General features: G+C 62.8%; 45 protein-coding genes and 4 pseudogenes (1 of these 49 cut by a window edge). 36 read left to right on the top strand and 13 right to left on the bottom strand.

From position 1 onward, the window contains the following. A pseudogene (locus tag AWB78_RS16350) lies at positions 1–126 on the top strand (tyrosine-type recombinase/integrase); the annotation flags it as partial. Positions 127–348: 222 nt separating this feature from the next. Continuing rightward, positions 349–1164: an H-NS family nucleoid-associated regulatory protein gene (locus AWB78_RS16345; protein WP_062605996.1), complete on the top strand. Its 816-nt coding sequence runs from the start codon at positions 349–351 to the stop codon at positions 1162–1164. A 370-nt stretch (positions 1165–1534) separates the two neighbouring features. Here AWB78_RS16345 and AWB78_RS16340 read toward each other — a convergent pair whose 3' ends face one another. Together AWB78_RS16340 and AWB78_RS16335 are read right to left on the bottom strand one after the other, a co-directional pair. Further along, the gene (locus AWB78_RS16340; protein WP_232477726.1) at positions 1535–2461 is read right to left on the bottom strand and encodes a lipase family protein; all 927 of its coding nucleotides are present in this window, start codon (positions 2459–2461) and stop codon (positions 1535–1537) included. A 119-nt stretch (positions 2462–2580) separates the two neighbouring features. Next, entirely contained in the window at positions 2581–3225 is a 645-nt protein-coding gene (locus AWB78_RS16335) for a hypothetical protein (RefSeq protein ID WP_062605971.1), read from the bottom strand. A gap of 673 nt (positions 3226–3898) precedes the next feature. Here AWB78_RS16335 and AWB78_RS16330 point away from each other — a divergent pair. From AWB78_RS16330 to AWB78_RS16270, 15 genes and pseudogenes are all read left to right on the top strand, one after another. Continuing rightward, entirely contained in the window at positions 3899–5173 is a 1275-nt protein-coding gene (locus AWB78_RS16330; protein WP_157697530.1) for a transglutaminase-like domain-containing protein, read from the top strand. A gap of 326 nt (positions 5174–5499) precedes the next feature. Beyond that, positions 5500–7197 carry a 5-guanidino-2-oxopentanoate decarboxylase gene (locus AWB78_RS16325; protein ID WP_074173459.1) on the top strand — a complete coding sequence of 566 codons (1698 nt, stop codon included), beginning with the start codon at positions 5500–5502 and terminating at the stop codon, positions 7195–7197. Beyond that, positions 7194–8690, top strand: coding sequence for an aldehyde dehydrogenase family protein (locus tag AWB78_RS16320; RefSeq protein WP_062605967.1), 1497 nt, complete (start codon positions 7194–7196; stop codon positions 8688–8690). Before AWB78_RS16325 ends, AWB78_RS16320 begins: the two co-directional genes overlap by 4 nt. 142 nt (positions 8691–8832) lie before the next feature. Further along, the gene (locus tag AWB78_RS16315) at positions 8833–9930 is read left to right on the top strand and encodes an ABC transporter substrate-binding protein (RefSeq protein ID WP_062605966.1); all 1098 of its coding nucleotides are present in this window, start codon (positions 8833–8835) and stop codon (positions 9928–9930) included. 41 nt (positions 9931–9971) lie between these two features. Continuing rightward, positions 9972–10856, top strand: a complete 885-nt coding sequence (locus AWB78_RS16310) for an ABC transporter permease (RefSeq protein WP_374729474.1) — start codon at positions 9972–9974, stop codon at positions 10854–10856. Next, positions 10853–11695: an ABC transporter permease gene (locus tag AWB78_RS16305; protein ID WP_062605962.1), complete on the top strand. Its 843-nt coding sequence runs from the start codon at positions 10853–10855 to the stop codon at positions 11693–11695. Before AWB78_RS16310 ends, AWB78_RS16305 begins: the two co-directional genes overlap by 4 nt. Positions 11696–11708: 13 nt before the next feature. Further along, on the top strand, positions 11709–12782 hold the full coding sequence (locus AWB78_RS16300; RefSeq protein WP_062605960.1) for an ABC transporter ATP-binding protein: 1074 nt from the start codon (positions 11709–11711) through the stop codon (positions 12780–12782). 40 nt (positions 12783–12822) lie between these two features. After that, positions 12823–13623, top strand: a complete 801-nt coding sequence (locus AWB78_RS16295) for a transporter substrate-binding domain-containing protein (RefSeq protein ID WP_062605958.1) — start codon at positions 12823–12825, stop codon at positions 13621–13623. Between the two features lie 43 nt (positions 13624–13666). After that, positions 13667–14431, top strand: coding sequence for an amino acid ABC transporter permease (locus tag AWB78_RS16290; RefSeq protein WP_062605957.1), 765 nt, complete (start codon positions 13667–13669; stop codon positions 14429–14431). After that, entirely contained in the window at positions 14428–15084 is a 657-nt protein-coding gene (locus tag AWB78_RS16285; protein ID WP_062605955.1) for an amino acid ABC transporter permease, read from the top strand. The genes AWB78_RS16290 and AWB78_RS16285 overlap by 4 nt, the downstream gene beginning before the upstream one ends. A 54-nt stretch (positions 15085–15138) precedes the next feature. Beyond that, positions 15139–15864 carry an amino acid ABC transporter ATP-binding protein gene (locus tag AWB78_RS16280; RefSeq protein WP_062605953.1) on the top strand — a complete coding sequence of 242 codons (726 nt, stop codon included), beginning with the start codon at positions 15139–15141 and terminating at the stop codon, positions 15862–15864. Between the two features lie 88 nt (positions 15865–15952). Next, positions 15953–16843, top strand: coding sequence for a LysR substrate-binding domain-containing protein (locus AWB78_RS16275; protein ID WP_062605951.1), 891 nt, complete (start codon positions 15953–15955; stop codon positions 16841–16843). Between the two features lie 19 nt (positions 16844–16862). Continuing rightward, a pseudogene (locus AWB78_RS48320) lies at positions 16863–17045 on the top strand (hypothetical protein); the annotation flags it as partial. Further along, the gene (locus AWB78_RS43525; RefSeq protein WP_074173457.1) at positions 17042–17335 is read left to right on the top strand and encodes a DUF1488 family protein; all 294 of its coding nucleotides are present in this window, start codon (positions 17042–17044) and stop codon (positions 17333–17335) included. The pseudogene AWB78_RS48320 and the gene AWB78_RS43525, both read left to right, overlap by 4 nt. A gap of 124 nt (positions 17336–17459) precedes the next feature. Then, the gene (locus AWB78_RS16270; protein WP_062605949.1) at positions 17460–18359 is read left to right on the top strand and encodes an IclR family transcriptional regulator; all 900 of its coding nucleotides are present in this window, start codon (positions 17460–17462) and stop codon (positions 18357–18359) included. Here the strand turns inward: AWB78_RS16270 and AWB78_RS16265 are convergent. After that, positions 18356–19429, bottom strand: a complete 1074-nt coding sequence (locus tag AWB78_RS16265; RefSeq protein ID WP_062605947.1) for a porin — start codon at positions 19427–19429, stop codon at positions 18356–18358. The genes AWB78_RS16270 and AWB78_RS16265 overlap by 4 nt on opposite strands. A gap of 457 nt (positions 19430–19886) precedes the next feature. On the opposite strand from AWB78_RS16265, the gene AWB78_RS16260 reads away from it, so the two are divergent. The 15 genes from AWB78_RS16260 (at position 19887) to AWB78_RS16190 (ending at position 33612) form a co-directional block, all read left to right on the top strand. Beyond that, positions 19887–20204 carry a non-heme iron oxygenase ferredoxin subunit gene (locus AWB78_RS16260; protein ID WP_035500201.1) on the top strand — a complete coding sequence of 106 codons (318 nt, stop codon included), beginning with the start codon at positions 19887–19889 and terminating at the stop codon, positions 20202–20204. Between the two features lies 1 nt (position 20205). Next, positions 20206–20514 carry a recombinase-like helix-turn-helix domain-containing protein gene (locus tag AWB78_RS16255; RefSeq protein ID WP_062605945.1) on the top strand — a complete coding sequence of 103 codons (309 nt, stop codon included), beginning with the start codon at positions 20206–20208 and terminating at the stop codon, positions 20512–20514. A 17-nt stretch (positions 20515–20531) separates the two neighbouring features. Beyond that, positions 20532–21593 (top strand): aromatic ring-hydroxylating dioxygenase subunit alpha, encoded by a 1062-nt coding sequence (locus tag AWB78_RS16250; protein ID WP_062605943.1) that lies wholly within the window; start codon positions 20532–20534, stop codon positions 21591–21593. Further along, positions 21586–22332, top strand: coding sequence for an SDR family oxidoreductase (locus tag AWB78_RS16245; RefSeq protein WP_062605941.1), 747 nt, complete (start codon positions 21586–21588; stop codon positions 22330–22332). The genes AWB78_RS16250 and AWB78_RS16245 overlap by 8 nt, the downstream gene beginning before the upstream one ends. 33 nt (positions 22333–22365) lie before the next feature. Then, positions 22366–22893, top strand: coding sequence for a cupin domain-containing protein (locus tag AWB78_RS16240; protein ID WP_062605939.1), 528 nt, complete (start codon positions 22366–22368; stop codon positions 22891–22893). Positions 22894–22900: 7 nt separating this feature from the next. Then, positions 22901–23770, top strand: a complete 870-nt coding sequence (locus tag AWB78_RS16235) for an alpha/beta fold hydrolase (RefSeq protein ID WP_062605937.1) — start codon at positions 22901–22903, stop codon at positions 23768–23770. After that, positions 23767–24627 (top strand): IclR family transcriptional regulator, encoded by an 861-nt coding sequence (locus AWB78_RS16230; RefSeq protein ID WP_062605935.1) that lies wholly within the window; start codon positions 23767–23769, stop codon positions 24625–24627. Before AWB78_RS16235 ends, AWB78_RS16230 begins: the two co-directional genes overlap by 4 nt. Next, complete coding sequence (locus tag AWB78_RS16225; RefSeq protein ID WP_062605933.1) at positions 24624–25439, top strand: SDR family oxidoreductase; 816 nt, start codon at positions 24624–24626, stop codon at positions 25437–25439. Before AWB78_RS16230 ends, AWB78_RS16225 begins: the two co-directional genes overlap by 4 nt. Next, positions 25432–27099 carry a thiamine pyrophosphate-binding protein gene (locus AWB78_RS16220; protein WP_062605931.1) on the top strand — a complete coding sequence of 556 codons (1668 nt, stop codon included), beginning with the start codon at positions 25432–25434 and terminating at the stop codon, positions 27097–27099. The genes AWB78_RS16225 and AWB78_RS16220 overlap by 8 nt, the downstream gene beginning before the upstream one ends. Next, positions 27092–27916 carry an aspartate dehydrogenase gene (locus AWB78_RS16215; RefSeq protein ID WP_062605930.1) on the top strand — a complete coding sequence of 275 codons (825 nt, stop codon included), beginning with the start codon at positions 27092–27094 and terminating at the stop codon, positions 27914–27916. The genes AWB78_RS16220 and AWB78_RS16215 overlap by 8 nt, the downstream gene beginning before the upstream one ends. Positions 27917–27931: 15 nt before the next feature. Then, a complete protein-coding gene (locus AWB78_RS16210) occupies positions 27932–29422 on the top strand; it encodes an aldehyde dehydrogenase (RefSeq protein WP_062605928.1) in 1491 nt (496 codons plus the stop codon). A gap of 18 nt (positions 29423–29440) precedes the next feature. Further along, the gene (locus AWB78_RS16205) at positions 29441–30406 is read left to right on the top strand and encodes a VOC family protein (RefSeq protein ID WP_061171787.1); all 966 of its coding nucleotides are present in this window, start codon (positions 29441–29443) and stop codon (positions 30404–30406) included. After that, positions 30399–31616 carry an NAD(P)/FAD-dependent oxidoreductase gene (locus AWB78_RS16200; RefSeq protein WP_062605926.1) on the top strand — a complete coding sequence of 406 codons (1218 nt, stop codon included), beginning with the start codon at positions 30399–30401 and terminating at the stop codon, positions 31614–31616. The genes AWB78_RS16205 and AWB78_RS16200 overlap by 8 nt, the downstream gene beginning before the upstream one ends. Before the next feature lie 19 nt (positions 31617–31635). Further along, positions 31636–33063, top strand: coding sequence for an MFS transporter (locus tag AWB78_RS16195; protein WP_062605924.1), 1428 nt, complete (start codon positions 31636–31638; stop codon positions 33061–33063). 336 nt (positions 33064–33399) lie between these two features. Next, positions 33400–33612 (top strand): hypothetical protein, encoded by a 213-nt coding sequence (locus tag AWB78_RS16190; protein WP_061171784.1) that lies wholly within the window; start codon positions 33400–33402, stop codon positions 33610–33612. Positions 33613–33819: 207 nt separating this feature from the next. Here the strand turns inward: AWB78_RS16190 and AWB78_RS16185 are convergent, their stop codons facing one another. Further along, the gene (locus AWB78_RS16185; protein WP_062605922.1) at positions 33820–35118 is read right to left on the bottom strand and encodes a TAXI family TRAP transporter solute-binding subunit; all 1299 of its coding nucleotides are present in this window, start codon (positions 35116–35118) and stop codon (positions 33820–33822) included. Between the two features lie 537 nt (positions 35119–35655). Here AWB78_RS16185 and AWB78_RS43520 point away from each other — a divergent pair. Beyond that, the gene (locus AWB78_RS43520) at positions 35656–35808 is read left to right on the top strand and encodes a hypothetical protein (protein WP_232477724.1); all 153 of its coding nucleotides are present in this window, start codon (positions 35656–35658) and stop codon (positions 35806–35808) included. A 13-nt stretch (positions 35809–35821) separates the two neighbouring features. Here the strand turns inward: AWB78_RS43520 and AWB78_RS16175 are convergent, their stop codons facing one another. The 4 genes and pseudogenes from AWB78_RS16175 to AWB78_RS16160 all read right to left on the bottom strand — a co-directional run bounded on the left by AWB78_RS16175 (position 35822) and on the right by AWB78_RS16160 (position 38651). Beyond that, positions 35822–36481, bottom strand: a complete 660-nt coding sequence (locus tag AWB78_RS16175; RefSeq protein ID WP_062605919.1) for a 3-oxoacid CoA-transferase subunit B — start codon at positions 36479–36481, stop codon at positions 35822–35824. Next, a complete protein-coding gene (locus AWB78_RS16170) occupies positions 36474–37136 on the bottom strand; it encodes a CoA transferase subunit A (protein ID WP_062605916.1) in 663 nt (220 codons plus the stop codon). The genes AWB78_RS16175 and AWB78_RS16170 overlap by 8 nt, the downstream gene beginning before the upstream one ends. Before the next feature lie 293 nt (positions 37137–37429). After that, a pseudogene (locus AWB78_RS48315) lies at positions 37430–37694 on the bottom strand (VOC family protein); the annotation flags it as partial. Positions 37695–37718: 24 nt separating this feature from the next. Continuing rightward, on the bottom strand, positions 37719–38651 hold the full coding sequence (locus AWB78_RS16160) for an amino acid permease (protein WP_232477723.1): 933 nt from the start codon (positions 38649–38651) through the stop codon (positions 37719–37721). Between the two features lie 226 nt (positions 38652–38877). On the opposite strand from AWB78_RS16160, the gene benC reads away from it, so the two are divergent. Continuing rightward, a complete protein-coding gene (benC, locus tag AWB78_RS16155) occupies positions 38878–41667 on the top strand; it encodes a benzoate 1,2-dioxygenase electron transfer component BenC (protein WP_062605913.1) in 2790 nt (929 codons plus the stop codon). On the opposite strand, the gene AWB78_RS16150 is transcribed toward benC, so the two are convergent. Further along, entirely contained in the window at positions 41656–42624 is a 969-nt protein-coding gene (locus tag AWB78_RS16150; protein WP_062605993.1) for a helix-turn-helix domain-containing protein, read from the bottom strand. The two genes, benC and AWB78_RS16150, sit on opposite strands and share 12 nt — an antisense overlap. A gap of 194 nt (positions 42625–42818) precedes the next feature. Between AWB78_RS16150 and AWB78_RS49720 the strand changes: the two genes are divergently transcribed. Continuing rightward, a complete protein-coding gene (locus tag AWB78_RS49720; RefSeq protein ID WP_082883323.1) occupies positions 42819–43019 on the top strand; it encodes a hypothetical protein in 201 nt (66 codons plus the stop codon). Between the two features lie 372 nt (positions 43020–43391). On the opposite strand, the gene AWB78_RS16145 is transcribed toward AWB78_RS49720, so the two are convergent. Beyond that, positions 43392–44519: a sensor histidine kinase gene (locus AWB78_RS16145; RefSeq protein ID WP_062605991.1), complete on the bottom strand. Its 1128-nt coding sequence runs from the start codon at positions 44517–44519 to the stop codon at positions 43392–43394. A 131-nt stretch (positions 44520–44650) separates the two neighbouring features. Between AWB78_RS16145 and AWB78_RS16140 the strand changes: the two genes are divergently transcribed. Beyond that, complete coding sequence (locus AWB78_RS16140; RefSeq protein WP_062605911.1) at positions 44651–45046, top strand: response regulator; 396 nt, start codon at positions 44651–44653, stop codon at positions 45044–45046. A gap of 425 nt (positions 45047–45471) precedes the next feature. On the opposite strand, the gene AWB78_RS16135 is transcribed toward AWB78_RS16140, so the two are convergent. The 3 genes and pseudogenes from AWB78_RS16135 to AWB78_RS16130 all read right to left on the bottom strand — a co-directional run. Next, positions 45472–45660, bottom strand: a complete 189-nt coding sequence (locus AWB78_RS16135; protein ID WP_062605989.1) for a hypothetical protein — start codon at positions 45658–45660, stop codon at positions 45472–45474. Positions 45661–45739: 79 nt separating this feature from the next. After that, positions 45740–46183 carry a Rieske (2Fe-2S) protein gene (locus tag AWB78_RS43505; protein WP_074173456.1) on the bottom strand — a complete coding sequence of 148 codons (444 nt, stop codon included), beginning with the start codon at positions 46181–46183 and terminating at the stop codon, positions 45740–45742. Further along, a pseudogene (locus tag AWB78_RS16130) lies at positions 46180–46542 on the bottom strand (AMP-binding enzyme); its annotated part runs 30 nt beyond the window's last position; the annotation flags it as partial. The gene AWB78_RS43505 and the pseudogene AWB78_RS16130, both read right to left, overlap by 4 nt.

The following is a 46542-nucleotide window of genomic DNA, read 5'->3' as shown; positions in this document are numbered from 1 at the left end:
ACTTCGGTGCGAGACAATCTGCGGCATGCGTCGGTGGCGACGACGTCGATCTATTTGCACTCGGACGATGTGAAACGCGCGCGCCAGTTGATGGATGTTTTCGGCGCAAAGAAGTCGAGCGAGTAGTCGTCGATCGCTCGAAGGCCATAGAAAGTTGGAACGTCCAAAGCTTATAGCCGAGTGGCTTTGCTTTCCAGGATTAAGCATTCGATGTGCATTGTTTTGCAATGCACAATCCGCCGTTCTACTGAAAAACTCATTCGGCACCCACGCCGACCCATGTGCCGCAACATGTCTTTGATAGGCCTGATGTGGCATAGTGCGACGATAAGCAATAAGGGGAAGTCGATGGCAACGCTAAAAGGACTACGAGACAAGATCGCAAAGCTTCAGGCTCAAGCCGAAGCGATCGCGAAGAAAGAGTCGTCGGCAGTCGTCGTAAAGATCCGCGACTTGATGCAGAAGCACGGCCTGACGCCGGACGATATCGCTGCCCATTTCCGTAAGTCGACCGCGGGTCGCAAATCCTCGGCCGCAAGCAAATCACCAACGTCGGGCGTGGCCAAGTACGTTGATCCGAAGACCGGAGCGACATGGACTGGACATGGACGCGCGCCGGCGTGGATTGCGAATGCGAAGAATCGCGACAAGTTTCTCGCCAGTGCGGCCAGTGCGCCGGCGGCAGTTGCTGAGAAGAAGCCGAAAGCGGGCAACTACGTGCGCGGTCCGCAAGCGCCGAAGTATCGAGATCCAATGAGCGGCGAGACGTGGAGCGGTCGCGGTCGTGCGCCGGCCTGGTTAGCAACGGCCAAGGATCGAACGCAATTTCTGATCGAAAAGCCAGCGGTTGCGTCAGCAAGAGCTGAATCGGCACCTGCCAAAAAAGCGACGAAGAAGGTTGCCGTGAAGAAAGCGGCGAAGAAGACTGCAACCAAGCCGGCGGCAGCGAAGAAAGCGTCCAACGCCAAGTCAGGAAAGAAGGCAGTGAGCAACGCCTCCTCGGCTGCAAAGAAGGCCACGCCTGCCACAAAGAAGACAGCTGCGAAAAAGGCCTCCGTGAGAAGAGCGCCGACAAAACGCGTTGCGGCAAAGAAGTCGGCGGTGGCCGAAGCCCCGACTCCTGCGGTTGAACCGAATGTAACGAGCGTGGTGACCTCGGCGTAAGAGGCGACTGCAAATCATCATTCTCGACGAAAAGCGGGGTTCAACTGAGCCCCGCTTTTACTCAGATGTGACGGATCGCGCAGAGTCTACTTGGGGTAAGACGACTATTCGCGCGAAATCTAGCGGTTACAGGGCGCCGAGCCACCTGCAGCAAGGCTCTGCCGCCGATGGAATCTCGCGCAATCTATGCGAACGGCAGTCCATGATATTTCAGCCGTTTTCTGATCTAACCGCCATTTTTTGCACGGATCGAACCAAGACCCCGATCGTGACGCGGTGGCGTCGATCAACAACGAAAGTTCGCCGTCCGGCAAGGCTCTGATTCGCGCGAGCTTGCGGCATAAGTTCTGATCGATCGAGCCAGCACGCGTCACGGCATGAAGCAGCGCACGTAATTGATGGGCGCGTGATCGGCGAGATCGCGCACCACCACATTGCCGGTTTTCCACGCGTAATGCAGCAGGTATTCCTCGCGCGCGGCGGTGCGATCGTCGCGCAAGAAGGCTTCATCTCTGGAGGAAGCCAGCACGCCTTCGCGCGTCAGGTAAGCGGCGTCGCCGGCATGAACATAACCGCCGACTTCCGGCGGCAACTTGGTGACGACATCGCAACAATCGACCAGTCGCATCATGTCGATACCGGCAAGCGTCGCGACGAACGCCGCATCGCCCACGCGCGGCGAGCCGATCGTGATGAGCCTGTCCGGTGCGATCAGACTTGCGTACAGCGTCGCGATGGCCGCGCCGAGACTATGGCCGGTCACGATCAGGCGCTTGCGGGCGGCTTGCGTCTGCTCCAGCCACTGCTTGACCTCGGGCAAGACACTGCGCGCCGCGCCCGCGAATCCCTTGTGCACGCGGCCCGCCTTTTCGGTCCAGTCGGTCAGTGTGAAGGCCAGATCAGCGCCGAGATCGGTGAGCCGAGTCGGTTCCGTGCCGCGAAACGCGAGCACGCACAAGCCGTCCGACGATCGCGATGCGCCGAAGCCTTGCGTGCCCGTGGCGGCGTCCTCGAAGAGGGTGACGTCATCGAAGCGTACGCGGCCGAGCGCTTCTTTCAGGCGCGCAAGTCCGGCGTCGTGATCCTCGTAGTGCACATAGGCGAGTCGCGCGAGTTCGACGGACAACGCCACTTCGTCGTACTCCGCGCCCGGCACGAATACAGTCTCCCGCAGTTGGGGCGAGTCGAGCGCGACGCGGCTCGGGTCATAAGGCATGCTCGGCATGATGGTCTCCACGATCGACATGTACATCGGGACGTCGGACGCTTCGCTCGCAAGGAAAGTTCTCGCGTTCACCCTGGATCCGTAGCGCATAACCGAGTGACGCTTGGCGGCCGAACCCGGAGGTCAAATCAAGAGACGGGCTCGATGCTGAGTGCGTCAGTTACTGCGAAAACAGCACCGCCAAGATCCGCTCAAGCTCGACGATTTTCCTCACAGTCGTCCCAGTACCGCAGTGGGTCGCGATGGTCTGGATAACGTAAGTCAAGCCACGCTGCGAGCTTCGTCCAATCTGGATGGTGGGTTCCGGTTCGCGCCGACCAGTTCGACGATCGCTCGAGAATTCGACCCGTCCCGCGATCGCGAACAAGCACGCTGCCGAGACCGTTCGAAGTGTTTGCCTGTGATTCGATAAGGTAACGTGGCAGGAGCCTGAGTTCAGCATCCCTGGCCCATCCGTATAACCCGCGAACCACGCCTGAAGCGTCTCGCAATTCGATGGGGCCGCTTTCCGGGCGAACCGCTGTCCACCCTTCAGGAAACTCCGCGACAACCTCGTCTTTGCCTTCTCTCACCCACTTCACGCGTAAAGCCCGCGTCATCGCTTCGCGCATGCGAGGCACCGATTGGTAGCCTGGCGGCAGTTCGATCGACACCGGCAGCGTGATCAGGTTGTCTTTCCAGAGGGCGGAGTCGTCCTCAACGCGCTTGACGACATCGGACACGTCTGGCCCGAAGGGATTCTCCGGGCGGCTCGACACGCTCGCCTTCGCCGGCGGCAACCCCTCGAAAAGGCGCTCAGCGTCCTGACGGGTCAGTTTCGACTTTCCTTTATTCATACTCTCAGTGCCAAGTTTGGATCGGCCCGAACGCGCACGTGCCCTTCACTGCAAAGCGATCTAGCCGAGCGACGACGATAGCCCATATGATCTCATGCTCTCGGCGTCGCGTTCATCGTCGCCGCTAACCTGTTGACCTTGGGGCAGCGCCGATCGGGACATGCCACGCGACAGCTAGGCGGAGGCGTGCGCCGCGTCACATACGTTCGGGCTCGGTGTACTCATCACGCCGGTTGTCTTGGTAAGATTCTGGACACTCGCCCGCTATCGTTCTGATGACCTCAGAGACTACGGATTGTGACGCAAGCCGGGTGACTAACACATGAAACCGGCGAGTCCACTCTCCCGCGCAAGTCCCTCCGTCTCCCCGTTCGCTTCTCGCCGCACCCCGCCGAACACATGTCGCGTTCCGAACGACACGACGCTGCAACCTGTTGGCCTTCAGCCACCATCCGACAAGCTTTGACGGTCCCGTCTCACAACGCTGCACGCCCGTCGTGGGCGCTGCGCACCGCCAGTCCGCCAGTCCGTCAGTGCTCCCACACGTTCACGCTTCCGATTGGCACGTCATGTGCAGTGTTCTCGGCGACACCCGGCGGCGGCCGCATGGAGCAGCCCGGGCAAACCTGAAGCGAGTCGGCATTCCGTACTCGCCGCGAATGGTGGGGATCGTATGTCCGGGCGATTGCGTCGTCGATTACTGTGCTGCATCGTTGCGATCGCGGTGATCGGCACCGTCTGCGCTTCGCGCGGCGAGCAGTCTTCGCTGACGATTCAGCGCGGCGCGATCGTTCGTCCCGTGGCAACGGCCGTCGAGCACACACCGCCCGCGGCAACGGTCATTCCGGTTGCCGCGCAACCCGAACCCCACCAGGAAAGCCCCTCCGAAGCAGCGCAGGACGCACTCGATCCCGGCATCGACCGGCTTCGCAGCGCGACGTGGTGGGAAGCCAACCGCAAGCTGCGGCCTCAGCTTGCGCAGGTCGGCGACCTGATGTTCGTTGCGACGTTGCTCGACGGCGAAATGAGACAGTCGGCCGAAGGCGCATCGCGCGTGCAGCGTCTGCGCAACGCGATGCGCGCGCATCGGCAACTGAAACCCGCAGGCTGGAATCGGCTCGTCACGCAGGTACGCGACGCGCGCACCAAGGCGGGCGATTACTCCGCGCTGACGTTGGCCAACGCCTTGATCAATGAGATCCCCTATCGCGACGGCACCGACGGCAGCTACTATCCGCCCGCGCGCTTCTTCGCCGAGCGCGGCGTCTGCAAGGACTTTGCGGTCGCCAAGTACTTGCTCCTTCGCGAAGCAGGCTTCGACGCGTCGCAATTGCGCCTCGTCTCGCTGGCGCCGCGCTACAACAATACGCCCGACGACTGGCACGTGATGCTCGTTGTGCAGACCGATCGTATGGCCGCGCCGGTGGCACTCGACTCGCCTGCGCCTCTCGTGCGCAAGCGCATCGGCGATGCGTCCGACGACACACTGCGCGCCGCCACGGTCGACGCCGTCGATACCGCCAGCAAGGCCGATCCGCAAGCCGGTCGGACCGGCCCGTCTGCGCTGCTCGTCGCGATACTCGCCGGCCGCAAGCCCGCCGACGCGGTGCTGCGCGCCCCCTCCGGGCCCGCGGTCGCGACGCTCGTCGCATCGGGCCAGGCCGAGCGCCCGCTTGCCGTCGTCTTCAACGAGCAAGGCAGCCTGTCATTCGAGCGCGACGCGCCTGCCGGTACACGCCGGCCGCCCGCCTCCAAACGGCGCGGCGCCCGCACGATCGTCGCGGACGATGCAGGCCAGTCGTGGAGCGTAGATTCATCGGGCGTCTTCCCGAAGTGGCGGCTGACTCATGCGCGCGGCGGCGCGCCGTCGTCGGACGCGCTTAAGCCGGACCTGCGCCAGATCGACGTGCGCAGCAGCACGGCCGACGCGGATAGTGTCGGGACATGACGCTCACCCTTGACCTCTGAATCGACGATCACGAAGGCCAACACGCCGCTTCAAGTGCGTACCACGATCTGAGCGGTGGTCAGCCGTAGCAGCCCGCTCTCGACTCCCCGTTGGTTCGGTCTGGAAACCTCCCTTTGCATTCCTGCAAGTCTGCTCGACGAGCATGGATCGTCGCCGTCCATCTATGCGGGTTTCCGTGACTCATGCAGGAAAGTAATGCGCCTCATGAGATCTTTTCGATTGTTGTCGTCACGGGACCGCATCGAGAATGATTGCAACCCAGCCGACCGCGTCCGCGGGCAAACCAACAAGGAATGCGACGACCGATGAACCTTCGCGAATCCATCAAGCACTTCGATGAACGCAATGTAAGCGCGTCAAGCCAGCAGGCAACCTCAAGCCATCGAACCTGTGGGGAAGCACTCGTTACATTGCTCGAACAATACGGCGTTCAATTCGTCTTTGGCATTCCGGGTGTACATACCGTGGAGCTCTATCGCGGTCTTGCCCACTCCTCGATCCGGCACGTTACGCCCCGGCACGAACAGGGCGCGGGCTTCATGGCCGACGGTTACGCCCGCGTCACGGGCAAGCCCGGCGTGTGCTTCATCATCACCGGGCCGGGCATGACCAACATCGCGACCGCCATGGCGCAAGCCTATGCCGATTCCATTCCGATGCTCGTGATATCGAGCGTCAATGCACGGAGCCAACTCGGCGGCGGAGACGGACGTCTGCATGAGTTGCCTTCGCAACGCGACGTATTCAACGGACTCACCGCCTTCTCCCACACCTTGCTGGATGCCGCCGACTTGCCTCAGGTGCTGGCGCGCGCGTTCGCCGTGTTCGAGAGTGCGCGTCCGCGGCCCGTGCATATCGAGATCCCGCTCGACGTCATCGTGTCCCCGGCAAGCGCGATGAAGGCGGCCCCCTCCATGCGCCCGGCGAGGCCCGCCGCACATCCCGCCGCGCTCGCCTCTGCCGTGGAACTGCTCGCCGACGCGCGTCGCCCGCTGATTCTCGCAGGCGGTGGCGCGGCACACGCTGCTGTCGAATTACGCGAACTCGCCGAACGGCTGCAAGCCCCCGTCGCACTCACGACCAACGCGAAAGGTCTTCTGCCGAGCGGAGCGCCGCTTCTCATCGGCTCGACGCAATCGCTGCCGCAAACCCGCGCGATGATTCGTGAAGCCGACGTCGTTCTCGCGGTCGGAACCGAACTGGGCGAGACCGACTATGACGTCCTCTTCGATGGTGGATTCACGATAGCCGGACAGCTCATCCGCATCGATATCGACGCGCAGCAGTTGATGCGAAACGTCCATCCGGATGTGGCTATCCCTGGCGACTCGCGCGACGCGTTGAGCGCCCTGTCGGCGAGACTGCATGAGCGACCTGTCCGTCCCGCTTCACCCGATTGGGGCGCCGCGCGCGTGGCGGCGGTGCGCGACGCCATCATGGCCAGCTGCGACGCCGCGATGCGATCGCAGAAGCGCCTGATCGACACGATCGTCGGCGCCTTGCCCGGCGTCGTCATCGCGGGCGATTCGACGAGCCCGGTCTACGCGGGCAACTTCCTCCACGATGCGCCGGCGCCGCGCTCCTGGTTCAACTCGTCGACCGGCTACGGCACGCTCGGATATGGGCTGCCCGCCGCAATCGGAGCGAAGCTCGCCGCGAGCGAGCGCCCGGTCGTGTGCCTGATCGGCGACGGCGGTATCCAGTTCACGCTGCCGGAGCTGGCGAGCGCGGTAGAAGCGCGCGTATCCGTGATCGTGCTGCTGTGGAACAACTTCGGCTATGGCGAGATTCGCAAATATATGGCTCAACGCAATATCTCGCCCGTCGGCGTCGATATCTACACGCCTGACTTCGCCGTGCTGGCAAAAGGCTTCGGATGCGAGACCGCAAGAGTCGACAACCCGCAGGCGCTCGACGCCGAATTGCGGCGAGCGGCAAAGCGCGAGATCCCGACCGTGATCGAGGTTCGCGAAGCCGACTGGTTTGCACGGGTGCAATCATGAGCGCGCAGGCACGTCCCCTTTTCGAATTCCCGCTGCGTACGCGGCTCTTCATCGATGGCGCCTGGTGCGTGCCCGAAACGAAGCAGCGGCTGCCCGTCGTCAATCCATCGACTGAAGAGACGATCGTCGAAGTGGAAGCCGGCGGACCCGCCGATGTCGATCGCGCGGTGCGCGCGGCATCGCACGCATTTCTCGCATGGAAGCAACGATCGGGCGCACAGCGCGCGGCCTTTCTGCGTGCGATTGCTCGCGGCGTGGAGGCGCATTGCGAGCACCTTGCCGCGCTGCAGTCGCTCAACAACGGCAAGCCGATCGCCGAATCACGGATCGACGTCGGCGACGTGGCCGCCACCTTCGACTATTACGCGGACCTCGCTGAAACGCTGGATGCAGCCGAAGAAGAGATCGCCATTCCGAGCAGCGAACATCGCGCCGTCATCCGTCGTGAACCGGCGGGCGTGGTGGGGTTGATCGTGCCGTGGAACTTCCCGATGGTGACGACGGCGTGGAAGCTCGCCCCTGCGCTCGCCGCGGGATGCACTGTCGTGCTGAAGCCCTCCGAATTCACACCGTTGCCGGAACTGGAGCTTGCCGCGATCATCGAGCGAGCGGGATTGCCGCCGGGCGTGTTCAACGTCGTGACGGGCACCGGCACCGAGGTCGGTGCAGCGCTCACCACACATCCGCTCGTATCGAAGGTTTCGTTCACCGGCAGCACGGCGGTCGGCGAGCAGGTCATGAAAGCGGCCGCGTCATCCATCAAGGGCGTGAGCCTCGAACTGGGCGGCAAGTCGCCGATCATCGTTTTCGCTGACGCCGACCTCGATCTCGCTGTCGATCTCGTCGTAGGCGGCGCGTTCTTCAATGCCGGACAGATGTGCTCGGCCACGTCCCGCGTGCTCGTCGAGCGGCCGCTTGCGCAGGCGCTGATCGCGCGCCTCGCCGACCGCGTGGCGCGAACCGTCGTCGGCGATCCGTTTGCGTCCGGTGTGCAGATGGGGCCGCTTACGAACCGCGCGCAGTATGAACGCGTGCAACGCTTCATCTCACGCGGCAAGGCGGACGGCGCGAGTCTCGTCGTTCAGGGCGGAGCGCCGGAGGGCCCCGGATATTTCGTACAACCTACGCTATTCGTCGACGTGCCCACCAGCAGCGCCGTGTGGCGCGAGGAGATCTTCGGGCCGGTGTTGTGCGTGCGCAGCTTCGATACCGAAGACGACGCGGTCGCCTCGGCCAACGACACCGAATTCGGGCTGGTCGCAACCGTCGTCACGCGCGACGCGGCGCGCGGGCAGCGCGTGGCCGGGGCGCTTCAGGCGGGCGTCGTCTGGATCAACGCACCGCAGCTGATCTTTCCGCAGACCTCCTGGGGCGGCTACAAGAAGAGCAGCATCGGCCGCGAGCTGGGGCCGTTCGGCCTCGCGGCTTTCCAGGAAGTTAAACAGATATTGAGTCCACGGCCGGTCACGTCTGAAAGGCTTTTCGAAGCCTGAGCCATGCGTTCGGCTCATGGCAACCATGCCGAGAATTCGATTGTTGCCAAAATTTTACATCCCTAGAGTGTTCTTACGGACGCCGTTGTTGATCGACCCACTGCATAGACCGACTGCTTCACCATTCAGCGAGGAGTGAGCCATGCAAGACATCAAGCGAGGCAGAAGGCAGGCCATCAAGACCATCGGCATGGCGCTGGCTGCATCGAGCCTGCCGATGCCGTTCATCAGCACGGCGAGGGCACAGGAGAAGAGCTTCGCCGGCAAGACGCTGCGCCTGCTCACGTGGTCCGACGACACCGGCGCGGCGGCATTGCGCAATATTGCCGCGACCTTCAGCCAGAAGACCGGCGCACAGGTCATCGCCGACCGCGCCGACGGCACCTCCGGCATGGTGGCCAAAGTTAAAGCGGCGGGAGACCGGCCGACCTACGACGTAATCACGCTCGCGGGAGTGGGCGCCTCGGGCCTCGCGGATGCAGGCCTTCTGATGAAGCCCGACCTCAACCGGCTGCCCAACCTGAAGGATGTCGCCCCGCAGTACCGGACCGGCGCCAATGGCTTTGGCATCGGCTATCTGCTGTGGTCGGACGGTCTCGTCTACAGCACGTCGTCGGTCAAGGCGCCGCCTTCGACTTACGAGGCGCTTTGGGATCCCAAATACGCGGGCCGGATTTTCCTGCCGCCGCCGGAATGGGCTGAAGCGGTCGATCTCGCGATCATCGCCGCCAAGATGGCGGGCGGCTCGCAGCAGAACATCGAGCCGGGCTTCGCGAAGCTCGCGCAACTGAAGGACCGCGTGCTCACGCTCGGAGAGAACCCGAACCAGGTCGCCGACCTGTTTCGCACCGGATCGCTGGACATCGGCGGCATCTACTCGCCGGCCTTCTTCCCGAATCAGTTGCGCAAGCCCGAGTACAAGATGGCCGTGACTTACGGCATGAAGGAAGGCTTCGCGACCCAGCTGATGTTCACGGTCATCCCAAAGGCGCATCCGGGAGACATCGATCTGATCCACGCGTTCATCAATCATTCGCTCGACGCCGGCGTGCAGGGCCGCATGGCCGCCGACGTGCTGAACGGTCCGGTGAACTCGAAGGCGGTGATCCCTGCCGAAAGCCGCGCGTTCGTGCCGTCTCCCAAGCAGATCGCGGAGAACGCCGTACTGCACGACGACAAGGCGCTGGCCGCGGTGCAGCCGGCCTGGATCAAGCGCTATACGGAAATCTTCTCGGCCTGACATCCATGTCCGCACTTTCCTTCCGCCGCAGGACGGCAGCAATGGCGGGCGTCGCCTTCGAACAGTCGCCGGCGCCCGCGCTGCCCAGAGTGCCGCCATGGGTGCTGCTCGCGCCGATCCTGGCGTTTCTCGCCGTGCTCGTCGCGGCCTCGCTCACGGTGCTGCGCATGAGCTTCGGCGTGTCGGGGAACGAATGGCACGCGTTCACCTTTCGCAATTACGCCGACCTCCTCGATTCGTACTTTCTGCGTTCGCTCTGGCTCACGCTGAAGCTCGCGTTTCAGAGCATGGTCTGCGCGGTGCTGCTCGCGGTTCCCGTGGCGCTCGCGATGGCGCGCACCGAGTCGCGGCTCGCTCGCCGGCTTCTCCTTGCGGGCGTGCTGCTGCCGCTGCTCGTCAACCTGCTTCTGCAGGGTTACGGCTGGCTCGTGATGCTCGGGCCCGCCGGCATGCTGAATCACGTGCTGCTTGCAGCCGGCGTCATCCGGCGCCCGGTGCAGTGGCTTTATCGCGAAAACGGCGTGCTGCTCGGCCTGATCCAGACCGCGTTCCCGCTCGCCGTGCTGCCGCTCGCGAGCGCGATGCGCGCCATCTCACGCTCTTACGAGGAAGCGGCCGCAACGCTCGGCGCGACCCGCTGGCAGACGCTGCGCCACATCGTCCTGCCGCTCGCGATGCCGGGCCTCGTTTCCGGCGCCCTGCTCGTCTTCGCCTACAACGCGAGCGCGTTTGCCGTACCGCTGCTGCTGGGCGGGCGTCGCGTGGCCATGCTCGCCGTGCTCGTGCATGACCAGGTGGCACCGCTTCTGAACTGGCCGGCGGCGTCCGCATCGGGCGTGGTGCTGATGGCGGCGACGCTCGTCGTCATGTCGGTGTCGCAGCGGCTCGTGCGCGGCATGCAACGCATGGAGGAATCCCGCTCATGAGTACCTTGCGACTTTCCGCGATCATGCCGGGCCGTCTGAGCCGCGCAACCAGCCTGCTCGCGACCCTCGTGCTCTTTGTCGCGGCCTTGCCGATCCTGACGATGATCACGATGTCGTTCGGCAATTCGGATACGCTCGAATTCCCGCCGCAGAGCTTCGGACTGCGCTGGTATCACGCCGCGTGGCACACGTTCCTGTCGCCCGACGCAAGCGACGTGCTCTCGATGGGCACCGCGCTGACGACGAGCCTCATCGTCGCGGTCTCGACGATGATCATCGCCACTGCGGTCTCGGTGCCGGCGGCCTATGCGCTCTCGCGCTATCGCTTCCGCGGCAAGGCGGTGATCGAACAGCTCGTCGCGCTGCCGCTCGTCTATCCGCTCGTGATGCTCGGGCTCGCGCTGCTGCTCGTGTTCAATGTGCTGCCCGTCGAACTCGGCATGTTGCGGCTCATCATCGCGCACGTGATTCTCGCCTTGCCGTTCACCGTGAAGAACTGCGCAGCATCGGTCGCATCGATCGGCCCCGAGTTCGAGGAAGCCGCGTGCCTGATGGGCGCAAGCCCGCGCCGCGCGATCGTCGATGTGATCTTGCCGCTCATGCGGCCGGGCATTCTCGCCGGCATGCTGTTCGCCTTCATCATCTCGTTCAACGAATTCACGGTGACGTTCTTTCTGTACGGCATCGATACGATGACGCTGCCCATCTGGCTGTACAGCCGCACCGTGTCCTCGCTCGATCCGACCGTGTTCTCCTTCGCGGTCGTCATCGTGCTCATCGATTTCGCCTTGATCTGGCTGCTCGAGAAGCTGGTCGGCGATGAAGGCGTTGCGCTGTAAAGAGAGACCTCTCATGACTCATTTGACACTTCAGGCGGTGACGAAGCGCTTTCACACCGCATACGCGGTCGATCACGTCGATCTCACCGTGCCCGACGGCAAGCTCGTGTGCTTTCTCGGGCCGTCCGGCTGCGGCAAGACGACGCTGTTGCGGATCATCGCGGGCCTCGAAACGCCATCGTCCGGAACCGTCGCATTCGCCGGCCGCGATCTGACGCATGTGCCGGCGAATCAGCGCGATTTCGGCATGGTGTTCCAGTCGCTCGCGCTCTTCCCTCACATGACGGTTGCACAGAACATCGCCTATCCGCTGCGGCTGCGCCGTGTCGGGAACGACGCGCAAGCGGCGCGGGTCGCCGAACTGCTCGAGCTGATCCAGTTGCCGCACATGGCGGACCGGCCGGTGTCGCGGCTGTCGGGCGGGCAGCGTCAGCGCGTGGCCATAGCCCGTGCGATCGCGTCGTCACCGAAGCTGCTGCTGCTCGACGAACCGCTCTCCGCGCTCGATGCGAAGCTGCGCGAGGCGATGCAGGTCGAAATCCGTCTGTTGCAGCAACGGCTCGGCATCACGACGATCATGGTGACGCACGACCAGCGCGAGGCCATGACGATGGCCGATGAAATCGTCGTGATGGAAAAAGGTCGCATCGCACAGGTCGGCAAGCCGCTCGACATCTATCGCAATCCCGTCAGCGAGTTCGTCGCCGATTTCATCGGGCTCGGCAACATCCTGCCCGTCACGTTCGACGGCACGGATCGCATCGGGCTTCCCGGCGGCCAGCAGATCGTCGTCGATGCCGCGCTGCGTGCAAGCGGCGCGGCAGGCGATGTCCGCTTGCTGATCCGCCCCGAAGACGTGTCGATGCGGGCAGCCAGTGCCAATCCGGGACCCAACGTGCTGGCCGGAAAGGTCGCGTTCATCCGCGATGTTGGCTCGTCGCTCGAAGCCACCATCGATTGCGCGGGCTTTACGCTCACCGCGGCCACGACACCACGCGAGACACCGGACCTCCAGGTAGGAATGCCCATCTTCGCGGAACTGCCGCCGCATGCCTGCAAGCTCATCGCGGCACGCACCGCGCAATGATTTCACGCCGTAAAAAAGCCCGTTTACAGGAGACATCCTCATGAACACCACGAATACCGCGAAGCGCATCCTCGGCCGTACGTTCTTTTTCGGCATCGTGAGCCTTTGCGTATGGGCGCCGCTGGCGCAGGCCGATGCGCTCGACTCGATCAACAAATCCGGCGTCGTGCGGATCGGCGTCTTCGAGGACTATCCGCCGTTCGGCTCGATCGGGCCGGACATGAAACCGCAAGGCTATGACATCGACGTATCCAGCCTGATCGGCAAGACCCTCAACGCGAAGGTCGAACTGGTGCAGGTCACAGGCGACAACCGCATGGCGTACCTCGCGGACCACAAAACCGACATGTTGCTCTCGGTCGGCAAGACACCGGAGCGCGAAAAGGTGATCGACTTCTCGCAGGCCTATGCGCCGTACAACCTGGCCGTATTCGGTCCGAAGTCGCTTGCCGTGAAGAACGCAGGCGACCTGGCCGGCAAGAGCATTGCGGTTGCGCGCGGCACCCTCGAAGACCTGAGCGTAAGCAAGGTCGCGCCTTCGTCCGCGGTCATCAAGCGATTCGACGACCCGAACGGCGCTATCGCCGCGTTTTTGTCCGGGCAGGCGCAATTGCTCGTGGTGGGCAACGACGTGGGCGCGACGATCATCGCCCGTCATCCGTCGAACGATCCGGAGCAAAAGTTTTCGCTCTTCAGTTCGCCCGATCACGTGGGCCTGAACAAGAACGAGCCGCGCCTGAAGCAGAAGGTGGACGAGGCTATCGCAGCCGCGAAGAAGGACGGCACGATGAACGCGATCTCGCAGAAGTGGCTCCGCGCACCGCTGCCGGCCGATCTCTGATGCGCTTCGCTATCCGCTCACTCGCACGCTGGAGGGCGCCTCGATGACCTACACGTTCGATTTCAGTGACTTCGGCCTCTACGCGGACGTCTTCGCGCACGGCGTCGCGGTCACGCTCGGTCTCACCGCGGCGTCGACGCTGCTGGGCGGGCTGGTCGGTATCGGCGGAGCATGTCTCGCCGTGACGGGGTCGAAGCCGGTTCGCGCCGTGGTGGCCACGTATGTCGAGCTCATTCGCAACACGCCGTTTCTCGTGCAGCTCTTCTTCGTGTTCTTCGGGCTGCCCAGCCTCGGCGTGCACATCGGCGAAATCGAAGCCGCCGTGCTGGCGATGACCGTGAACCTCGGCGCGTACGCCATCGAAATCGTTCGCGCCGGAATCGACTCGATTCCGCGCGGACAGGTCCAGGCCGCGATGGCGCTCGGCTTGCGGGGCCCGCACGTGTTCCGCCACGTCGTGTTGCCGCAGGCGCTCGCCAATGTGTTTCCGGCGTTGCTCGGGCAGGTGCTGATCGTGATGCTCGGCTCCGCGGTCGTATCGCAGATTTCCGTGGCCGACCTGACGCACGCGGCCAGCTTCATTCAGTCGCGCAACTTCCGTTCGTTCGAGTGCTACGTCATCGTCACCGCGATTTATCTGCTGCTGTCGATCGTGCTGCGCATGCTGATCAACCGGCTCGGCAAGCGGCTGTTCGCGGGACGAAGCGCCCGCGGCGTCACGATCGCGCCGCGACGCGGCTGGCGCAGCCAGTTTTCCCTGCGTGTCGGCGCGGCCGACCCCGGCCTTCCGAAGGAGCGTTCACGATGATGGAGTTCACGCTATGGGATATCGCGCGCAATCTGATGCTCGCCGCGCGCTGGACGTTACTGCTGTCGTTGATCGCGTTCGTCGGCGGCGGCGTGACGGGGCTCGTGCTGCTCGCCATGCGCGTGTCGCCGCTGCCGTGGCTGCGCCGGATGGTCGTGCTGTATGTCGAAGTATTCCAGGGCACGCCGCTTCTGATGCAGCTCTTCCTCGGGTTCTTCGGCTTGCCGCTGCTGGGCGTCGAGGTGTCGCCCTGGGCGGCCGCGACGGTCACGCTCACGCTCTACACGGGCGCGTATCTCTCCGACATCTGGCGAGGCTGTGTCGAGGCCGTGCCGCGCGGTCAATGGAGCGCCGCGGCGAGCCTCGGCATGACGTGGACGCAGCAGTTGCGGTATGTCGTCTGGCCGCAGGCATGGAAGATCGCCGTGCCGCCCACCGTGGGTTTTCTCGTGCAGGTCGTGAAGAGCACCGCGCTCACGTCGATCATCGGGCTTACCGAGTTGACCAAGACCGGAACCATGATCACGAACGCGGTGTTTCGCCCCTTCCCGATCTACGCCCTCGTCGCGTTGCTGTACTTCGCGATGTGCTTTCCGCTGACCTGGTATGCGCGTGCGCTCGAGCGCCGGTATCGGGTTGGCAGGCATCGGTGAAGCCGCCGCAACGGCAGGCATCCTTCTTCAACCATGTCACAAACGGGTTTGCGCATGATTTCCATCGGTAACGTGTCGAAGTGGTACGGCCAGTTTCAGGTTCTGACGGACTGCACCACCACGGTCAGCAAAGGCGAAGTGGTCGTGGTCTGCGGACCTTCCGGCTCCGGCAAGTCGACGCTCATCAAGACGGTCAACGGGCTCGAGCCGTTCCAGAGCGGGGCCATCACGATCGATGGCGAGTCCGTCCACGACAAGCGGACCAATTTGTCGAAGCTGCGCTCGAAGGTCGGGATGGTGTTTCAGCATTTCGAGCTGTTTCCGCACATGTCGATCACGCAAAATCTCACGCTGGCGCAGACGAAAGTGCTCGGCCGCACGAAAGACGAAGCGTCCGACAAGGCGCTGCGCCTGCTCCAGCGAGTCGGCCTGCGGGCTCACGCGGACAAATATCCCGGCCAACTTTCCGGCGGCCAGCAGCAACGCGTGGCGATCGCGCGAGCGCTGTCGATGGACCCCGTCGCGATGTTGTTCGATGAACCGACTTCCGCCCTCGATCCGGAGATGATCAACGAAGTGCTGGACGTGATGGTCGAGCTGGCGCAGGAAGGCATGACGATGATGTGCGTCACGCACGAAATGGGGTTTGCCAGAAAGGTCGCGCACCGGGTGATCTTCATGGATCACGGGCGTATCGTCGAAGACGACGACAAGGACGCGTTCTTTGCCCATCCGAGGTCGGATCGCGCGCGGGAATTTCTGGGCAAGATACTTCATTAGCAGCGGGACTTTGCCGCCATCACGCTCCGTCCTGCGCTTGCTACTATATTTCCGGCTATCGGGATTTACATGATCGGAGACAGGCCCCATGCGACGACTTCCTCCGCTCAATGCACTCCAGATCTTCGAGACGGTCGCGCGTCACCGCAGTTTCACGCGTGCGGCCGAGCATCTGTGCCTCACGCAAGGCGCGATCAGCAGGCAGATCCTCGCGCTCGAGGAATACTTCGGATTTCCGCTTTTCAAACGGGGAGCACGGGGACTGACGTTGACGGCGGAAGGCGACGTGCTGTTGCCCGTCGTGAGAGAAGGCTTCGCGCGTATAGAGGAGGTATCGCTGCGCCTCACGCGACAGCGCACCGATCTCGCGCTGAAAGTGCCCACCTGCGTGATGCGCTGGATGCTGCCGAGGATCATGCGCTTCCAGACCGAGCATCCCGAGCTGCAACTACAGATCACGACGACCTGGCAGCATGACGTCGATTTTCAGGTGGAATCGTTCGATGCGGCGATTATCTATGGCTCGTCGCCCGGCGCGGACGTGCACGCCGTGCCCCTCTTCGACGAGCAGCTGACGCCCGTGTGCTCGCCGGATCTGCTCAACGAAAGACCGCTCGCCGCCGCGGCGGATCTCGCGCAGCATGCCCTGCTGCATCCAACGCGCGATCACCGCGACTGGAAGCTATGGCTCGACCGCGTGGGCGCAAGCGAGATCGACGCGACGCTCGGGCCGACCTTCGAGACACTCGATCTGGCGACGAATGCAGCCATGCAGGGCTTCGGCGTCGCAATCAGCGACCGCACCCTGGTCAGCGAAGACGTGGCGGCCCGGCGCCTCGTCATGCCATTCGACACCGTGCTCGAGACTGGTTCACGCTATTACTTCGTCTATCCGGACTGCGTTGCGAATCAGCCGAAGGTCAAGCTCTTCAGCGACTGGATCATCCGCAATCGGGATCTCGCTGCAACGGCCGGATAGCGCGAGTCGATGTGAAAGTTCGCATATGGCCGATCGACAGGTCGACTTGCGCATGGTCCGCGATACCCTCGGACATGCCTCGCTGACGACTACGCGCTTATATCTGCACATCGACGACGACCGATGCCATCAAGTGACCGAGGAGAAGCACCGGATAATTGGTAACGACCGAGCTACGCTACACGCTCGACGCTCCGTATGAAAGCGCCTGTTTCGAAACCACAGAACGCGGCCAATAAAAGTAGCCTCACCTTCGTCCTGCTCCGCCACGGGGAGCCGGTGACGTGCGTTGTCTCTCGAGCAGCCCTCGAAGCGTATTTTTGGCTCACGCCAGACGCCGACGATGCCCGGACGTTGAAGGTGTTCCGCAACGGATTCCACCGCATTCACGCCATCGCAGAGCGGAAGCTCTCGCGCATCCTTCAAAGCTCTTGGAGTTGTCGGCGCCTGTCTTCGCTAAAGGCCGATCTCCGCTCGTTCCGAGCGCGCTGACTCGACGCCCTTCGCCGGCCAGCGCAGCCGTCGATCGCGGCTGGGCGGCCAAAGCGACGAGTGCATGAACACCGGCGGTCTCGCGCTATGATTGTCCATTGCCCGATTACAAAGACTGCCGAACATGGCCCGACGAAGCAAACAGGAAGACACGCCCGCAGAGAATCTCGACACCGCGGAAGAAGACGCATCGATCGCTGGCGGTTCCACCTATCTCGTGCCGGGGCTCGAGCGCGGCTTGCGCATCCTCGCCGAATTCTCGGCGCGCGAGCCGGTGCTCGGCGCGCCCGAGTTGTCGCGGCGCATCGGCATTCCGCGCACGACGACTTTTCGTCTGCTTCAAACGCTCGAATCGCTCGGCTTTCTCGAACGGGTCAACGGCGACCGCAATTTCCGTCTGGGCGTCGCGGTGCTGCGGCTCGGCTTCGAATATGTGAACTCACTCGAACTGACCGACTTCGGCACACCGATTCTCGAGCGCCTGCGCGATGCGACCGGGCTCTCCACGCATTTGTTGATCCGCGATCAGCGCGATGTCGTGTTCGTTGCGAAAGCACAGAGTCACGAGCCGCTGTTCAGTTCGGTGAAAGTGCATGTCGGCACCCGCCTGCCCGCACACGCGACCGTGCACGGGCACGTGTTGATGGGCGATCTGTCGCTCGCCGCGCTCAGGACGCTCTATCCCGAGGGGCAACTGGAGAAGTACACGGAACGCACGCCCGCGACCGTCGATGAGCTCCATGAACGCGTGCAAGAGTGCGCGGCGCTCGGCTATGGTCTGAGCGAGGCATCGTTCGAGCGCGGGATCTCCGTCGTCACCGCGCCGGTGCGCGATCATTCCGGCGCGATCGTCGCGGCGGTGGCCGCAACCGTGCCGCGCTCGGACATCGGCGGGGATGCCGAGAAGTCGGAACTCGTCGAAACGATCTGCGCCGCGGCGATGGAACTCTCCACGCGCCTCAACTATCGCCCCTCCGCAGACGACCCGACCGCCGCGCTCGCAGCCCGCAGGATGCTCGCCTAGAACGAGTGATGAATGCCCGCGAGCACGATGACCTGATTCGCCGTGCTCGACACGCCCGCCGTGAAGAACGCCGCTTTCGCGCCACCCGTCGCGTGCTCGTAGAGCGCGTTCACATAGAGTTGCGTCGACTTCGACAGCATGTAGATATCGCCGATCTCGAACTGCGTCCAGCGTCCTCCCGCTAACGTCGTCGTGGCCGCGCCACCCGCAATCCAGTTCCACGCCACCGGCTTGAAGGTCACGCCCGCGTCGTATGTCTGGTAGGTATCCGACTGGCCGTTCGATTGCAGCTTCACGCGCGTATAGAGACCGTGCACGACGAACTTGCCGATCTCATACGCCGCGCCCGCGCCCATCACTTCCTGCTTCTCCGCCATGTACGTCGCCGCGGGCTGGCCCTGGAACGTCGAGAAGCCCATCGTCACGATCGCGGGATTGCGGTTGTGCTCGTTCGAGTACGTCGCCGCCGCCTTGAACGGACCGTTCGCATAGGAGAGGCCGAAGCCGTAGTTGCGGCCCGTCGAGAAGTTCGTCGTGTTGCCGAGGCCCATCATTGCGCCGAGCGAAAATCCATAGAAGCTCGCCGAGCGGAACTTGACCGAGTTGTCGTAGGGCACGACGCCGGTGTCCGCGAGTTCATCGATATTGCCCGGATGAAACGCGTACCAGCTCGCAGCGAGATAGCCGGTCGAGAGCGGCCCGAGCATGTCGAAGCTGAACGGCGTCTGATGACCGAGCGTCAACGTACCGACGTTTTCCTGATCCAGTCCGAGATAAGCCTGCCGGTTCCATAACGTGCCGGCCTTGGCGAAGTTGCCGGTGTTCGTATAGAAGCCATTCTCGAGCTGCGCGACGGTTTTCAGCCCGCCGCCCAGATCCTCGACGATGCGAAAGCCCCAGCGGTCCGGCTGCATGTTGCCCTGCTCCTGCATCCACTTCGGATGGCCGCCGACGTTGTTGATATACGCGATGCCGGCATCGAGGCTGCCGTAGAGCGTCACTGTGCTTTGCGCCGCTGCGCCGGTCGCGACGCCCGCTCCGATGAGCCCCGCTGCGATGATGTGCTTCACCCTTCGTTCTCCTAACCGTATGGTTCAAGGCGGACCCGTCCGCGTCTCCTGTACTGCCGTCGTTACTTTTTTTCGGGCTGGACGGCCAGTTTCGACCCATCCCTAAGGCGTTCCGTTGCTCGCGTTTTATGTTCCATATATGGATCAACGTACTGCCTATGGAAAGTATAGTGAGATTTCTCTCGCCAAAAAAACAAAATCGAGATGACCCCGGGAAGACCCTGAGGCGAACGGACATCACAGGGATCGGCACGGAAAACGCTTACAAATCAATGTCGATCGGTCGCAATTACGTCGGCGCAGGAGCGCAGCACGTCTTTTAAACGAGTCCGCTTCAGTGTTTTCACCTAGACCTTCACATTTCTATTTTCCGGCGCCGGAGTGACTCCTATAATGCCCATACACGAACTGATGTTCCTTTAGTGGAACACAGGCGAACCAGAGGAAAGGATGAAAGATGTCTGAACAATGGCGCTGCGCCGGGCATGCCGGCGATCTGTCGGAAGACGCACCGATCGAATTCAAGCTCGATGACGGCGCGGAAATCGGTATCTACAAAGTGGGCGACGAGCTGTATGCGCTCGAGAATGTCTGCCCGCATGCCTATGCGCTGCTGACGCAGGGTTTCGTCGATGGCGACACCGTCGAGTGCCCGTTGCACGAAGCGGTGTTTCACATACCCACGGGCAAATGCCTGAAAGAGCCCGGCGGCCGCGACCTGAAGACGTATTCGGTGCGCCTCGCCGGCGAGGAAATCCAGATCAAGGTGGCGTGACATGGAAAAAGTCGTGAACTTCAACCCGCATCTCAAGCCGTGGCTCGCGCCGCAGCCGAACAACGTCGCCGGAAAGGGCGTGATCGAGAAGCCGGGTCAGACCGAGAACTTCATCTGGCAGACGCGCAAGGCCGAGCCGACGCAATACGAAAACGACTTCGGCGATGCGCTCGAACGCGTATTCGAAGCAGGCGCGCTGGAGCTTGAACAGGTGGTCGCGGGGCTGAACAAGGACGGTTTCCGCACGCCCGAAGGCATGAACTGGACTGCCGATCGCCTCGCCGCCGAACTGAGAACGCTCGCTGAATAAAGAAGGAATTCTTCCCCATGACATCCCCTCAGCAATCCACTAACGCCGCCGATCCCGTTCAGGCTTATCTCGATCGGGGCTTGCGAAACTACTGGTATCCCGTCGCGCCGAGCTGGCAAGTGGCGAATGCGCCCATTGGCCTGACGCGCCTCGGCGATCAGATCGTGCTCTGGCGTGACAACGAAGGCAAAGTGCACGCGCTCGAAGACCGCTGCCCGCATCGCGGCGCGCGTCTGTCGCTCGGCTGGAATCTCGGCGGCAGCGTCGCGTGCTGGTATCACGGCGTCGAAGTCGACGGCAGCGGCACCGTGCAGCGCGTGCCGGCCGTTTCCGCATGTCCGCTCGAAGGCCAGAAGTGCGTCAAGTCGTATCCCGTCGAAGAGCACGCGGGCGCAATCTTCCTGTGGTTCGGCGACGACGCCAATAAAGAACCCGCGCCGCTCGTGCTGCCGGAAGAACTCGTCGGCGATGAATACGCGAGCTTTCTGTGCATGTCGCACTGGAAGTGCAATTACCAGTACGCGATCGACAACGTGATGGACCCGATGCACGGCGCGTATCTGCACGCGACGTCGCATTCGATGGCCGAAGGCGACAAGCAGGCCGACATGCGCGTGCGCAAGACCGACACCGGCCTCATGTTCGAAAAGGTGAATCAGCGCGACGTGAACTTCGACTGGGTCGAGCTCGGCGAAACCGGCTGCCTGTGGATGCGTCTCGCGATTCCGTACAAGAAGAAGTTCGGCCCGGGCGGCAACTTCGGGATCATCGGCTTCGCGACGCCCGTCGATGAAGATAACTGCCAGGTCTATTTCTGGCGCACGCGCAAGGTCTCCGGCTGGCAGCGCGATGCATGGCGCTTCCTGTATCGCAATCGCCTGGAAGGGCTGCACTGGGCCGTGCTCGAGCAAGACCGTTACGTGCTCGAAAGCCTCGCGCCGAACGCGCGCAATCATGAATTCCTCTATCAGCACGATGTCGGCATGACGCGTGTGCGCCGCATGCTGAAGCAGCGCGCCCAGCAGCATCTCGCCGCGCTCGACGCGCTCCCGAAGAACACGGAGCACGCTCATGCGTGACGCACTCGATGGCCGCCGCGTGCTCGTGACGGGCGGCGCTCGCGGACTTGGCGCGGCGTTCGTGCGCGCGCTGGTCGAGCAAGGCGCGCACGTCGCGTTCGGCGATGTGCTGCATGAAGAAGGCGCAGCGCTCGCGCGGTCGCTCGAAGGCGCCGCGCATTTCTTCCCGCTCGATCTGAACGATCCGCACAGCATCGCCGACTTCGTCGCGCAAAGCGTGAAAGCGTTGGGCGGCCTCGATGGCCTGATCAATAACGCCGCGATCACCAACTCGGGCGGCAAGTTCGCCGATGAACTCACGCCTGACACGTGGGACGCCGTCATGAACGTCAACGTTCGCGGGACGTGGCTCATGAGCGTCGCGTGCGTGCCGCATCTGAAGGAATCGGGACGCGGCGCGATCGTGAACATCGCATCGGATACGGCCATGTGGGGCGCGCCGAAGCTGCTCGCCTATGTTGCGAGCAAGGGCGCGGTGATCGCGATGACGCGCTCGCTCGCGCGCGAATTCGGCGGCGGCAATGTGACCGTCAACGCGATCGCGCCCGGCCTCACCGAAGTGGAAGCCACCGCCTACGTGCCCGCCGAACGCCACGAGTACTACCTCGAAGGCCGCGCACTCACGCGCGCGCAAGTGCCCGACGACGTGAACGGTCCCGTGCTGTTCCTGCTCTCGGACGCGGCGCGCTTCGTGACGGGCCAGTTGCTGCCGGTGAACGGCGGCTTCGTGATGAATTGATTCGCTTCATTTGAATAGAACCTGGAGAAAGCAATGGCCGATGCAGACATCGAACGCAAATCGTGGGATCAGCCCGCCGACGCGAGCTTCGAGCAATGGATGGACTCGCGCGTCGCGCGACTCGAATCACGCCGCTATGACTGGGACGCCCTCAAGTTCCAGGCCGATTACGACCCGAAGTATCGCCGCGCGCAGATGCGCTATGTCGGCACGGGCGGCACGGGCGTCGCGAAGGATATGAATACGATTCCGGCGGGCAGCTTCACGTTTTCGACGATGGTGATTCCCGCCGGCAACATCGGGCCGAGCCATATTCATATCGACGTCGAAGAGATCTTCTTCGTGCTGCGCGGAAAGATGAAGGTGATCTGCGAGAAGGACGGAAAGACGTGGGAAGCCGTGCTCGGCGAGCGCGATCTCATTTCCGTGCCGCCGGGCGTGTATCGCACGGAGATCAACATCGGCGAGGAAGACGCGCTGATGTGCGTGATGCTCGGCGCACCGAAGCCCATCACGCCGACGTATCCGCCGGATTCTCCCTTGGCCAGGTTGAAGCGCTGAGGCTGCGATGAACATCGAGACGCTCGCGTGCTTTCCTGACATGCAAGTCCATACCGCGCACGGCACCACGGGTTATCGCGAGGCAGGTGCGATGCATCTGCGCACCCTGCCCGTCGTGTTGCTGCATGGCATCGGGTCGGGGGCGGCGTCGTGGATTCGGCAACTCGACGTGCTGGGTTCGACGCGTCGCGTGCTTGCGTGGGATGCGCCGGGTTATGGCATTTCAACTGGTGTAGCGAGTGAAGCGCCGATTGCGGCCGACTATGCACGAGCGTTGAGTGCGTGGCTCGATGCGATCGACGTCGATCGATGTGTGCTCGTCGGCCATTCGCTCGGCGCGATCATCGCCGGTTCGTTTGCCGCAAGCGCGCCGGAGCGTGTCGCGGGCTTGTTGCTGATATCGCCTGCCGCGGGCTATGGCGCAGCGTCGAAGGAAGTGCGCGAATCGAAACGCGATGCGCGTTTGAAGATGCTGCATGAACTCGGCCCTCAAGGGCTCGCACGCGAGCGCAGCGCGAACATGGTCTCGCACCATGCCGACGAAGCCGCGCGCGAATGGGTCCGCTGGAACATGGCGCGCATCGTGCCGGAAGGCTACGCGCAAGCGACGCATCTTCTGGCGAACGCGGATCTCGCCGCCGACATCGCGCGCTTCCACGGACGCATCGCCGTTGCTGTAGGCGCAGAAGATGCGATCACGCCGCCCGCCGCATGCGAGCGCATCGCGCAAGCCGCCCACGTCAGTCTTCAAGTGATGCCGCGCGCGGGCCACGCGGGTTATGTCGAATCGCCCGCCGCCTATACCGCGCTCATCGCTTCGTTTTGCAACGGCATCGAATGTCACATGAGTCACACGAAAGACGGAGTACCGCAATGACATCCCCCGTCATGGAAGAAGCCGACAAGGGCGAACCGACTTATATCGTGCCGGGACTCGAACGCGGTCTGAAGATCCTCACCGAGTTCTCGCCGCGCGAGCCCGTGCTGGGCGCGCCCGAACTGTCGCGGCGCCTCGGCATTCCGCGCACGACGGTTTTCCGCCTGTTGCAGACGCTCGAATCGCTCGGCTTCCTGGAGCGCGCAGACAAGGATCGCAACTATCGCCTGGGCGTGGCCGTATTGCGTCTCGGCTTCGAGTACCTGAGCTCGCTGGAACTGACCGACCTCGGGTTGCCGATCATCGAAGCACTGCGCGATGCAACCGGACTCACGAGCCACATCCTGATTCGCGACGGCCGCGATGTCGTGTTCGTCGCGAAGGCGCAGAGCCACGCGCCGATCTTCAGTTCGGTGAAGGTGAACGTCGGTACGCGCCTGCCCGCGCATGCGACCACGCATGGCCACGTCCTGATGGGCGATCTCTCGCTCGATGAACTGCGTGCGCTTTATCCCGAAGCGCATCTCGAACGCTTCACGAAGTCCACGCCCGAAACGGTGGAAGAACTCCATGAACGCGTGAAGGAAGACGCCGACCGCGGTTATGCGACGAGCCAGTCGTCGTTCGAGCGCGGCATTTCGGTTGTGACCGCGCCGGTTCGCAACGACACGGGACGCATCGTCGCCGTCATCACGACGACGATCCCGCGTCCGGAGATCGATGCCGCGTTGCTCGAAAGCGGCCTCATCGACAAGGTTCGCGAAGCAGCCGATGCGCTTTCGATGCGTCTCAACTATCGTCCGGCCGCGCGTGGTTCAGCGTCGAGCCGCTATATGAAGTCTCTGGGGTTGCAATGATTCAAATCGATCTAACAGGACAGGTCGCGGTCGTGACGGGCGGCTCGTCGGGCATCGGCCTCGCGACGGCGCGATTGTTCCTGCAAGCCGGCGCATCCGTCGCGATCTGCGGACGCGATTCCGACCGGCTCGACGCCGCGCAAGCATCGCTCGCGGAAGCATTCCCGGGGGCGCAACTGCTCGCCGCACGCTGCGATGTGCTCGACGCGGAACAAGTGAACGCATTCGCCGCGCGCGTGACGGAACGCTTCGGCCGCGTGGACATGCTCGTGAACAACGCGGGCCAGGGCCGCATATCCACGTTCGCCGATACCGCCGACGACGCCTGGCGCGATGAACTTGAACTGAAGTACTTCAGCGTCATCCGCCCGACGCGCGCCTTTCTGCCGATCCTGAAGGACGCGCCGTCACCCGCCATCGTCTGCGTGAACTCGCTGCTCGCGCTGCAACCCGAGCCGCATATGGTCGCGACTTCATCGGCGAGAGCGGGCGTATTGAGTCTCGTGAAATCGCTCGCGACCGAACTCGCGCCGCAACGCATCCGCGTCAATTCGATTCTGATCGGCATCGTCGAATCGGGGCAATGGAAGCGTCGCTATCAACACTATCTGAACGAAAACGCCAGTAACACCGAGCGCCAGAGCTGGGAGCAATGGACGGCCGAGCTCGCGCGCAAGAAGCACATTCCGCTCGGACGCTTCGGCCTTCCCGAAGAAGCGGCCCAGGCGCTCTTTTATCTCGCAACAAAGCTGTCGTCGTATACGACCGGCAGCCATATCGATGTTTCCGGAGGCTTTGCTCGTCATGTCTGAAAAAACCACCGTCGGCGAACTGATCGCCGCGTTTCTCGAACAATGCGGCGTGCGCACGGCGTTCGGCGTCATCTCGATTCACAACATGCCGATCCTCGATGCGATCGGCCGTCGCGGCAACATCCGCTATGTCGGCGCGCGCGGAGAAGCAGGCGCATTGAACATGGCCGATGGTCTCGCGCGCGTGTCGGGCGAACTGGGCGTCGCATTCACATCGACGGGCACGGCTGCCGGCAACGCTGCGGGCGCAATGGTCGAAGCGCTGACCGCCGGCACCGCGCTGCTCCATATCACCGGTCAGATCGAAACCGAATATCTCGATCAGGACCTGGCGTATATCCACGAGGCGCCCGATCAGTTGTCGATGCTGCAATCGATCTCCAAGGCCGCATTCCGCGTGCGCACGATCGACACGGCATTGCCGACGATCCGTGAAGCCGTGCGCGTCGCGCTGACCGCGCCCGCGGGTCCGGTCAGCGTCGAGATTCCGATCGACATTCAGGCTGCGGAGATCGAATGGCCCGCCGATCTCGCCGCGCCGCACGTGAACACGCTCACGCACGACAGCCTGCGCGTGAAGCAGCTTGCCGATGCACTGACGCAAGCGAAGCGTCCGCTGCTGTGGCTCGGCGGCGGCACGCGTCATGCGCGCAGCGCGGTCGAACGCCTCGTGAAGCTGGGCTTCGGCGTCGTGACGAGCGTGCAAGGCCGCGGCGTGCTGCCGGAAGATCATCCGGCGACGCTCGGCGCGTTCAACGTGCATCCGTCCGTCGAAGCCTTCTATAAGACGTGCGATGCGCTCGTCGTCGTCGGCTCGCGTCTGCGCGGCAACGAAACGCTGAAGTACAAGCTCGCCTTGCCGCAACCGCTCTATCGCATCGACGCCGATGCACTCGCCGACAACCGCGGCTATCGCAACGATCTCTTCGTGCATGGCGACGCATCGCGCGTGCTCGACGAACTCGCGACGCTGCTCGAAGGACGCATCCGCATCGATGCGGCTTTCGCCGGCGATCTCGCCGCCGCGCGCGAAACGGCGGTCGCGGAAGTATCGAAGGGACTCGGACCGTACAAGCGCCTCGTCGATTCGCTGCAACGCGCGGTGGGCCGCGACTACAACTGGGTGCGCGACGTCACGATCTCGAACAGCACGTGGGGCAATCGCCTGCTGAAGATCTTCAATCCGCGCGCGGGCGTGCATGCACTTGGCGGCGGCATCGGGCAAGGCATGCAGATGGCCATCGGCGCGGCGCTTTCCGGTGCTGCGAAGAAGACCGTGGCGCTCGTCGGCGATGGCGGTCTGATGGTGAACGTCGGCGAACTCGCGACCGCCGTGCAGGAAAAGGCCAACGTGATGATCGTGCTGATGAACGATCAATGCTATGGCGTGATCCGCAACATTCAGGACGCGAACTACGGCGGACGCCGCATGTTCGTCGATCTGCATCAACCGGATTTCGCGCAGTTCTGTGCAAGTCTCGGGCTGGCGCATCGCCGCATCACGTCGCTCGATCAGGCCGACGGCATCGTGCGCGAAGGGCTTGCCATCGACGGTCCGGTGCTCGTCGAAGTGGACATGCTGTCGGTCGGCTCGTTCGCGACCGCCTTCGCTGGGCCGCCCGTGAAGAAGGAAGAGCCGAAGGAGCCGGAATATGCGTGATCCACGTCACGTCAATCACGCGATCGATGTCGCGATGATCGGCTTCGGCGCGATCGGCTCGGCGGTGTATCGCGCGCTCGACAACGATCCGCACGTGCGCATCTCGCATGTGATCGTGCCGGAGCGCGACCGCGATCAGGTGCGCGCTGCCCTGGGTGATCGCGTCGATGTGGTATCGCGCGTCGATGCGCTCGCCAGTCATCCGGAATTCGCGCTCGAATGCGCGGGGCATGCGGCGCTCGTCGATCATGTCGTGCCGTTGCTGAAGTCGGGCACGGATTGCGCGGTCGCATCGATCGGCGCACTGTCGGAAGCGGGCTTGCTCGATGCTTTGTCCAACGCCGCCGATGAAGGCGCGGCCACGCTCACGCTGTTGTCCGGCGCGATCGGTGGCGTCGATGCGATCGCATCGGCGAAAGAAGGCGGCCTCGACGAGGTGCAGTACACCGGCCGCAAGCCGCCGCTCGGCTGGCTCGGCACGCCCGCCGAAATGCTGTGCGATCTGAGGTCGCTGACCGAAGAGAAGGTCATCTTCGAAGGCAGCGCGCGCGATGCGGCGCGGCTCTATCCGAAGAACGCGAACGTCGCGGCGACGATCGCGCTCGCGGGCCTCGGCCTCGATGGCACGCGCGTGCGTCTGATCGCCGATCCGGCGGTCGAGCGCAACGTGCATCGCATCGTCGCGCGCGGCGCGTTCGGCGAGATGTCGCTCGAAATGTGCGGCAAGCCGTTGCCCTCGAATCCCAAGACATCCGCGCTCACGGCGTATAGCGCGATCCGTGCGCTGCGCAATCTTGCGGCGCGCTGCGTCATCTGAAGGAGCTTTAGAAAGATGAATCATCCCGACACTTCGCTCGTGACGTCCGGCGATATTTTCCTCGGCGGCGAATGGCGCAAAGGACGCGGCACCCAGTACGCGAGCATCTATCCCGCCGACCAGACCGTCAACGCGGAGATCAGCACCGCCAATGCCGACGATGCGCGCGAAGCCGTCGAGATCGCGGATCGTGCCTATAGGAAAGCCGATTGGGCCGGATTGAAGCCGCATCAGCGCGCCGCCGTCTTGCATCGCATTGCAGGTCTGATCGAAGCACGTCATGAAGCGCTCGCGCAACTTCAACGCCGCGACAACGGCAAGCCGATCAGCGAAACGCGCGCATTGGTGACGAGCGCGGCGAACACGTTCCGCTATTTCGCGGCGTGCCTCGAAACGCTCGAAGAAGAACTCACGCCCTCGCGCGGCGATTATCTGACGATGAGCGTGCACGAACCGCTCGGCGTCATCGCGGCGATCACGCCGTGGAACTCGCCGATCGCGTCCGACGCGCAAAAGCTCGCGCCCGCGCTCGCGGCAGGCAATGCGGTCGTGCTGAAGCCCGCTGAAGTCACACCGCTCGCATCGCTCGCACTTGCGCGCATCTGCGAGGAAGCCGGTGTGCCTAAGGGCGTCGTGAGCGTGCTGCCCGGCAAAGGCTCCGTGATCGGCGATGCGCTCGTGCGTCATCCGCTCGTGAAGAAAGTCGCGTTCACGGGCGGTACGGAAGTGGGCCGCGGTATCGCCCGTCTCGCCGCGGAAAAGCTGATGCCGGTCTCGCTCGAACTCGGCGGCAAGTCGCCGACCATCGTGTATGCCGATGCCGATCTCGATCATGCGGTGAACGGCGTGCTGTACGGCATCTTCAGTTCGTCGGGGGAATCGTGCATCGCGGGATCGCGTCTCTTCGTCGAGCGCAAGGTGTATGGCGAGTTCATGGCGCGCCTCGTCGATGGCGCGCGCAAGTTGCGTGTCGGCGATCCCACGCGCGATAACACCCAGATGGGTCCGCTCATCACGGGACAGCATCGCGAAAGCATCGAGCGCTATGTCGCGCTCGGTCTCGAAGAAGGCGGCACGCTGTTGTGCGGCGGCGAACGTCCCACCGGCGATGGCCGCGAAAAGGGCTTCTTCTATCTGCCGACGATCATCGAAGGCCTCACGAACGACGCACGCATGTGCCAGGAAGAAATCTTCGGCCCGGTGCTCGCCGCCCTTCCCTTCGACGATGAAGCCGCACTGATGCAACAGGCGAACGACAGCGTGTTCGGCCTCGCGGCGGGCATCTGGACGCGCGACTACAAGCGCGCATGGAACGTCGCGCGCGCGCTGAATACGGGCACGGTCTGGATCAACACCTACAAGCAATTTTCGATTTCGACGCCTTTCGGCGGCTGGAAGGACAGCGGCATGGGACGCGAGAAAGGCCGTCTCGGTCTGCGCGAATACATGCAGCAGAAGAGCCTGTACTGGGGCTTGAACGATGCCCCGCTGCCGTGGGCGAACTGAGCTAAAGACGAGGCAGTGATGACGATTCTCGGTATTGAACGAATCACCTATGGCGTGACGGACCTGGACACCTGCCGGCGATTTTTCGCCGACTGGGGTCTGAAGGAAGTCGCGCACGACGAGACGCGCGCGCGTTTCGAAACACTCAACGGCTGCGAAGTGCTGCTCGCGCTCGCGAGCGATCCGGCGCTGCCGCCCGCCTTCGAAGGCGGTCCGACGTTGCGCGAAGTGACATGGGCTGTCGCGACACGCGCCGAACTCGATGAGTTGCGCGGACGCTTCGCGGGCCAGCCCGGCCATTACGAAACCGATGAAGCAGTCGGCTGCATCGATCCGAACGGCATGGCGATTCGTGTCGAAGTGACGAAGAAGCGCGACATCGATGTGAAGGGATCGCCTTCGAACGTGTGGGGGCAGACCTTGCGCGTCGATACGCCGAGCCCGGTCTATGAACGCGCGGAGCCGGTGGAGGTGGGCCATGTCGTTTTCTTCACGAACTGCGTCGCGGAGCAGGAGAAGTTCTATCACGAGCTGCTCGGCTTCGAGACCTCGGACCGCTATCCGGGACGCGGCGCGTTCATGCGCTGCGCGCCGCACGGCGGGCATCACGATCTGTTTCTCCTGCAACTGCCCGATGGCAAGCGCGGATTGAATCACGTCGCGTTCACCGTGCGCGATATCCACGAAGTATTCGGCGGCGGTCTGCACATCAGCCGATGCGGCTGGACCACGCAACTCGGACCGGGACGCCATCCCGTTTCGTCGGCGTACTTCTGGTACTTCAGGAATCCGGCGGGCGGCCTTATCGAGTATTACGCCGATGAAGACGTGCTCACGCCCGAGTGGCAGCCGCGCGAATTCGAACCGGGTCCGACCGTGTTCGCCGAATGGGCCGTCGATGGCGGTCTCGATGGCAACACGCGCCGCCAGAAAGACGCGAAAGCGCCGGAAGGCAAGTTCATGACGGAGCGGAAAAATGGCTGATGTTCAAACAGTCGTGGTGATCGGCGGCGGACAGGCTGCCGGATGGATCGTCAAGACCTTGCGCAAGGAAGGCTTCGACGGGCGGCTCGTGATGATCGCCGATGAGATCCATCTCCCTTATGAGCGCCCGCCTCTGTCGAAGGCCGTGCTCGCGGGCGAAGCGGATATCGATACCGTGCGTCTCGTCGATCACGATGCGTTCGCCGAACTGAATGTCGAAGCGTGGCAGCCGGAATGCGCGGCATCGATCGATCGCGAAGCGCGGATCGTGCGTACCGTGAGCGGCCGCGAAGTGCAGTATGACCGGCTCGTCATCGCGACGGGCGGTGCCGCACGGCGTCTGCCGGACGCGATGGTGAAGACCTCGCATCTCGCTTACCTGCGCACGCTCGACGATGCGGTTCACATCGGCAAGCGCCTTCGTGAAAGCCATAGCAGGCGGCTGCTCGTGATCGGTGGCGGATGGATCGGCCTCGAAGTCGCGGCGACCGCGAAGAAGCTCGGCGTCGACGTAACGGTGATCGAAGGCGCGCCGCGTCTGTGCGGTCGTTCGGTGCCCGAGAGCGTGTCCGGCTTTCTGCTGAAGCTTCACCGCGATAACGGTGTCGATGTGCGTCTCGAAGCATCGCTCGTTTCGCTCGAAGATTTCGGCAACGGCGTGCGCGCGCAACTCGCGGACGGCACGACGCTCGACGCGGACTTCGCCGTCGCGGGCATCGGTCTCACGCCGCATACGGCGATCGCGGAACGCGCGGGCATCGAAGTGAACGACGGCATCGTCGTCGATGAATTCGGCGCAACCGGCGATGAGCGCGTGTTCGCCTGCGGCGATGTCGCCAATCATCCGAATGCGTGGCTGAAGCGGCGTGTGCGTCTCGAATCGTGGGCGAACGCGCAGAACCAGGCGATCGCCACCGCGCGCGCGGTGCTCGGCGTGCGCGCGCCCTATGCGGAGATTCCGTGGTTCTGGTCCGATCAGTACGACGTGAACCTGCAGATTCTCGGCGACATTCCGCCGGGCGCGACGCCGGTGGTGCGCGGCGATCTGGAGGCGCGTCGCGCGTCGCTGTTCTTCTTCGATGGCGCTGCGTTGCGCGGTGTCATCGCGATCAACGCAACGCGTGATCTGAAAGTCGCGAAGAAATGGATGAGCCAGGGGCGCGCGGTCGACATCGCAGCGCTTGCCGATACGGCGAAAGCACTCGCATAACATACAGACGGGAGCAGGCATGAGGAGCATGGGCAATACGATAGCCGGACACGGCGGCACCGCTACACCAGTCGCCGACGCGGCCACCGCCGCTCACGCGGTCACCAAGGGATCGATCATCGCGCGCATCGAGCGTCTGCCCGCCAACGCGATGCAGGTGCGTGCCCGTATCCTGATCGGCGCGGCGACCTTCTTCGATGGCTTCGATGTCATCGTCATCGCGGCGACGCTGCCGCTGCTCATCCAGAAGTGGGGGCTGACGCCCGGTCAGGTCGGCTTTCTGATCGCGTCGGGCTCCATCGGGCAGTTGATTGGCGCGTTCCTGTTCCCGTCGCTCGCGGAACGCTTCGGGCGCGTGCGTTCGATCGCGTGGAGCTCGGGCATCATCGGGTTGACGAGCATCGCGTGCGGCTTCGCGCCATCGTTCGCGGTGTTCGTCGCGTTGCGGATCGTGCAGGGGCTCGGGCTCGGCGGCGAGTTGCCCGTTGCGGCGACCTACATCAACGAGATCACGCGTGCGCATGGACGCGGCCGCTTCGTGCTGCTCTACGAGATCGTGTTTCCCATCGGCCTGCTCGCATCGAATGCGCTCGGCGCGTGGATCGTGCCGCGCTTCGGCTGGGAAGCGATGTACTTCATCGGCGGCATTCCGCTGGTGCTGTTCTTTCTGCTGCGCACGCTGGTGCCGGAGTCGCCGCGCTGGCTCGGCGAACGCGGCCGCATGAACGAAGCAGGCAATGCCCTCGCCGCGTTCGAAGCGACCGTGAAGCAACCGTTGCCGCCGCTCGGCAATCTCGCCGAGTTCGAAGAGATGGCGAGCCGTCATCCGAAACGCCGTCGTCTCGATCTGATCGGACCGGCTTATATCAAGCGCACGATCGCGGTCGCACTTCTGTGGATGACGTGCGGCGTGCTTCAGTACGGCCTCTCGACGTGGCTCCCGACGATCTACCAGACCGTCTATCACGCGCCCTTGCAGCTCGCGCTGAATCTCGCGGTCGCGGCATCCGTGCTCGGTGTGCTCGGGTCGCTTACGTGTGCGTTGATCGTCGACAAGATCGGGCGCAAGCCGGTCATCAACTGGTCGTTCGTGCTGTGCGCGGTGTCGCTCGTGTGTGCCGGCGTGTTCGTCACGCAGTCGGTGTATGTGGTTGCGGCATTCTGCGCGCTCGCGCTCGGCTTCATGGCGTGCGGGTTCATCACCGCGTATGTCTATACGCCCGAGTTGTATCCGACGAGCATCCGCGCGTTCGGATGCGGCCTCGGCGGCGCATGGCTCAAGATCGCGGCGATCTTCGCGCCGGCGCTCGTAGGCAAGACGTTGATGGGCGGGAACATGAACATCGCGTTCTATGCGCTCGCTGTGGTGCCCGTCGTAGCGGCCGTCGCGGTGCACTTCATGGGCATCGAGACGAAAGGCAAGGTGCTGGAGCAGCTCGAAGCCTGACGTCGATTTCATCTCAGCCCCGGCGCATCGCGCCGAGCAGGCCGGGAAATGCTTCCGTCACTGGCTGCGGCACAGCGCGGCATCACTCGCCGCGCTGTGCATGTTCCGCGCGAACAGGAGCGGTGCCTGGTTGTTCGCGGGCATCCAACACACAGGCTGTCGAGATGGGGGCGGACGCGTGCCGAACATGCGCGCAGGCCCGGGAATCAAGGGTCCGGCGTATTCATGCATGCGCTTCCGGATATTGGCATGGCCCTTGCAAAAATCGAAGCGAGCATGTGCCGTGCTCATTCAGATCTCAAGACCCCTTCGCACTTGTGTAGCAGGAGAAACATCATGAAACGCATCCTGGTCATCGCTGACATCCCGCACGATCCGTTCGCGCAAAGCGACGAAGCCACGCTCACGCCCGCGCAAATGCGGCGTATCGTCGGCGGCCGCAGTGTCGCCGTTACCGTCGATGGGGGGCCCGGTAAGGGAACCGTCGACGATTTCGACATCAACAACGCAATCTGGGAAGGACGAATAAAAGGTCCGATGATCATCTGACCTGATTCTGCGTTCTGATCGCCGATGTCCCTTCGCCCGTACGGGAAGGGACATCGATATTCACGATGCCACGCTCGATCGGTCGGAAAGCGACTCCGCATCGACGTATCGATATCCCGGAACGACGTGTCGGGCCGTCCGCTTGAAGACGCTTCTCGGCAGCGTCGTATCGTGGCGTCAAAAGATCGCGCGTGCGCGGACTCGCGGCTACCCCTTCGCTCTCTGCGCAACATGCGCTATCCGGTCCCGCACGACGCCAATCGCCTGCTTGAGGGCGTACACGTCCTGAAAATAACGATACGGAATTCGTATCCGGCTCGCGTTCGCGTCGATGTTTTCGATCTCATCGCTCCATTTCGCAATTTGAGAGCGAGTCGGCTCGCTGCTGTTCCACACTTCATCTTCCAGTGCCTTGATCTCGCGATACCAGACCACGAGCCGCTTTCTCATCCGCGCCTCGAGCAGGCGCGGCAATGCCTGAACCAAACCGATCAGGAGCGCCGCGAACGGCACGAGGATCAAGAGCCGTCGTTCGATCAGACTCGCGAACCAGAACGGCAGGTTGCGGTACAGGAACGGCTGGCCGGATTTGAAATAGCGAACGCTTTCGTCGGAGATCGGGAATTCGTCCGTGTGCGTGTTCGGAAACGTGCCGAGCTGCGTGAAGTAATCTTCGCGGCCGTGGACGATGCGCGCCGCGTCGAGCAGCAGATAGATGAGCGCCGGATGCATCGTGTCTTTCGATACGAGCAGCGCCGTCGCCGCGAGCAGCGTGACGTCGGTGCGCGGCAGATCTTCAGCGACACTCGTCGATGCGCGCGGTAGAACGATTTTCGAAAGCGACGGGATTTTCTGAACCAGCGCATCGGCCTGCGAGAAACTCATCAACTTCAGACTGCTGGTCAGCAGTGTTTTCTGCATGTCGGCATCGGGCCTGCCGATGAAGAAGGCCGCGTCGATCTCCCCGCTTTCGAGCCCCTGATAAGCCGCGGGCGCATTCATTTGCAGCAGCGTGGAATTCTGGCTCGTGATGCCGCTATAGCCGAGCAATGATTGCGCGACGTTGAGCAGGCCACTGCCGGGCACGCCCATCGAAATCTTCTTGCCGCGCAGTTGCGAGAGGCGGTCGACCGTCGTGTCGCCGCGATAGAACACCCAGATCGGTTCATATGACACGGCCGCTATCGTCTGCAGGTTGTCGGTCTCTTTCGGGCTCGTGGTGCCCGACTGGATGAAGCCGACGTCATAGGCGCTGTTCGGGTCCCTTAGCCGCTCGTAATTTTCCACCGAGCCGGAAGAACCGCGGATATCGAGTTTGATGCCCGCGCGCTTCAGGATGGGCTCATAGCGATCCGCAAAGCCGCGATAAATGCCGTTGTCCGCACCGCTGGTCATGACGATGGTGCGCTGGAACGCGGGTTCGACCACGATCGTCATCACCCAGCCGGACGCGGCTAACAGAGCGATCAAGCCGATGATCAGCAGGCGCCGCCTCGCCCGGGTCATGGGCGCTTTCTGGCTGCGTTGCAGCGCTGGATTGTGTCTGGGCATCGTTACCCGGCCCTCCAGGCTTCGCCGCGGTAAGGACCGCGGCGCACCATGATCAGGTATGGGAAAAGCACCTACGTTACCAACGAAAGGGACGCGATGTATCGCCTGCCGACGCCTGCCTCATTCGATCTTACACGCCGCATGAAACTGCCCGCTCCAGAACCACAGGTCTCGGCTGATAAAAAGCACCCTCGCTTTCGCCCTGCTTCGGCAAGGGGAGCCGGCGACATGTGTAGTCTCTCGAGCAGCCCTCGAAACCTGTTTTTGGCTCGAGCCGAATGCGGACGATGTCCGGACGTCGGCCGCATTCACGCCATCGTCGTGCGAAAGCTCCTCGCGCATCCTTTAAAGCACTTTGAGGTTATCGGCGCATGACTTGGCTACGGGCGGATCTTCGCTCGCTTCGGGCGCGCTGAGCTCGACGCCCTTCGTTGGGCCGTCTTCCCGGAAATCGCCGAGACGCATTCCCAACCCGAGCACTTCGCGGCGGTTGTGTTCGCTGCACTGCGTGGTCTTTCCGTGATGCGGATCTTCGGTGTCGATGACCAGGCAACCTCGTTGCAACTCGACGTTGTTACACAGATGATCGTTGACGCAGGAAAAGCCGGCGCGGTGCGATCCGATTTGCGCGAGACGCTTGCGTAAGGTCGCGGGTCGTCTATTTCGAGTCGAGGCGCATCGTGGAAACTTCATCCGGGACGATCAGACGTGCTTCCGTCGCGCGCTGGACGGTTTCGACATCAACGCCCGGCGCGAGCTCCTGCAAGACCAGTCCTTGCTCCGAGGGCCTGATCACCGCCAGTTCGGTCACGATCAAGTCCACTCTCCTTTGGGAAGTCAGCGGCAACGTACTGTTCTCGACGATCTTCGGCTTGCCCTTCGCCGTATGTGTCATGGCCACGATGACGCGGCGAGCGCCCGTGACCAGATCCATCGCGCCTCCCATTCCCGGAACCATGTGTCCGGGCACCATCCAGTTTGCAAGCCGCCCTTGTTGATCGACCTGAAGGCCGCCGAGCACGGTCACGTCGAGATGGCCACCGCGGATCAGGCCAAAAGACATCGCACTATCGAACGTCGCCGCGCCTGGGAGCGCACTGATGGGACTCCCGCCGGCGTCAGTCAGGTCTTCCGCTTCGAGGCCTTCCTCGGGAATGGCGTGCATACCGATGATGCCGTTCTCCGACTGAAAAAAGATATCGGCGTCCTTGGGCACCATGGCAGCGACCAGCGTCGGCAGACCGATACCCAGATTCACGAGGTAGCCCGGGCGCAGCTCCTGTGCAACGCGCATCGCGATCAGCTTCTTGTCATCCATTGAGTCTCTCCCTGCCAATCAGCCGATCCACGATCACGGCGGGCGTCATCACATCGTCAGGTGCGATGACGCCCGTCGGCACGATCTCCTTCGACTCGGCGATGACGACATCGGCGGCCATCGCCATGAGCGGATTGAAGTTGCGGGCCGTCATCGCGTAAGTCAGATTACCGATGTGATCGGCGCGCCATGCGTTGACGAGCGCGAAGTCGGCTCGCAGTGGCCGCTCCACGAGGAATAGCCGCCCGTCGATTTCGAGCGTCTGCTTTCCGTCCTGCACGACCGTACCCACGCCGGTGGGCGTCAGCACCCCTCCAAGACCGTGTCCGCCGGCGCGAATTCTTTCCGCGAGCGTTCCCTGAGGAACGAGCTCGACATCGATCTCATGTGCAAGCATCTGTTGCTGCGTCTCGGGGTTGGTGCCGATATGACTGGTGATGAGACGCTTCACGAGTCGCGCCGAAATCAGCCGGCCAATACCGATGCCCGGTCGTGCCGTGTCATTGGCGATGACGGTCAACCCGCGGCGTTCCTGCCGTACCAGTTCGTCGATCAGGCGTCGTGGCGTACCGACGCCCATGAAGCCGCCAATCATCAGCGTCGCCCCCTCCGGAATGGAGGCTACGGCATCGCTCACATTACAGGTCTTGCCCATCGAGCCTCCTTCCATTTCATCACTGTGGCGTCGGCATCAGGCCGCGCGAGAGCCGCGAGCTGGCAGGACCGTGCCCCGGCACTCCCCGAATCCAACGCGGCGTTGTCCCGCGCGCTGGCAATATCCTCGCAGGATAATGCTGTCGCCGTCATTTAAAAAGCCGCGCTCTTCGCCGTTGGAAAGCGTGATGGGCTGTTTGCCGTTCGATGTCAGCTCCATCAATGATGCCGCTTGCTCCGGCTTCGGTCCCGAAAGCGTTCCCGTGCCCAGCAAATCGCCAGGATTGAGATTACAACCGTCCTTCACACGAAATGCCAGACCGCACGCCGACGGGCCATGCTCGGCGGCGAAATACGCCGCCGGGCTGTTCGGTTCACGATTGACGATGAAATTGATGTCGCCCTGACGATACAGCACCACGTCCTTCGAGCGATGTTTGGCGACGAGCGTGAAGCCGAGTTTCTCCATCATCGGCTCGAGCACGTTCGAAATGGGCGAGGCGAATTCGACGAACTCGAAGCCCATCAGGCCCATTGGATTATCGAAAAGCGCAGTCACGGTGATTTCCTCTAGAGATTGAATTCAGGACGCGTCGACAGGCACTTGAAGCGTCTTCGGCGCAACGATGCGATACGACACGTAGACGATGGCCATCCAGATCGGGATCGCGATGGCAGACACGCGAATGGCCGGCGTCAGCAGCATGACGACCACAACCACGGCCATCGCCAGCAGACACAGGTAGTTCGTGAACGGCGCGAGGGGGGCGGGAAACCGCGCGGCGATGCCCTTCTCCTTGCTGCTCATGCGAAAGCCCATGTGTGCCACGATGACGACGACCCAGGTGATGACGAGCGCCGCGACGATCAGGGACATCAGCAATTCGATCACGCCTGCAGGCGCCACGTAGTTCAGCACGATGCAGAACACAGTCACAATGCCGGGATAGACGATGGCGCGCACCGGCACACCGCGCCTGTTGACCTGCATGAGGGACTTCGGCGCGTTGCCTTCGAGGGCCATGCCATACAGCAGGCGGCTGCTGCTGTAGACCATGCTGTTATAGACGGACAGCGTGGCCGTCAGAATCACGAAGTTCAGGATGTGCGCGGCGAAGTGCGCTCCGATTCCCGAGAAGACCCGCACGAACGGGCTGCTGCTGTAGGCACCGCCGCCGGCCTTGAGTTGTGCGACGAGCGCGTTCCAGGGCGTGAGCGACAGCAGGACCACCATCGAGCCGATATAGAAGACCAGCACGCGATACACCAGCTGATTGATCGCTTTCGGAATCACCCTGCGCGGCTCGTCGGTTTCCGCTGCGGCGAAACCCAGCATCTCCACGCCACCGAACGCGAACATGATGAACGCGAAAGACATGCCCAGCCCCGAGATGCCGTTCGGCAGGAAGCCGCCGTGCGACCACAAGTTGCTGATGGATTGATTCGGATCCACTCTCCCACGTCGGGGTACCAGCGCGAAGCTTGCAAGCTTGCTGTCGACGCTGAGATTGAACATTGCGAAATCCCAAACTTGGTACATGAAGTCTCAACGAGACGTCGGTGCACGTTTTGTCCGGTCTAACGACGTCTCTGTCCATTGAGAGGAATGCGGCTGAGGCTCTAAATTGGCGTCACTGAACCCGCCGGGCGCTTGCGAGAAACAAGGTTACCTCGCGCGCCAACCCGACCGACGATACCGCCATCCGAGCGGTTGTTCGGGCGCCTCTAGAGGAGACACCGTCATGGCCCATCAGATAACCCTTCGTTTTGAGGACGGAGTGACCCGCTTCATCGAGTGCAAGGAGAGCGAGCGAATCACCGATGCCGCCATTCGCGCCAAGCTCAATATTCCACTCGATTGCCGTGATGGTGTGTGTGGCACCTGCAAGGCGGTCTGCGAGTCCGGCGAGTATGTTCTGGGCGACTGCGTAGAAGATGCGCTTAGCCCCGAGGAAGCGAGCGCCCGCAAGGTTCTTACCTGCCAGATGAGCCCACGTTCCGACTGTGTGATTCAGATCGCCACGAACTCCGATGTCTCGGGTACCGGACCTTCCTCCCACAGCGGACGAATCGTCGCCTGCCAACGAGCGTCAGATACCACGATCGCTTTCTCTGTCGAGCTCGAGAACCGCGCAGATCTCAGCTTCCTTCCTGGGCAGTATGTCAACATCCGGGTCCCGGGCACCGATCAGACACGCTCCTACTCGTTCAGCTCGGGGCCGTCCGAGCCGCGCCTGTCCTTCCTCGTGCGCAACGTACCCCAAGGGGTGATGTCGAGATGGCTCTGCGACACCGCCAAAGTGGGAGACCCAATCGAGTTTCGCGGCCCGCTGGGAGGCTTCTACCTGCGCGCGATCGAGCGGCCAGTGCTGTTTCTGGCGGGTGGCACGGGCCTCGCGCCATTTCTCTCGATGCTCGACAAGATCGTCGCAGACGGCGGAAGTCCGTACCCGATCCACATGATTCTGGGTGTCAACACCGACGAGGATCTGGTTGGCATCGACCGCCTCGAATCTTATGCACGGCGTCTGCCCAACTTCACCTATGCCTGCACCGTCGCAAGCCCCGACAGTTCCCATCCCAACAAGGGTTATGTCACCCATCACATCAGCGCGTCGCAGCTCAACGATGGGGATGCTGATGTCTACCTCTGCGGCCCGCCGCCGATGGTGGATGCGGTCCGCAATTTTCTTTCGTCCGAAGGGCTGACGCCGCGCAACTTCTATTACGAGAAGTTCGCCGGCACCGGTCTGGTGGTTCAGACCGGCGAGGAGCGCATCGCTCCCGTTGATGTCGATCAAGCCTTCGACCTGCGCATGGCGCTCGAACTGGGAGCGGCTCAGCTGACCATGGGCCGGCTGTCGAGCGAGCAACTGATGACCTTCCGCCAGCTCGCCGAGGCGACGGCGCCGTTCGTGTCCGGACAGCGCTTTACCGACGTTGCGCGCTACATCGAGGCAAACCATGCCTTTCACCTGTTCACGATCGAAGCTTCCGGGAACGCGCAACTGATCGCGCTCTACCGGCAACTGGCCGTGCAGGACTACATCGTTCGCGCGCTGACCGACCAGATCGAGATCGTCGGCGATATCGTCCAGCAACACCGGGACATTGTCGCCGCCTTCGAACTGGGCGACCTGAACGCGGCGCGAGACGTGATCGCGCTGCATGCGCTCCATTCCAAGGCCACGATGAGCCGGGCTCTGGAACGTATGACGCCGGGCAAAACGGCGCCCATGCTCGCAGCGCCCCCTGCTCCCCCGGCGGCTGTTCCGCAAAGCGCGCCGCAGATCTGCCCGTTCACGGCGAAAACCCTTCCGCCCTATTCGCACGAACTGGACTGGCCCGAGGGGCTGGAGCCGTTCAAGGTGGTCGATGACGGCTCGCAAGGCGACCCTTACGAGCACTACCGCTGGATGCGGGAGCACGCGCCGGTGCTGCGTTGCCAGTCGGCGACTTCGGACGTGTGGTTCCTCTCGCGCTATGACGACGTCTACCAGGCGATCCGCAACCCGAAGCTGTTTTCCTCCGAGGTCGTCAGCCCGCCGCCGCTGACCTTCCTGACGCTGTTCGATGCGCCCGATCATTCGCGGTTGCGCAAGGTCGTCCAGCCGTCCTTCCTGCCGCTGGCGCTCGATCCCTTCATCGAGCAGATCGGGCAGAGGGCGGAGGACCTGCTCGACGCGATGATCGCCAATGGCGGCGGTGATGTCGTCAATGATTTCGCCATCCCGCTCAGCATCTCGACCATCTCCACGATGATCGACGTGCCGAACGAGGATGAGGAGAAGATGAAGTTCTGGTCGGACGAGACCTTCAGCTACTTCGGCCGCCTCGCCCGCAACGCGCCGGGGACCGGCACCGACGAACAAAGCGCGCAGGCTTTCTTCGCATACCTGAAGGACGCGATGGAGCGGCTCGCTCGCACCGACAGCCAGTCGATCGGCGGGCATATCGCGCGCATGTGGAAGGACGGGTTGCTTTCGGAAAAGGAGGCGAAGGAGTTGTGCGCCTTCGTCTTCATCGCCGGGCACGATACGACGACGATCCTTGTCGCCAACGCTTTTCGCATGTTTGCCGAACAGCCGGATCTGCTTGGACGGATCCGCGAAAACCCCGCCGACGCCGACCGTTTCGTCGAGGAAGTGGCGCGCTACCGCGGGACCGTCCAGCGCGTGAGCCGCATCACCACCGAGGCGACCACGGTCGCGGGCATCGATCTGCCCAAGGGCGCGGTGGTGCGATTGCTGCTGTCGGCTGCGAACCGCGACAGCCGCAAGTTTGCCGCGGGCGAGACCTTCGACATCGACCGCGATTCCAGCGGCCATCTGGGTTTCGGCAACGGCATGCACAAATGCCTCGGCGCGCCGCTCGCCAAGCTGGAGACGCTCATCGCCACGAAGGCTCTGGCCCGCAAGATTGGCGATATCGCACTCGATCAGGCAAGGCCGATCCAGTATGTCCGGGGCAACAACCTGACCAACTCCGGCCCGGAACACCTGTTCGTGAAGTTCCGTGGGTTATCGGCCTGACCCGGACGACGGGGGTGAAGCGGGGTCGGCCCGCTCTCCCTTTTCAGACGGCAAGGAGCGATCGTGGGCCGCAGCGCGGTATTCGGTTGGCGGAAGCCCCGTCTGCTTGCGGAAGAAGCGACCGAAATAGGCCTCGTCCTGAAAGCCCAGTTCACTGGCGATCTGTTTGACGCTGAGCGTCGAATAGCCGAGCAGCCGCTTGGCCTCATGGATCGAGCGTGCATCGATTGCCTCGATTGCCGAGACCCCGAAGGCGGCGCGGCAGATACGCGAGAGCTGGCCGGTGCTCACGCCCATTTCGTCGGCATAGCTGGCGACCGGCCGCCGCTCGCGGCAATGGCGGTCGAGCAAGGCGCGGAACCGCTCGATCCGCACGGCCATGGTCCGCTGCTCGGAACTGGCTGAAAGCCGGGTACTCTCGCTGAGGCGCCCGATCTTGACGAACAGGGCAATCGTCAGTGCGGCCCCCGCGGTGAATTGCCAGCGCTCGTGGCTCTCCGCCTCGCGCCCGATCGACTCAAAAAGGGTGTCAAGGGGGGTGCCGCGCTCAACGTCGGGATCGATCGACAGCACCGTCGGCGTGCGGATGAATTCCAGCAGCTCGGGCGCGGCCGCCATTGCCAGCGATTCCAACGCGGACTGCGCGGCGGTGATGACGTGACCGTCGATGTCGCTGCGGAAGTGAAAGCCGTGAACCGAGCGCGCCGGCACGACGATCAGGCATGGCGCTTCGACTTTCCAGGTCTTGCCGTCGATGAAAGTCTCGCCACCTCCCGCCGTGACGTAGAGCACCTGGATCAGCGCGTCATGGACGTGCGGCTTGATGTCGAAGTCGAAACGGCCGGCACGCAGGGGAATGCGTTCGTAATGGACCATGTCGAGCCAGGATTGGTCAGCTTCCGCGCCATATAGCGCGAAATGCAGAACGGTCCGGCGGCGCTGCAGGTCATTGGCCATGATGCACGTTATGTCCTGCTCTATGTGATCTCTGTGCATTGTTCCACAGGCGCTTGGGGCGTTCAATGACGGTACGGATTTCAGGAAGCAAATTCACAGGAAAACTTAAGGAAGTACAACGACTTGAGACAGGAACTTGAAATCGCGCTGCGGCGTCTAGCCCCTACTCGCTGAATCTGGCCGGAAAGGTCTGCGTGGTCACGGGTGCAGGAAGTGGCATTGGTGCCGGCATCGCCCGCGCGTTCGCCAATGTCGGGGGACATGTGGCGCTCGTGGATCGGAAACTGTCCGCGGCCGATATACGACCGACTCGTCGTTGGCCAGTCTCTTCGTTCTGCGCCTGCGGCTCATCGATGGCGAAGTTTGCTCATGAGGTGTGCGGCGCTGACGATTAGTTGCCCACATCGGCAGATAAACGTCCACCTCGCGTGGCTGATCGCGCCGACGTCTCATGATTCGGCGCACAGCGTGAAAAAGCAATTCGCTGCCGCGACAACCCAAGCGGAGCCCGGGCCACGCCGTCATCCCGCGTGTTCATCGAACAGGCGCCACCTACGTTGAACGGTTGGTGAAAACGACCCCAAGCAGTCATAGGCCCGGGTTAAGAGCGGACCTCCGTGAACCTCGCCAGACGAGCGATTCCTTGTCCGAAAGGCAAGCGAAAAGGATGACCTCTCAAACCTTTGCCGCGTAGTATCAACGGCGATTTCCCCATGCTGGCGAACGACGCCTACAAGGCCAGCGGACGGCCGATCTGTGGGTCTGTTTCATGAACATTGCTGATGACGGGGCAGATGCACGACGAACACCGTCTCTGTCTCGTCAGAGCGCGCTTCGATGCCGCCCCCGTGGGCCCTGGCAATCTCGCTCGCGATATACAGTCCGAGCCCCAGGCTGCTATCGGCGTGTCTGTCCAGATCGTCAGAGCCCCGCTGGAGCGGATCAAAGATACGGTCGAGAGTTGAGCATTCGATGGCCGGCCCGCTGTTTTTCACCTCCAGACGGACTTCGCTTTCCTCGCCGGTCACCGTCACGCGCACCGGCATGTCTGGCGCTCCGTATTTGATCGCGTTCAGAACGAGGTTACCGAGTAACTGCTGCATACGCCGGCCATCCCAGACGCCTTGGCAGTCACCTGCTACGTTGAGATCGACTCTGTGGTCCGGGTGCGCTGCGCGCACGAGGTCCAGTTCATCGGCAAGCCATTTTGCAAGGTCTCCCTCGGTCCGCGCGATATTGATACCCAAGCCTAGCCGGGTCCGATTGAAATCAACGAGATCGTCCAGGAGCGCCTGCATTTGGGTGCCGCTTTTGATCAAACGGGACGCGGCTTCCGATACTCTCTCGCCGGCGTTCAGCGCCGCGAGGTACGAAGCTGTCATCACGATAGTCTGGAGCGGACTGCGCATGTCGTGCCCCAGCATGCCTAGCAAAAGGTTACGAGCCTGCTCGACGTGGGCACTGAAAAAGCCAACTGATTCGGCGATCGCCTGGTCGATGGCTTCGTTGAAGCGGGTGATGTCGTCCGGACGGGGGGCGTCGGGCTCGCATTCATCCATCCATAAGCGAAGTACGCTGGCGCGTAAGGCGCGGTACTCGGCAACCAGTTGGATGATGTCAAACCCGCCCCGCGCGCGCAGAAGCGCGTGGGTTTGTGCCGCGGTCTGCGGGGCTCCGGCCAGTTTGGGCGCCCGACCGACTGATTTCTCGAACTGGGCTTCCCTGGTCTGGATTGTAGACAGGTCTTGTGCTACCGCCTCCAGAATCTGCTGCGCATGGTCGCGCAAGCCCAGTGATCGCATGTTTGCGGCGGCAGGCAACAACGTGGCAGCAAACGCCTCCCATTGCACCAGAATCCGTTCCATGTCACGCAGGATGAAGTCAGCCAGCCTCATATTTGCCTCTGAGAATGGGAAACACCTATCGCTGTAGATTTCTGCGTAATCCATTGTGACACGCAAACAAATCGCAGCGTTTCTTCGGGTCCGGTAATTGCTGTTATTAAAGATCGCCCTTGGAGAATTCGATGGCTACCGGGAACGCATCGCGAGTGCTTATCGCGGACGACGACCCGAATTTGTTGGACGCATATGCGTTGTTTTTAGACGCGCACGGGTATGACACTCGGACAGCCAGAGACGGAGTGGAAGCACTCGCGACGTACAGTGCATGGCGGCCTGACGTTGTTGTCCTCGATATCCAGATGCCCGGTATGGACGGACGTGCGGTAGCAAGAGAGATTCGCCGCTTACAAGCCACACCTTCCCCACTACTGGTGGCGGTTACCGGCCTTGTATCAGTGTCCGAGCGTGCCGAATCGCTCCGGTCAGGGTTCGACTGCCACCTTGCAAAACCGGTCATGTTGCCCGCTCTTTTGGCTACGGTGGCGATGGGCCTTCAACCCGGCATCGACTCTCATTGAAAGAGTAGTGCATCTGCCGCGTGACCGTCCGCTATCGGACGCAAGATCGAACGACCGAAGTTGGCCGTACTGAGACAAAATAGAACCTTGCGCACGAGGCCGCGAGGCCGTGGGGCAGTTCGGCGGCGATATTCATCGCGCCACGAAGACGGCGGCGGCGCGCTTGGTAGATGGCCGGGGTGACGGGTCTTCAAGCGCCATACTCTGTACCGCATGCTGTGGACGGTTTGCTGAACCGGTGCAAACGTTCGCGGCGGCTATGAGCCCGCGCTGTAGGCGCGCACGTTGCATGCAAAGTGCGAATTTCGCTGCAGGACGCAGTCCTTCCAAGAGGATTCGGACGCAGCCGACCGGAGCACCAGATCGCATGGCGCCGGCCAATTGCAAGAGCCCTCCCGCACAAGCGCCCGGCAGCCGACTACGCATCAGCTTCTGGTGACGTCGACGGCCACGATTTCGTACCCGGGATCGGTGTGCTCACTCGCTGCTTTTTCCGCTTCCTCATACGAGAGAAAGGACGTGGCTTCTTCGACCGCAGGTGCCAGCCCCATGTCACCGTCCTCGGCGGTGCAGAGGAACTGCGCACCGGTCTTCACGACGTAGACGGTCGTCATGTCTCCCTCCATGGTTTGCAGGGGAACTTCCAGTCTAGCAGGCCGGAAGAATTGCACGCGGTTCACTGAGTCGTTTCCGTCATGTTCCCGCCACAGGCCTTCCCGCCTCGATTGTCCCGGGCGTTGTCCGCGGCGGGCGGGCGCTACATTGCCGCATTACCGGCCCATTCGCGGCATGGGCCAGTGGTCGCCAGCTTCGGTCTGCAAGATCACATACCTCCCATCTCGCGCACGGGAAACGTGTGCAGGCACAGCCCGCCCTCCCTTCGTCGGGTTCGGCCAGGTCAAACTTCAACCCATGGGCGGGACATCGCAACACCGTTCCGTCGATACAGCCGCTCGCCAGCGATGCGCCGTTGTTGGGCCAGGAATTCTCAATGGCGTGGATCGTCCCTGCGACGTTGAACATAACGACGCTCTTGCCCTTGGCGAAGACAAGCTTGCGTTGGCCGGGGGAAAGCTCAGTCGCCAACGCGACCGGCACCAGATTCGGCGCGCTGCTTGGCTGAGCTTGATCAGTCATGCCAAGCCTCGCTCACGAAGCAACTTCTTGTTGATCTTGCCCACGCTGGTTTTCGGGATTTCCGCGACGAAGGCAATGCGCTCCGCATCAGGCACCGCGTATTTGCTGAGCCGCTTGGCATCAACATGCTGCATCAGCCGTTCACGAATCGCCTCAACGCACACGCCCATTTCCGCATCGCGAACGACGAACGCCATGGGCCGTTCTCCCCACTTTTCGTCGCGCACGCCGACCACCGCACATTCCTGCACGCCGGCCACGCCCGTGATCAGGCTCTCGACTTCGATCGATGACACCCATTCGCCGCCCGTTTTGATCACATCCTTGATGCGGTCGACGATCTGGATAAACCCGTCGGG

This window comes from Caballeronia calidae, assembly GCF_900044055.2.
GTDB lineage: Bacteria > Pseudomonadota > Gammaproteobacteria > Burkholderiales > Burkholderiaceae > Caballeronia > Caballeronia calidae.
Note: the sequence above shows the minus strand (reverse complement) of the source record. Positions and strands in the feature narration are given on the sequence as shown.

Coding starts and splice junctions, on each gene's coding strand:
- AWB78_RS16200 (WP_062605926.1), top strand. CDS start 30,399: ATGGCTGATGTTCAAACAGTCGTGGTGATCGGCGGCGGACAGGCTGCC.
- AWB78_RS16325 (WP_074173459.1), top strand. CDS start 5,500: ATGAACCTTCGCGAATCCATCAAGCACTTCGATGAACGCAATGTAAGC.
- AWB78_RS16205 (WP_061171787.1), top strand. CDS start 29,441: ATGACGATTCTCGGTATTGAACGAATCACCTATGGCGTGACGGACCTG.
- AWB78_RS16270 (WP_062605949.1), top strand. CDS start 17,460: ATGGCCCGACGAAGCAAACAGGAAGACACGCCCGCAGAGAATCTCGAC.
- AWB78_RS16195 (WP_062605924.1), top strand. CDS start 31,636: ATGAGGAGCATGGGCAATACGATAGCCGGACACGGCGGCACCGCTACA.
- AWB78_RS16170 (WP_062605916.1), bottom strand. CDS start 37,136: ATGGGCAAGACCTGTAATGTGAGCGATGCCGTAGCCTCCATTCCGGAG.
- AWB78_RS16305 (WP_062605962.1), top strand. CDS start 10,853: ATGAGTACCTTGCGACTTTCCGCGATCATGCCGGGCCGTCTGAGCCGC.
- AWB78_RS16345 (WP_062605996.1), top strand. CDS start 349: ATGGCAACGCTAAAAGGACTACGAGACAAGATCGCAAAGCTTCAGGCT.
- AWB78_RS16150 (WP_062605993.1), bottom strand. CDS start 42,624: ATGGCCAATGACCTGCAGCGCCGCCGGACCGTTCTGCATTTCGCGCTA.
- AWB78_RS16280 (WP_062605953.1), top strand. CDS start 15,139: ATGATTTCCATCGGTAACGTGTCGAAGTGGTACGGCCAGTTTCAGGTT.
- AWB78_RS16285 (WP_062605955.1), top strand. CDS start 14,428: ATGATGGAGTTCACGCTATGGGATATCGCGCGCAATCTGATGCTCGCC.
- AWB78_RS16225 (WP_062605933.1), top strand. CDS start 24,624: ATGATTCAAATCGATCTAACAGGACAGGTCGCGGTCGTGACGGGCGGC.
- AWB78_RS16185 (WP_062605922.1), bottom strand. CDS start 35,118: ATGACCCGGGCGAGGCGGCGCCTGCTGATCATCGGCTTGATCGCTCTG.
- benC (WP_062605913.1), top strand. CDS start 38,878: ATGGCCCATCAGATAACCCTTCGTTTTGAGGACGGAGTGACCCGCTTC.
- AWB78_RS16260 (WP_035500201.1), top strand. CDS start 19,887: ATGTCTGAACAATGGCGCTGCGCCGGGCATGCCGGCGATCTGTCGGAA.
- AWB78_RS16220 (WP_062605931.1), top strand. CDS start 25,432: ATGTCTGAAAAAACCACCGTCGGCGAACTGATCGCCGCGTTTCTCGAA.
- AWB78_RS16175 (WP_062605919.1), bottom strand. CDS start 36,481: ATGGATGACAAGAAGCTGATCGCGATGCGCGTTGCACAGGAGCTGCGC.
- AWB78_RS16190 (WP_061171784.1), top strand. CDS start 33,400: ATGAAACGCATCCTGGTCATCGCTGACATCCCGCACGATCCGTTCGCG.
- AWB78_RS16295 (WP_062605958.1), top strand. CDS start 12,823: ATGAACACCACGAATACCGCGAAGCGCATCCTCGGCCGTACGTTCTTT.
- AWB78_RS16140 (WP_062605911.1), top strand. CDS start 44,651: ATGGCTACCGGGAACGCATCGCGAGTGCTTATCGCGGACGACGACCCG.
- AWB78_RS16300 (WP_062605960.1), top strand. CDS start 11,709: ATGACTCATTTGACACTTCAGGCGGTGACGAAGCGCTTTCACACCGCA.
- AWB78_RS16240 (WP_062605939.1), top strand. CDS start 22,366: ATGGCCGATGCAGACATCGAACGCAAATCGTGGGATCAGCCCGCCGAC.
- AWB78_RS16245 (WP_062605941.1), top strand. CDS start 21,586: ATGCGTGACGCACTCGATGGCCGCCGCGTGCTCGTGACGGGCGGCGCT.
- AWB78_RS16250 (WP_062605943.1), top strand. CDS start 20,532: ATGACATCCCCTCAGCAATCCACTAACGCCGCCGATCCCGTTCAGGCT.
- AWB78_RS16215 (WP_062605930.1), top strand. CDS start 27,092: ATGCGTGATCCACGTCACGTCAATCACGCGATCGATGTCGCGATGATC.
- AWB78_RS16145 (WP_062605991.1), bottom strand. CDS start 44,519: ATGAGGCTGGCTGACTTCATCCTGCGTGACATGGAACGGATTCTGGTG.
- AWB78_RS43505 (WP_074173456.1), bottom strand. CDS start 46,183: ATGACTGATCAAGCTCAGCCAAGCAGCGCGCCGAATCTGGTGCCGGTC.
- AWB78_RS43525 (WP_074173457.1), top strand. CDS start 17,042: ATGAAAGCGCCTGTTTCGAAACCACAGAACGCGGCCAATAAAAGTAGC.
- AWB78_RS16310 (WP_374729474.1), top strand. CDS start 9,972: ATGGCGGGCGTCGCCTTCGAACAGTCGCCGGCGCCCGCGCTGCCCAGA.
- AWB78_RS16160 (WP_232477723.1), bottom strand. CDS start 38,651: ATGTTCAATCTCAGCGTCGACAGCAAGCTTGCAAGCTTCGCGCTGGTA.
- AWB78_RS16255 (WP_062605945.1), top strand. CDS start 20,206: ATGGAAAAAGTCGTGAACTTCAACCCGCATCTCAAGCCGTGGCTCGCG.
- AWB78_RS16330 (WP_157697530.1), top strand. CDS start 3,899: ATGTCCGGGCGATTGCGTCGTCGATTACTGTGCTGCATCGTTGCGATC.
- AWB78_RS16320 (WP_062605967.1), top strand. CDS start 7,194: ATGAGCGCGCAGGCACGTCCCCTTTTCGAATTCCCGCTGCGTACGCGG.
- AWB78_RS16275 (WP_062605951.1), top strand. CDS start 15,953: ATGCGACGACTTCCTCCGCTCAATGCACTCCAGATCTTCGAGACGGTC.
- AWB78_RS16135 (WP_062605989.1), bottom strand. CDS start 45,660: ATGACGACCGTCTACGTCGTGAAGACCGGTGCGCAGTTCCTCTGCACC.
- AWB78_RS16230 (WP_062605935.1), top strand. CDS start 23,767: ATGACATCCCCCGTCATGGAAGAAGCCGACAAGGGCGAACCGACTTAT.
- AWB78_RS16290 (WP_062605957.1), top strand. CDS start 13,667: ATGACCTACACGTTCGATTTCAGTGACTTCGGCCTCTACGCGGACGTC.
- AWB78_RS16235 (WP_062605937.1), top strand. CDS start 22,901: ATGAACATCGAGACGCTCGCGTGCTTTCCTGACATGCAAGTCCATACC.
- AWB78_RS16210 (WP_062605928.1), top strand. CDS start 27,932: ATGAATCATCCCGACACTTCGCTCGTGACGTCCGGCGATATTTTCCTC.
- AWB78_RS16335 (WP_062605971.1), bottom strand. CDS start 3,225: ATGAATAAAGGAAAGTCGAAACTGACCCGTCAGGACGCTGAGCGCCTT.
- AWB78_RS16315 (WP_062605966.1), top strand. CDS start 8,833: ATGCAAGACATCAAGCGAGGCAGAAGGCAGGCCATCAAGACCATCGGC.